Origin of the sequence: Silvimonas iriomotensis (assembly GCF_014645535.1) — a bacterium.
In the GTDB taxonomy this organism is placed as follows: domain Bacteria; phylum Pseudomonadota; class Gammaproteobacteria; order Burkholderiales; family Chitinibacteraceae; genus Silvimonas; species Silvimonas iriomotensis.
In genome coordinates this window covers 574489-628998 of sequence record NZ_BMLX01000003.1, presented here as the reverse complement: position 1 = coordinate 628998, position 54510 = coordinate 574489, and the positions used below count along the sequence as shown (strand labels likewise).

At 60.2% G+C, this 54510-nt stretch carries 60 protein-coding genes (1 of these 60 only partly in view); 38 read left to right on the top strand and 22 right to left on the bottom strand.

Features of this window, described 5'->3' with window-relative positions:
• Positions 1-100: 100 nt before the first annotated feature.
• The 4 genes from IEX57_RS14380 to IEX57_RS14365 all read left to right on the top strand — a co-directional run bounded on the left by IEX57_RS14380 (position 101) and on the right by IEX57_RS14365 (position 3563).
• Positions 101-1015: an aspartyl/asparaginyl beta-hydroxylase domain-containing protein gene (locus IEX57_RS14380; protein ID WP_188705032.1), complete on the top strand. Its 915-nt coding sequence runs from the start codon at positions 101-103 to the stop codon at positions 1013-1015.
• Positions 1016-1149: 134 nt separating this feature from the next.
• Complete coding sequence (locus tag IEX57_RS14375) at positions 1150-2031, top strand: DNA/RNA non-specific endonuclease (RefSeq protein WP_188705031.1); 882 nt, start codon at positions 1150-1152, stop codon at positions 2029-2031.
• A 20-nt stretch (positions 2032-2051) separates the two neighbouring features.
• A complete protein-coding gene (locus tag IEX57_RS14370; RefSeq protein ID WP_188705030.1) occupies positions 2052-2297 on the top strand; it encodes a hypothetical protein in 246 nt (81 codons plus the stop codon).
• Between the two features lie 69 nt (positions 2298-2366).
• A complete protein-coding gene (locus IEX57_RS14365) occupies positions 2367-3563 on the top strand; it encodes a DUF2252 family protein (RefSeq protein WP_188705029.1) in 1197 nt (398 codons plus the stop codon).
• Positions 3564-3670: 107 nt separating this feature from the next.
• Here the strand turns inward: IEX57_RS14365 and IEX57_RS14360 are convergent, their stop codons facing one another.
• A complete protein-coding gene (locus IEX57_RS14360; protein ID WP_188705028.1) occupies positions 3671-4486 on the bottom strand; it encodes a DUF4397 domain-containing protein in 816 nt (271 codons plus the stop codon).
• A 489-nt stretch (positions 4487-4975) separates the two neighbouring features.
• Here IEX57_RS14360 and IEX57_RS14355 point away from each other — a divergent pair, with 489 nt between their 5' ends.
• The 4 genes from IEX57_RS14355 to IEX57_RS14340 all read left to right on the top strand — a co-directional run bounded on the left by IEX57_RS14355 (position 4976) and on the right by IEX57_RS14340 (position 8446).
• Positions 4976-6049: a methionine ABC transporter ATP-binding protein gene (locus tag IEX57_RS14355; RefSeq protein WP_229709026.1), complete on the top strand. Its 1074-nt coding sequence runs from the start codon at positions 4976-4978 to the stop codon at positions 6047-6049.
• Positions 6046-6711: a methionine ABC transporter permease gene (locus IEX57_RS14350; protein ID WP_188705027.1), complete on the top strand. Its 666-nt coding sequence runs from the start codon at positions 6046-6048 to the stop codon at positions 6709-6711. The genes IEX57_RS14355 and IEX57_RS14350 overlap by 4 nt, the downstream gene beginning before the upstream one ends.
• A gap of 119 nt (positions 6712-6830) precedes the next feature.
• Positions 6831-7604, top strand: a complete 774-nt coding sequence (locus IEX57_RS14345; protein WP_188705026.1) for a MetQ/NlpA family ABC transporter substrate-binding protein — start codon at positions 6831-6833, stop codon at positions 7602-7604.
• 266 nt (positions 7605-7870) lie between these two features.
• Complete coding sequence (locus tag IEX57_RS14340) at positions 7871-8446, top strand: PEP-CTERM sorting domain-containing protein (RefSeq protein WP_188705025.1); 576 nt, start codon at positions 7871-7873, stop codon at positions 8444-8446.
• Positions 8447-8512: 66 nt separating this feature from the next.
• Here the strand turns inward: IEX57_RS14340 and IEX57_RS14335 are convergent, their stop codons facing one another.
• Positions 8513-9310: a DODA-type extradiol aromatic ring-opening family dioxygenase gene (locus IEX57_RS14335; RefSeq protein ID WP_188705024.1), complete on the bottom strand. Its 798-nt coding sequence runs from the start codon at positions 9308-9310 to the stop codon at positions 8513-8515.
• 221 nt (positions 9311-9531) lie between these two features.
• On the opposite strand from IEX57_RS14335, the gene IEX57_RS14330 reads away from it, so the two are divergent.
• The 8 genes from IEX57_RS14330 (at position 9532) to nagA (ending at position 15345) form a co-directional block, all read left to right on the top strand.
• Entirely contained in the window at positions 9532-9969 is a 438-nt protein-coding gene (locus tag IEX57_RS14330) for a PilZ domain-containing protein (RefSeq protein WP_188705023.1), read from the top strand.
• Between the two features lie 72 nt (positions 9970-10041).
• Complete coding sequence (gene tmk, locus IEX57_RS14325; RefSeq protein WP_188705022.1) at positions 10042-10695, top strand: dTMP kinase; 654 nt, start codon at positions 10042-10044, stop codon at positions 10693-10695.
• Entirely contained in the window at positions 10692-11708 is a 1017-nt protein-coding gene (gene holB, locus IEX57_RS14320; RefSeq protein WP_188705021.1) for a DNA polymerase III subunit delta', read from the top strand. Before tmk ends, holB begins: the two co-directional genes overlap by 4 nt.
• A 5-nt stretch (positions 11709-11713) precedes the next feature.
• Positions 11714-12079, top strand: a complete 366-nt coding sequence (locus tag IEX57_RS14315) for a PilZ domain-containing protein (protein ID WP_188695895.1) — start codon at positions 11714-11716, stop codon at positions 12077-12079.
• A 111-nt stretch (positions 12080-12190) separates the two neighbouring features.
• The gene (locus IEX57_RS14310) at positions 12191-12967 is read left to right on the top strand and encodes a TatD family hydrolase (protein ID WP_188705020.1); all 777 of its coding nucleotides are present in this window, start codon (positions 12191-12193) and stop codon (positions 12965-12967) included.
• A complete protein-coding gene (locus tag IEX57_RS14305; protein WP_188705019.1) occupies positions 12964-13743 on the top strand; it encodes an MBL fold metallo-hydrolase in 780 nt (259 codons plus the stop codon). Before IEX57_RS14310 ends, IEX57_RS14305 begins: the two co-directional genes overlap by 4 nt.
• A gap of 2 nt (positions 13744-13745) precedes the next feature.
• Positions 13746-14129 carry a DUF2237 family protein gene (locus tag IEX57_RS14300; protein ID WP_188705018.1) on the top strand — a complete coding sequence of 128 codons (384 nt, stop codon included), beginning with the start codon at positions 13746-13748 and terminating at the stop codon, positions 14127-14129.
• Between the two features lie 112 nt (positions 14130-14241).
• Positions 14242-15345, top strand: coding sequence for an N-acetylglucosamine-6-phosphate deacetylase (nagA, locus tag IEX57_RS14295; protein WP_188705017.1), 1104 nt, complete (start codon positions 14242-14244; stop codon positions 15343-15345).
• A 68-nt stretch (positions 15346-15413) separates the two neighbouring features.
• Here nagA and IEX57_RS14290 read toward each other — a convergent pair whose 3' ends face one another.
• Positions 15414-15950 (bottom strand): acyloxyacyl hydrolase, encoded by a 537-nt coding sequence (locus IEX57_RS14290; RefSeq protein WP_188705016.1) that lies wholly within the window; start codon positions 15948-15950, stop codon positions 15414-15416.
• Between the two features lie 284 nt (positions 15951-16234).
• On the opposite strand from IEX57_RS14290, the gene argA reads away from it, so the two are divergent.
• The gene (gene argA, locus IEX57_RS14285) at positions 16235-17548 is read left to right on the top strand and encodes an amino-acid N-acetyltransferase (protein ID WP_188705015.1); all 1314 of its coding nucleotides are present in this window, start codon (positions 16235-16237) and stop codon (positions 17546-17548) included.
• Positions 17549-17682: 134 nt separating this feature from the next.
• Complete coding sequence (locus tag IEX57_RS14280; protein WP_188705014.1) at positions 17683-18297, top strand: LysE family translocator; 615 nt, start codon at positions 17683-17685, stop codon at positions 18295-18297.
• A gap of 136 nt (positions 18298-18433) precedes the next feature.
• Here IEX57_RS14280 and panC read toward each other — a convergent pair whose 3' ends face one another.
• The 5 genes from panC to pcnB all read right to left on the bottom strand — a co-directional run bounded on the left by panC (position 18434) and on the right by pcnB (position 22673).
• Positions 18434-19273: a pantoate--beta-alanine ligase gene (gene panC, locus IEX57_RS14275; protein ID WP_188705013.1), complete on the bottom strand. Its 840-nt coding sequence runs from the start codon at positions 19271-19273 to the stop codon at positions 18434-18436.
• Between the two features lie 51 nt (positions 19274-19324).
• Positions 19325-19933, bottom strand: a complete 609-nt coding sequence (locus IEX57_RS14270) for an HD domain-containing protein (RefSeq protein WP_188705012.1) — start codon at positions 19931-19933, stop codon at positions 19325-19327.
• Complete coding sequence (gene panB, locus IEX57_RS14265) at positions 19933-20724, bottom strand: 3-methyl-2-oxobutanoate hydroxymethyltransferase (protein WP_188705011.1); 792 nt, start codon at positions 20722-20724, stop codon at positions 19933-19935. The genes IEX57_RS14270 and panB overlap by 1 nt, the downstream gene beginning before the upstream one ends.
• Before the next feature lie 95 nt (positions 20725-20819).
• Positions 20820-21308, bottom strand: a complete 489-nt coding sequence (gene folK / locus IEX57_RS14260) for a 2-amino-4-hydroxy-6-hydroxymethyldihydropteridine diphosphokinase (RefSeq protein ID WP_188705010.1) — start codon at positions 21306-21308, stop codon at positions 20820-20822.
• A 6-nt stretch (positions 21309-21314) separates the two neighbouring features.
• Positions 21315-22673, bottom strand: a complete 1359-nt coding sequence (gene pcnB / locus IEX57_RS14255; RefSeq protein ID WP_188705009.1) for a polynucleotide adenylyltransferase PcnB — start codon at positions 22671-22673, stop codon at positions 21315-21317.
• A 342-nt stretch (positions 22674-23015) separates the two neighbouring features.
• On the opposite strand from pcnB, the gene IEX57_RS14250 reads away from it, so the two are divergent.
• The 3 genes from IEX57_RS14250 to IEX57_RS14240 all read left to right on the top strand — a co-directional run bounded on the left by IEX57_RS14250 (position 23016) and on the right by IEX57_RS14240 (position 25759).
• Entirely contained in the window at positions 23016-23882 is an 867-nt protein-coding gene (locus tag IEX57_RS14250) for a PhzF family phenazine biosynthesis protein (RefSeq protein ID WP_188705008.1), read from the top strand.
• Between the two features lie 176 nt (positions 23883-24058).
• Positions 24059-25213 (top strand): D-alanyl-D-alanine carboxypeptidase family protein, encoded by a 1155-nt coding sequence (locus IEX57_RS14245; RefSeq protein ID WP_188705007.1) that lies wholly within the window; start codon positions 24059-24061, stop codon positions 25211-25213.
• Positions 25214-25297: 84 nt separating this feature from the next.
• Positions 25298-25759: a GNAT family N-acetyltransferase gene (locus IEX57_RS14240; RefSeq protein ID WP_188705006.1), complete on the top strand. Its 462-nt coding sequence runs from the start codon at positions 25298-25300 to the stop codon at positions 25757-25759.
• On the opposite strand, the gene IEX57_RS14235 is transcribed toward IEX57_RS14240, so the two are convergent.
• On the bottom strand, positions 25747-26961 hold the full coding sequence (locus IEX57_RS14235; RefSeq protein WP_188705005.1) for an MFS transporter: 1215 nt from the start codon (positions 26959-26961) through the stop codon (positions 25747-25749). The genes IEX57_RS14240 and IEX57_RS14235 overlap by 13 nt on opposite strands.
• A 247-nt stretch (positions 26962-27208) precedes the next feature.
• Here IEX57_RS14235 and IEX57_RS14230 point away from each other — a divergent pair, with 247 nt between their 5' ends.
• On the top strand, positions 27209-28384 hold the full coding sequence (locus tag IEX57_RS14230; protein ID WP_188705004.1) for a phosphoglycerate kinase: 1176 nt from the start codon (positions 27209-27211) through the stop codon (positions 28382-28384).
• A 174-nt stretch (positions 28385-28558) separates the two neighbouring features.
• Entirely contained in the window at positions 28559-28870 is a 312-nt protein-coding gene (locus tag IEX57_RS14225; protein WP_188705003.1) for a hypothetical protein, read from the top strand.
• A gap of 8 nt (positions 28871-28878) precedes the next feature.
• Here the strand turns inward: IEX57_RS14225 and IEX57_RS14220 are convergent, their stop codons facing one another.
• Positions 28879-29448 carry a nucleotidyltransferase family protein gene (locus IEX57_RS14220; protein ID WP_188705002.1) on the bottom strand — a complete coding sequence of 190 codons (570 nt, stop codon included), beginning with the start codon at positions 29446-29448 and terminating at the stop codon, positions 28879-28881.
• A gap of 103 nt (positions 29449-29551) precedes the next feature.
• On the opposite strand from IEX57_RS14220, the gene fba reads away from it, so the two are divergent.
• Positions 29552-30553: a class II fructose-bisphosphate aldolase gene (gene fba / locus IEX57_RS14215; protein ID WP_188705001.1), complete on the top strand. Its 1002-nt coding sequence runs from the start codon at positions 29552-29554 to the stop codon at positions 30551-30553.
• A gap of 94 nt (positions 30554-30647) precedes the next feature.
• Here the strand turns inward: fba and IEX57_RS14210 are convergent, their stop codons facing one another.
• Positions 30648-31217, bottom strand: coding sequence for a hypothetical protein (locus IEX57_RS14210; protein ID WP_188705000.1), 570 nt, complete (start codon positions 31215-31217; stop codon positions 30648-30650).
• A 63-nt stretch (positions 31218-31280) separates the two neighbouring features.
• Positions 31281-31892, bottom strand: a complete 612-nt coding sequence (locus IEX57_RS14205; protein WP_188704999.1) for an FMN-dependent NADH-azoreductase — start codon at positions 31890-31892, stop codon at positions 31281-31283.
• 149 nt (positions 31893-32041) lie between these two features.
• Here IEX57_RS14205 and IEX57_RS14200 point away from each other — a divergent pair, with 149 nt between their 5' ends.
• Positions 32042-33016, top strand: a complete 975-nt coding sequence (locus IEX57_RS14200; RefSeq protein WP_188704998.1) for a LysR family transcriptional regulator — start codon at positions 32042-32044, stop codon at positions 33014-33016.
• Positions 33017-33046: 30 nt separating this feature from the next.
• Here IEX57_RS14200 and IEX57_RS14195 read toward each other — a convergent pair whose 3' ends face one another.
• The 3 genes from IEX57_RS14195 to IEX57_RS14185 form a co-directional block, all read right to left on the bottom strand.
• Complete coding sequence (locus IEX57_RS14195; RefSeq protein ID WP_188704997.1) at positions 33047-35272, bottom strand: type IV pilus assembly protein FimV; 2226 nt, start codon at positions 35270-35272, stop codon at positions 33047-33049.
• A gap of 95 nt (positions 35273-35367) precedes the next feature.
• Positions 35368-36504: a PilT/PilU family type 4a pilus ATPase gene (locus IEX57_RS14190; RefSeq protein WP_188704996.1), complete on the bottom strand. Its 1137-nt coding sequence runs from the start codon at positions 36502-36504 to the stop codon at positions 35368-35370.
• Between the two features lie 189 nt (positions 36505-36693).
• Positions 36694-37737, bottom strand: coding sequence for a type IV pilus twitching motility protein PilT (locus IEX57_RS14185; RefSeq protein WP_188695811.1), 1044 nt, complete (start codon positions 37735-37737; stop codon positions 36694-36696).
• A 364-nt stretch (positions 37738-38101) separates the two neighbouring features.
• On the opposite strand from IEX57_RS14185, the gene IEX57_RS14180 reads away from it, so the two are divergent.
• The 4 genes from IEX57_RS14180 to IEX57_RS14165 all read left to right on the top strand — a co-directional run bounded on the left by IEX57_RS14180 (position 38102) and on the right by IEX57_RS14165 (position 40631).
• Positions 38102-38332: a hypothetical protein gene (locus IEX57_RS14180; protein WP_188704995.1), complete on the top strand. Its 231-nt coding sequence runs from the start codon at positions 38102-38104 to the stop codon at positions 38330-38332.
• Between the two features lie 89 nt (positions 38333-38421).
• Complete coding sequence (locus IEX57_RS14175; protein WP_188705076.1) at positions 38422-39126, top strand: YggS family pyridoxal phosphate-dependent enzyme; 705 nt, start codon at positions 38422-38424, stop codon at positions 39124-39126.
• Between the two features lie 84 nt (positions 39127-39210).
• Positions 39211-40029, top strand: coding sequence for a pyrroline-5-carboxylate reductase (gene proC / locus IEX57_RS14170; RefSeq protein WP_188704994.1), 819 nt, complete (start codon positions 39211-39213; stop codon positions 40027-40029).
• A gap of 14 nt (positions 40030-40043) precedes the next feature.
• Entirely contained in the window at positions 40044-40631 is a 588-nt protein-coding gene (locus IEX57_RS14165; RefSeq protein WP_188695799.1) for a YggT family protein, read from the top strand.
• A gap of 76 nt (positions 40632-40707) precedes the next feature.
• On the opposite strand, the gene IEX57_RS14160 is transcribed toward IEX57_RS14165, so the two are convergent.
• Positions 40708-41124, bottom strand: coding sequence for an FxsA family protein (locus tag IEX57_RS14160; RefSeq protein WP_188704993.1), 417 nt, complete (start codon positions 41122-41124; stop codon positions 40708-40710).
• Here IEX57_RS14160 and cutA point away from each other — a divergent pair.
• From cutA to IEX57_RS14145, 3 genes are read left to right on the top strand one after another with little or no spacing between them, the layout of a single operon-like run.
• Positions 41124-41474, top strand: coding sequence for a divalent-cation tolerance protein CutA (cutA, locus tag IEX57_RS14155; protein ID WP_229709025.1), 351 nt, complete (start codon positions 41124-41126; stop codon positions 41472-41474). The genes IEX57_RS14160 and cutA overlap by 1 nt on opposite strands.
• A 1-nt stretch (position 41475) precedes the next feature.
• Complete coding sequence (gene dsbD, locus IEX57_RS14150) at positions 41476-43083, top strand: protein-disulfide reductase DsbD (protein ID WP_188704992.1); 1608 nt, start codon at positions 41476-41478, stop codon at positions 43081-43083.
• Positions 43080-43583: a TlpA family protein disulfide reductase gene (locus IEX57_RS14145; protein WP_188704991.1), complete on the top strand. Its 504-nt coding sequence runs from the start codon at positions 43080-43082 to the stop codon at positions 43581-43583. Before dsbD ends, IEX57_RS14145 begins: the two co-directional genes overlap by 4 nt.
• Before the next feature lie 97 nt (positions 43584-43680).
• Here the strand turns inward: IEX57_RS14145 and IEX57_RS14140 are convergent, their stop codons facing one another.
• On the bottom strand, positions 43681-43992 hold the full coding sequence (locus tag IEX57_RS14140; protein WP_188695788.1) for an ArsR/SmtB family transcription factor: 312 nt from the start codon (positions 43990-43992) through the stop codon (positions 43681-43683).
• 481 nt (positions 43993-44473) lie between these two features.
• On the opposite strand from IEX57_RS14140, the gene IEX57_RS14135 reads away from it, so the two are divergent.
• The 5 genes from IEX57_RS14135 to IEX57_RS14115 all read left to right on the top strand — a co-directional run bounded on the left by IEX57_RS14135 (position 44474) and on the right by IEX57_RS14115 (position 50042).
• Complete coding sequence (locus tag IEX57_RS14135; protein ID WP_188704990.1) at positions 44474-45874, top strand: murein hydrolase activator EnvC family protein; 1401 nt, start codon at positions 44474-44476, stop codon at positions 45872-45874.
• Between the two features lie 118 nt (positions 45875-45992).
• Complete coding sequence (locus IEX57_RS14130) at positions 45993-47465, top strand: S41 family peptidase (protein WP_188704989.1); 1473 nt, start codon at positions 45993-45995, stop codon at positions 47463-47465.
• A gap of 153 nt (positions 47466-47618) precedes the next feature.
• A complete protein-coding gene (locus tag IEX57_RS14125) occupies positions 47619-48026 on the top strand; it encodes a hypothetical protein (protein WP_188704988.1) in 408 nt (135 codons plus the stop codon).
• Positions 48027-48089: 63 nt separating this feature from the next.
• Entirely contained in the window at positions 48090-48896 is an 807-nt protein-coding gene (locus IEX57_RS14120) for a HesA/MoeB/ThiF family protein (protein WP_188704987.1), read from the top strand.
• Between the two features lie 249 nt (positions 48897-49145).
• Positions 49146-50042: a tryptophan--tRNA ligase gene (locus IEX57_RS14115; RefSeq protein ID WP_188704986.1), complete on the top strand. Its 897-nt coding sequence runs from the start codon at positions 49146-49148 to the stop codon at positions 50040-50042.
• 15 nt (positions 50043-50057) lie between these two features.
• On the opposite strand, the gene IEX57_RS14110 is transcribed toward IEX57_RS14115, so the two are convergent.
• Positions 50058-50822 carry a TatD family hydrolase gene (locus IEX57_RS14110; RefSeq protein ID WP_188704985.1) on the bottom strand — a complete coding sequence of 255 codons (765 nt, stop codon included), beginning with the start codon at positions 50820-50822 and terminating at the stop codon, positions 50058-50060.
• Between the two features lie 104 nt (positions 50823-50926).
• Between IEX57_RS14110 and IEX57_RS14105 the strand changes: the two genes are divergently transcribed.
• Positions 50927-51862: a TerC family protein gene (locus tag IEX57_RS14105; RefSeq protein WP_188704984.1), complete on the top strand. Its 936-nt coding sequence runs from the start codon at positions 50927-50929 to the stop codon at positions 51860-51862.
• 13 nt (positions 51863-51875) lie between these two features.
• Here IEX57_RS14105 and IEX57_RS14100 read toward each other — a convergent pair whose 3' ends face one another.
• The 4 genes from IEX57_RS14100 to IEX57_RS14085 all read right to left on the bottom strand — a co-directional run.
• Positions 51876-52316: a PaaI family thioesterase gene (locus IEX57_RS14100; protein ID WP_188704983.1), complete on the bottom strand. Its 441-nt coding sequence runs from the start codon at positions 52314-52316 to the stop codon at positions 51876-51878.
• A gap of 68 nt (positions 52317-52384) precedes the next feature.
• Positions 52385-52651, bottom strand: a complete 267-nt coding sequence (locus IEX57_RS14095; RefSeq protein WP_188704982.1) for an acyl-CoA-binding protein — start codon at positions 52649-52651, stop codon at positions 52385-52387.
• A gap of 157 nt (positions 52652-52808) precedes the next feature.
• Positions 52809-54266 carry an undecaprenyl-phosphate galactose phosphotransferase WbaP gene (gene wbaP, locus IEX57_RS14090; RefSeq protein WP_188704981.1) on the bottom strand — a complete coding sequence of 486 codons (1458 nt, stop codon included), beginning with the start codon at positions 54264-54266 and terminating at the stop codon, positions 52809-52811.
• Positions 54256-54510, bottom strand: partial view of a glycosyltransferase gene (locus IEX57_RS14085; RefSeq protein ID WP_188704980.1) — the final stretch only. It continues 858 nt past the right edge of the window; the window shows 255 of its 1113 coding nt (coding positions 859-1113); its start codon lies beyond the right edge, outside the window; its stop codon occupies positions 54256-54258. The genes wbaP and IEX57_RS14085 overlap by 11 nt, the downstream gene beginning before the upstream one ends.

Below are 54510 nucleotides of genomic sequence, written 5' to 3'. Positions count from 1 at the left end.
GGCCAGACTGGAACAATCCGTGCCCGGTGCGGGCCATGAACGGCTGCCACCACAACCGCGGATCACGTGCGCGCCGTCGGCGCCGCGACAGGAGAACCCCATGGAGAGCCTGTTCATCAAGGTCGCGCTGGTCCTTTTGCTGGTAACGGCCATCTTGCGCGTGCATCTGCGCGGCCGGGTGCGGCATTCGTTGCGGCATCAGGTATTTGATCACTCGTCCGTCGCCGCGCCGCTCAATGTCTTGATGTACGCGGTCTCCAGCGTGCCGGAAACACCCTTTCTGCCCACAGGCGCCTTTCCTGAACTCAAACTGCTGCAAAGTCACTGGCAAGAGATCCGCGATGAAGGTGCGCGCCTGTTGAAAGCACAGGAAATCTGCGCTGCGCAGCATAACGATGACGCCGGTTTCAACTCGTTTTTCAAGTACGGCTGGAAGCGCTTTTACCTGAAGTGGTACGGAGAAAGTCACCCATCGGCCGCCAGCCTGTGCCCGCGCACCACGGCCTTGCTGCGCAACCTGCCCAGCGTGAAGGCGGCGATGTTTGCCTGGCTGCCTGACGGCGGCAAACTCAACCCGCATCGCGACCCCTACGCGGGTTCACTGCGTTACCACCTGGGGTTGATTACCCCCAACGATGACCGCTGTTATATCGAGGTGGATGGCGAACGCTACAGCTGGCGCGATGGCGAGGCCGTGGTGTTCGACGAGACCTACATCCACCGCGCCGAAAACCACAGCGGCCAGGGCCGGTTGATCCTGTTCTGCGATATTGAACGCCCCATGCGCTACCGCTGGGCCACGGCGCTCAATCGCTGGGTGGGGCTGCATATCGTGGCCGCCGCCTCATCACCCAATCACGACGGCGATCATCTGGGCCTGATCAGCCGCCTGTTCCGGTATGCCGACTGGGTGGGCGAGCAGCGCAAGCGCTTCAAGCGCTGGAACCCGCGCGTGTACCGCACCACCCGGGTGGTGTTGATCATCGCCGTGGTCAGCCTGTTCTTCGTGATTTAAGGGCGCGCGCGGCCAGTGGCTGTCAAACCGCTTGTGAGGCGTGCCACCCGGGCGCAAGGCGGCATCACGGCGTGCTCGACAGCGGGCGGGACTGTTTGTAGTCTGGCGACCGTTTGCCCGTCCAGATCATAAAAATGCTTCGCTCCACTTTCGCAGCCGTTTTGCTGGCTGCCACCACGCTGGCCCATGCCGCGGCCAGCCAGTGCCCCGCCCGTTTCCTGGGTGGCCATGCGCCCGATCTTTACAATGCCAGGCTGGAACACAACACCAAAGCCCTGTGTTTCGACGCCTTTGCCGTGCTGTATTCCGGGGTCTCGCTCACGCCCTTGTGGTCTGCCGAACACATTACCCGCCAGAGCGTGCAATCGGCGCGCGAGCTGGTGCGTACCGATACCTTCCATGAAGAACCGGCACTGGCCGGCATGCCGCACCCGACGCTGGAAGACTATGTTCACAGCGGGTTTGATCGTGGTCACATGAGCCCCAACGGCGACATGCCGGACAAAACTGCGCAGGGCCAGAGTTTCAGTCTGGCCAACATGATCCCGCAATCGCCCGAGAACAACCGTGGTCTGTGGGCCGGGATTGAATCTTCCGTGCGTGACATGGCCGTGCGTGACGGCGAGGTCTACGTGGTGACTGGCCCCATTTTTGAAGGCAACAGCATCAAGCGGCTGAACAACCGCGTGCTGGTGCCCACGCACCTTTACAAAGCCGTATACAACCCGCGCAAACAGCAGGCGGCGGCGTACATTACCGCCAATGCACCGGGCGAGGACTACCAGGTGGTCTCGATCGCCCAGTTGCAGCAACGCATCGGCATCAACCCGTTTCCGGGCCTGCCTGAGGCCGCCCGCGATCATGCCATGGCCTTGCCACCCCCTAAACCGGCCAGCAGCAACGGTCACAGCAGCCCGCGCAGCAACCGGGCGCCAGGCGGGCTGGAAGACGAACTGATACGCTGGATGGAACGTGAACTGATGCGCCTGCTGCATCAGCTTATCCGCGCCCTTTAACCCGCTCCATTGAGGTTTGCATGGCCACTTTCACCCCCTATGCCAACGAAGCCGATGTACTGGAAATCGGCGGGCTGACGCTGGAAAACCGGCTTGACCGCGTCAGCATCTACGGCAATCTGGACCTCACCCGCGATCAGCCCGGCCTGACGGCAGCGCTGGCCCTGCAAGCGGCACTTAACCAGATCGTGGCGGCGCTGCAGGCGAGCGAGCTGCCAGCACAGCTCGCCTCCCCGAGTATCAGCGAAACCGACAACCCGTTTTAGCGCGCCGCTGACAGCGTGGTCTGACAAGGGGGCCTAGCATGAAATATTGCAACCACCTGTCGTCACTCCATGAAAAAACTCCCCCGGCCTGATGAACGCCGCCCGGTTTTGCTGGCCCGGCGCAACCTGAAAATGGCCCGCTCGCCCCACGCTTACGTGCGCGGCAACACCGTCCAGTTTTACGAGTGGCTGCACAGCCAGCGCGGGCACGCCCTGCCCCATGGGCCAGCCATCTGGATCTGCGGCGATTGTCATGTCGGCAATCTGGGGCCGCTGGCGTATGCCGATGGCGAGGTCGAAATCCAGATCCGCGACCTGGACCAGACCGTCATCGGCAACCCTGCGCATGATCTGGTGCGGCTGGGGCTGTCTTTGGCAACAGCCGGCCGCGGCAGCCGCCTGCCTGGCGTGGTGATCGCCCGCATGCTGGAAGAAATGGTGCGCGGCTATGAACAGTCTTTCGGTGGCAAGCTGCATCACCCCAGACACAAGCCGGATGCCGTCAAACTGGTCATGCGTGAGGCGACCACCCGCACCTGGAAGCAACTGGCCAAAGAGCGCATTGAGGACACCGCCCCCAGCATCCCGCGCAGCAAACATTTCTGGCCGCTATCACGCGAAGAGCGCGCCGCCTTGCGGGCCTTGTTTGCCCAGCCCGAACTCAAGCAACTAGCCACGCAGCTCAGATCACGTGAGGACGATGCGCCGGTCACGCTGCTGGATGCCGCGTACTGGGTCAAAGGCTGCAGTTCACTGGGGCTGTTGCGATACGCCGTCTTGCTGGGCGTGGGCGATGGCAAGGATCGCGAATACTGCCTGATGGATATCAAACAGGCCGTGCAGGCCGCCGCGCCCCGCCACGCCCACGCGCACATGCCGCGCGACAACAGCCGGCGGGTCCTGCACGGGGCGCAACACCTCTCCCCAGCACTGGGCGAGCGCCTTGTCGCCACACGCTTGCTGGATCAGGCCGTGTTCGTGCGCGAATTGCTGCCACAAGATCTGAAGCTGGATATCGACATCATGGAAACCAGCGAAGCCATGCGCGTCGCCCATTACCTGGCCCGCATTGTCGGCAATGCCCACGCCCGGCAACTGGCAGAAGATGACCGGCGCCAATGGCTGGGCGAGCTTGGCCAGCGTCACGGCAAAAATCTGGATGCGCCATCCTGGCTATGGCAAAGCGTGGTGGAACTGGTTGGTAGTCACGAACAGGGATATCTGGAACATTGCCGCCGTTATGCATTAACTGCGGGCAAGCTTTGAATCACTCAGCCAGGTCAGCTTGCCATCATTGCCAGATCAGATGAATGATTAAAGCAATAAAAAAGACCGCCAGAATATGGCGGTCTTTTTTATTGCGCACCAGATCTTCAGGATGCGGCGGTCAATTCAAAACCCGGGTTATCGGTGTCGTTGGTTTTCACCACCAGCACCTTCACCGCATTGGGCGTGACAGCGGCAATCCCTTGTTGCGGCACCACGTTAATCAGCCAGTCGGCATTGTCATCCAGCGAGGTCTGGGTAGAGGTAAAGATTGGCGTCTTGGACCCGCTATTGGTCACCACAATGGTCACCGTGCCGCCATCCAGATCGATCGAATCATTACCGGAAGCCGGGTAAGCGGTCTTGAAGCCGACGTTACCCGCCACCGGGGTTGCCGAAGCCAGCGAATCAGTCGGCTTGAGGATGTAGACATCCACCGCGCCGGCGTTGAAAGCGGCATTCAGGATACGCACGCGCGCCTGGTTGGACAGCAGGCCCTTTTCATACGGGTCATCAATCAGCACCGCATCATTGCTCGCGCTGGTCCCGGCCACGAAGGCGAAGGTGTATTTGTGGCCGGTTGCCGCGGTAAAAGAGGCGTTGGCCACCGGCGTGGTCGTGCCGTTCAGTGTTGCGGTGACGGTGGTAGCGGTGTCATCAATGTCGTAGTACGCCTTGACGCCCAGATACGCCAGGCCAGAGGCCGAATTGGTGCCATTGGTGGCCACATCAATGGTCGGGCCGTCCGGGAACGCGTTGATCAGGCGCAGGGCCGGCTTGCTCAGGCCCAGACGATCATCCGGGCCGTCATCGCCACCGCATGCACTCAGCAGCAAGACAGAGCCCAGACCGGCAATCAAGGCAATGGCTTTAATCCAGCCGGACAAGGTTCGTTTTTTGTAACTGTCATTGGCACCCGACATGATAATTCTCCTTCGATCAATTGGACTGATCTGCATATGCAAATCAAGCGGTTGTGATGCGAAAGATAAGTCGCCAATTCATGTCGTCATACCGGCATGTATCCTTGTTTAAACCAGGAATAAACTGACACTGTCTGACATATCGTGTTTTAAACGGATCGGCGCCAATCCGGCCCATGCCGGATACCACTGACCGCCCGATCACCATGAATTGCGGCCAGATCAATCATTTACGTGCGGCCACTGGCATCGCCAAGCAGATTTGTTTGTCAGCCTGGGCCCGACAGGCCTTGTCGCCCGATCACCCAAACGCGGGCGTGGCCGGGTGTCAGACTGTCGGCAGGCGATTCATTGCTGCGGCGCGGTATAATCGCGCCCTTCGTGCTGTTACCCAGACCGGCCCGCCAGGCCGCGCCCGCTGTGCTTCATGCCAATCTGAAATATTCATAGCTTCACAAAGATTTTGCAGACATAAGCCGACGCATTAACATGGCGGGCTGGCTGAACACGCCCGATAATTTCCATAATTTCCGTAACCCACAAGGTTGCTACGTGATTGAATTCATTGATGTCCACAAATCCTTTGATGTGGATGGCCGGGCTGTTCCGGCGCTCAACGGCATTGATCTGAAGATCGAAGCCGGTGAAATTTTTGGCATCATCGGCCATTCCGGCGCGGGCAAGTCCACGCTGGTCCGGTTGATCAACCTGCTGGAGAAACCAACCTCCGGCCGCGTGCTGGTCAACGGCACCGAGATCAGCGCCAGCAATGCCGACCAGCTGCGTGAACAACGCCGCGGCATCGGCATGATTTTCCAGCACTTCAATCTGCTCTCCAGCAAGACCGTGTTTGACAATGTGGCGTTTCCCTTGCGTCTGGCAGGCACGTATACCGCCGCGCAGATCAAGGAGCGTGTCGCACAGCTGCTGGCACGGGTGGGCCTGGCCGATCACGCCGGCAAGTACCCGGCGCAGTTGTCGGGCGGCCAGAAACAACGCGTTGGCATTGCCCGCGCGCTGGCGACCAACCCCAAGGTCTTGCTGTGCGATGAAGCCACCAGCGCGCTGGACCCGCAAACTACGCAATCGGTGCTGCAACTGCTGGCCGAGATCAACCGCGAATTCAATCTGACCATCGTCGTCATCACCCATGAAATGGACGTGATCCGCCGCATTGGCGATCGCGTGGCCGTGCTGGATGCCGGCAAGATTGTCGAAGTCGGCAATGTGGCCGATGTGTTCCTGCATCCGCAGCACATCACCACGCAGCGTTTTGTGCAGGAAGCCGAAAACGTGGATGAGGCCGAAGAACACGACGCCTTTGCCCACGTGCCCGGCCGCATCGTGCGCCTGACCTTCCAGGGCGAACAAACCTATGAACCGGTGCTGGGCCAGGTGGCGCGCACCAGCGGGATCGACTTTTCCATCCTGTCCGGCCGCATTGATCGCATCAAGGACACGCCGTATGGCCAGCTGATTCTGTCGATCACCGGTGGCGAGCCTGATACCGCCTTGCAATCCTTTGCTGATGCCGGCCTGACCGTGGAGGTACTGCGCGGATGAACGAACTCTTTACCAATGTGGACTGGTCCGATATCTGGCAGGCCACGCAAGATACGCTGCTGATGCTGGGCGGCTCGCTCTTTTTTACGCTGGTACTGGGCTTGCCGCTGGGCGTGCTGCTGTTCCTGACCGGCCGCAAACAACTGCTGGCCCAGCCGGTGGTGTATGGCATGCTGTCGTTTGTGGTGAACGTGCTGCGCTCGGTGCCGTTTGTGATCTTGCTGATCGTGATGATCCCGTTCACGGTCCTGCTGACCGGCACTTCGCTGGGCGTGGCGGGCGCGATTCCGCCCCTGGTGATCGGTGCCACGCCATTCTTTGCCCGGCTGGTGGAAACTGCCCTGCGCGAAGTGGACCGCGGCATTATCGAAGCCACCCAGGCCATGGGCGCCACCACGCGCCAGATCATCACCGGCGCGCTGTTGCCGGAGGCCCGCCCGGGCATTCTGGCCGGTGCCACCGTGACGGCGATTACCCTTGTCAGCTACACCGCCATGGCCGGCGTCGTTGGTGGCGGCGGCCTGGGCGATCTGGCCATCCGCTATGGCTATCAGCGCTTTCAGACCGACGTCATGATCGTCACTGTGGTGATCCTGATTGTGCTGGTGCAGATCCTGCAAATGATCGGCGACAAACTGGTCGTGCATTTCTCCCGCAAATAAGCGAGGCGTCGCCATGCTCTTGCTGTTTGGCTGTTGACCCGATCCAGCCTGACTGACTGAAAAACCCAACCGCTGCCTTGACCGGCAGTGGGACAACACTGCGAAAGGAAACCGCAATAATGAAAAAACTGCTGACTCTGCTGGCCGCTGCGCTGGCTTTCAATGCACACGCTGCCGAGAAACTGACCGTGGCCGCCACCGCCGTGCCGCACGCTGAAATCCTGGAATTCGTGAAACCCATCCTGGCCAAGGAAGGCGTGGATCTGGATATCAAGGTGTTCACCGACTACGTGCAACCGAACACCCAGGTGGCCGAAAAGCGTCTGGATGCCAACTTCTTCCAGCACAAGCCGTACCTGACCGAGTTCAACAAGGGCAAGGGCACCAACCTGGTTCCGGTGGTAGGCGTGCATGTTGAACCGTTTGGCGCGTACTCCAGCAAGGTCAAGAAGCTGGCTGATCTGACCGATGGCGCCACCGTGGCCATCCCGAACGACGCCACCAACGGCGGCCGTGCGCTGCTGCTGCTGGACAAAGAAGGCGTGATCAAGCTCAAGGACAGCAACAACATCCTGGCCACGCCGAAGGATATCGCGCAGAACCCCAAGCACCTGAAGTTCCGCGAACTGGAAGCCGCCACCCTGCCGCGCGTACTGAACCAGGTTGACCTGGCCCTGATCAACACCAACTACGCGCTGCAAGCCAAGCTGAACCCGACCCGCGACGCGCTGGCGATCGAAGGTGCCCAGTCGCCGTACGTCAACTACCTGGTTGCCCGTCCGGACAACAAGGACAGCGACGCCATGAAGAAACTGGCCGCCGCCCTGACCAGCCCGGAAACAAAGAAATTCATCCAGGACAAGTACAAGGGCGCCGTCGTTCCAGCGTTCTGATCTACCGGCCAGATCCTAGTGCTGTAGCTGAAAAACCCGGCCTTATGCCGGGTTTTTCCATATCCACCGTACCCTGGGTGTGAGCAACTTCACCCAATGGCTACCGTTTGGCCAGATGACCTTTGCGACGGCTTGCTGCATTGCAAAAACAAAGCTATATCCAGAAGCGGCGAAGGCTATTACACGCCAATACAATATAAGGTCAGTCACGAGAAAGTAAGGTAGTGCCGTAGCGGGGGTATTTCCGACCACTTCAGGAGAAGAGCATGAAAATGCGAACCTGGTGCGGCGGGCTACTCGCCCTGCTGCTTAGTTCCATGGCTCACGCCACGTTGTTTGACGTGAGTTATTCAGTCACCCGGGGTGACCAGACCCTGCTGGCGTTTTCCGGTTATCTGACCGGCGAACTCTCCGGCAACCTGGTGACCAATGTCAGCGACATTCATCTGACCAGTTCACTCTGGCCAGTGCTGGACAGCTATGGCGGCATTGGTTGCTGCTCTTTGAAAAAGCCGGTGGTGTTCTCGCTGGATGGCACCGAGAACAGTTTTGTACTGCAAAATAGCGCCGGAACCTCCGATCTGGTCTGGTGGCCGCAAACCTTGATGTCAGGTCAGTCTGCAGCCCTGGTGTTCGGCTTCAACACGCTCACCAACCGGGTTGTGAGCGGCGGTTTCTTTCCGCCGCAGGGTAGCAGCGCCAATGCCGTCTGGAGCATGAACGCGGTCAGCGCCGTACCGGAACCCGAAAGCTGGTTGTTGCTGGCGGGCGGGCTTGGGGTGATTTCGCTGGTGGTGCGTAAACGGACACGTTCGCGTCCGATTGAACTCGTCGCCGCTTGAGGTGACTTTGTTCAAGCAAAAGGGCAGGGAAACCCCTGCCCTTTTTCATGCCAGCCATTACCCCTTTTATTGCGCCGGCATCTCGCCAAAGCGGTAAATATCCATCCCCAGCACGCCTTCGGTGATCGCCGTGTATTCACGCACTGCAACCTCACCGTGGGCGGCGCCCATGGCCACAAACAGCGGCAGGATGTGATCTTGCGAGGGGTGAGCACGCACGCCACCTGGTGCCTGGGTGCGATAGTTCAACACCCCTTCCACATCGCCCGCGGTGACGTGCTCGTGCATCCAGTCCATGAACTGGGGCACGTACGCCGGCACATCCGGGCCGCTGGTTACGCCGGGCACAATGTCGCGCAGATTGTGGGTAATGCTGCCCGAGCCAACAATCAGCACGCCTTCATCACGCAGTTTGTTCAAGGCGCGCCCGACGGCGTAGTGCCAGTCGGTATCCCGGCGCAAATCCAGTGCCAGCTGGATCACCGGCACATCCCCTTGCGGGTACATGGATTTAAGCGGCACCCATGCGCCGTGATCCAGCCCGCGTTCCGGGTCCATGATGACGGTCAGGCCCAGTTCGCCAAATTCATCGGCAATTTCGCGCGCCAGCGCCGGGTCGCCTTCAACCGGGTAGCTTTGCTCGTACAAGGGTGCCGGGAAACCGTAAAAATCGTGGATTGTGTCCAGATCATCACCCGCGGTGACGCCGCTGTTTTCGTGATGCCAGTGGGCCGACACCATCAGCACCGCGCGCGGTCGCGGCAAGCTGGCGGCCACCCGCGCCCAGGCATCACCCGTGGCGCCGGCACCCAGCGCCAGCATGGGCGAGCCGTGAGACACAAACAGCGTGGGTAAGCGGGACATGATGTTCTTCCTTCAGTATCGATTGGATTGACGCCAGTTTGCGCTTCCCGCTCGTGCGCATAAACAGGCTACCTCTCAATGATTTATTGCAAATAGCGGGACAATCATCACTCACCCCAAGCGTGGGTGTCGCTTCAAACAGGCCCACGCTAGTCTGCTGCTTAACGGTTTGGGCCAAATTCTTGTAATGTGTGCAGAAATTGATACTGCAAGCGACCCTCATGCCGGACCAATCTGTACCCAGCAATAATTTTTTCAGTGCCGGTTTCGGGGATGCCCCCGTTCAGGACTTGCGCAAGGAAAGCCGCTATCTGGTGAACTGGCGCGTGGCCATTGTGTATTCCGAGACCGAAGAACGCCTGTCGTTTCGCGGCCGTGCCTTTGATATCTCTGCCAGCGGCCTGAGCCTGCATTCAGACTTCAGCCTGCCGGTGTCTGATCGCGTTACCGTGTTGATCAGCATTCCGCCCGCCTCTGCCGGCCAGCGCCCCAAGATTCTGGAAGTGAAAAGCCGCGTGGTTTACACCGTACTCTCCAGCGAGTTCAACACGTTCCGCACCGGCATCCAGTTTGTCGATTTCAAAAGTGACGGCAAAGCCCAGCTCAAACAGATCCTCGCCGGCCGCGTGCCTGCGCCGGTGGCAGTCAAGCCGGAATGATCGCTGGCGCGTTTGTCCTGGGCATGACGTTCTGTGCGACAATCGGCCGGATATTTTCCGGCACATTTGATCATGCATAACCAGCTTGTCCCCCGTGGCCGCTTCATTTCTGTCGAAGGCGTCGATGGCGCGGGCAAAAGCACCCAGCTTGCTTTCATCGACCGCTGGCTGACCGAAGCGCGAATCGCCCATATCGTGACCCGTGAACCCGGTGGCACGCCGCTGGGCGAAAAGCTGCGCGCGCTGCTCCTGAATGAACCCATGCACCTGGAAACCGAGGCCTTGCTGATGTTTGCCTCGCGCCGGGAGCATCTGGCCGGCGTGATTGAACCGGCCCTGCAACGGGGCGAGTGGGTGCTGTGTGACCGCTTCAGTGATGCCACCTATGCCTATCAAGGCGGCGGCCGCGGCTTGCCGCGCGAGAAGTTCGAAGCGCTGGAGCGTTGGGTACAGGACCGGGGTAGCGAAATGATCCAGCCCGATCTGACCTTTTTGTTTGATGTGCCGCCAGAAGTCAGCCAGGCCCGCATGGCGGGCACGCGCGAGCTGGACCGGTTCGAGCGCGAGGCAGCCAGTTTTCACGAACGCGTGCGCAACGCCTACCTGGAACGCGCGCACGCCGCGCCTGCGCGGTTCCGGATCATCAACGCTGCCCGTTCCATTGACGCCATCCAGCAAGAGTTGCATGTGATTCTGAGCGGCTGGGCGCGCGAGACACTGGCATGACGCAGTACACGCTTTACCCCTGGCAAGAAGCCCAATGGCAGCAACTGATGCACGACCCGGCACGGCTGCCGCATGCGCTGCTGCTGACGGGCGAGCCTGGTATTGGCAAACGCCGCTTTGCCGAGCGCCTTGCCGCCTGGTATCTGTGCGAACACCCGGACAAAACCATTGCGCCGTGTGGCCAGTGCGAAGGCTGCCGCTGGCATGCGGCCGGCAATCATCCGGATTTTCGTATCCTGGCGCCCAGCGATCCGGTGGAAGAAGAAGCCGAAGATGCCAAGGCCAAACGCAAGCAGCCCATCATTGGCGTGGAAGATATCCGTGATCTGACCGATTTCGTGAACCTCTCTGCTCACCGCAAGGGTGCGCGGGTCACGCTGGTTTACCCGGCGGAGGCCATGAACACGGCCGCGGCCAATGCGTTTCTGAAAACACTGGAAGAACCGCCGACCGGCGCGCAGTTCATCCTTGTCACGCATCAGGCCCGCCGCCTGCTGCCCACCATCCGCAGCCGTTGCCGCGTGCTGGCCTTGTCCACGCCGGATACCGCCACCGCTACCGCCTGGCTGGAACAACAAGGCGTGACCGATGCCGCACTGCATCTGGCCCACGCCGGCGGCTCGCCGCTGGCCGCGCAAGAAGACGCCGATGCCGAGTGGTTGCCGCTGCGCACCAGCGTGCTGGACCAGATCAGCGCGCCACAAACGCTGAACGTACTGGCGCTTGCTGCGGAAATCGAAAAAAGCAAAGTCGACCCGGCCAAAGTGATCGAATGGCTGCAAAAATGGACCCATGATCTGATTACTTTGGGCATGTCCGGGCGGATTCGCTATTATCCAGATCGGACGACCGCGCTTGGCAAACTTGCGCCCAGAGCAAGCCGGATGCTGACTTATGTCGATCGCTTGCAACAGGCACAGCGCCTGGCGCACCATCCGCTCAATGCGCGGCTGGTTTTTGAATCGTTGCTGTTCGACTACCTGGCCGCATTGCGCGGCAAGCTGACAGGATAAACCACATGAATGAACCCGTACGCACCGGGACCACCCGCCCTGGTGTGCTGTCGCTGAACATCAAGGAAAAAGCGGCGCTGTATGCGTCGTACATGCCTTTTGTGAAAGGCGGCGGCATTTTCATCCCGACCAACAAGCCTTACCGGCTGGGTGACGAGGTATTCATGCTGCTGTCCTTGCTGGACGATCCGGCCAAGATTGCCGTCTCTGGTCACGTGATCTGGCTGACCCCGCAAGGCGCACACAACAACCACCAGCAAGGCATTGGCGTGCGTTTCTCGGGGAACGAAGCCGGCGCGCAAGCCCGCAAAAAGATTGAAGCGTTGCTGGGCGGTTACCTGCAATCGGCACGTACCACCCACACCATGTAGGACGCCTACCCGTTCCAGGGTAGCAACTCATTGATTTACAATAAACAGGCCGCAACTTTTGCGGCCTGTTTGTTTCTCACCCCAACACGCACCACGCGCACCGGATTCTCCATGTTCGTCGACTCACACTGCCATCTGAACTTTCCTGACCTCGTCACCAACCTGGACGCGCATCTGGCCGCCATGGTCGACAACAAGGTCAGCCACGCGCTGGTGGTGGCAGTCAACCTGCCCGATCTGCCGGGCGTGTTGTCGCTGGCCCAATCCCAGCCCAACCTGTTTGCGTCGGTCGGTGTCCATCCGGATTACGAAGACACCGAAGAGCCGACCGTGGCAGGCCTGCTGGAACTGGCAAAACAGCCCAAAGTGATCGCCATTGGCGAAACCGGCCTGGATTACTACCGGCTGGAGGGTGATCTGGAATGGCAGCGTGAACGCTTTCGCACGCACATCCGCGCGGCGAAACAAGCGGGCCTGCCGCTGATCATCCACACGCGTTCGGCCTCGGCTGACACCATCCGCATCATGCAAGAAGAAGGCGCGGACGAGTTCGGCGGCGTGATGCATTGCTTTACCGAGAGCTGGGAAGTCGCCCAGGCGGCAATTGATCTGAATTTCTACATTTCGTTCTCTGGCATCGTCACCTTCAAGAAGGCCGAAGAACTCAAGGAAGTGGCCCGCCGTGTGCCGCTGGAACGCATGTTGATCGAGACCGACTCGCCCTATCTGGCGCCGGTACCGTTCCGCGGCAAGATGAACCAGCCGGCATGGGTACGCCATGTGGCCGAACACATTGCCGAGTTGCGTGGTGAACCGCTGCAGCGCATTGCAGACGTAACCACCGAGAACTTTTTCCGCCTGTTTGCCAAAGCCCGGAGCATGCAATGAGCGCGCCGGTGCAGGTGACGTTGCTGGGGGTGGGCTCGTCGGGCGGATCGCCCGCGCTGGGCTGCAAATGCGCTACCTGCACATCGACCGATCCGAAAAACCGCCGCACGCGGGCCAGCGCCGTGATCAAGGCCGGTGGCCTGACGCTGCTGGTGGATACCGGCCCGGACCTGCGCCAGCAAGTGCTGCGCGAAGGCTTGCTGCATGTCGACGCCGTGCTGTACACCCATCCGCACGCCGATCACCTGCATGGCATTGATGACCTGCGCGCGTTTTGCTGGCTGAACCGGGCCGCGATTCCGGTGTTTGGCAATACGCTGATGGCCGAGCACATCAAAAGCCGCTTCAGCTATACGCTGCTGGCGCCGGGCGAGTACTGGGACAAACCAGTGCTCACGCTCAACGAAATCGACAGCAAGCCGTTTGAGTTCAAGGGCACCACCATCACGCCGATCCCGCTCATGCACGGCAAATGGCCGATTCTGGGTTACCGCGTGGGCAACGTGGCGTATCTGACCGATGTCTCGCATATTCCGGAAGAAAGCTTTGCGCTGCTGGAAAACCTGGATGTGCTGTTCCTGGATTGCCTGCGCCCGATCCCGCACCCGACTCACTTTGGTGTTGATCAGGCACTGGAAGCAGCGCAACGCATCAAGGCGCGCCGCACCGTGCTGATCCACATGACGCATGAGCTGGAATTTCACGCCCTGTCGGCCCGACTGCCTGATGGCATCGAGGTGGGCTACGATGGGCTGCAAGTCACTGCGGAGCGCTGAACATGACCCAGACCCCGGATCTGAACGTACTTGGCATGCCGCTGGTCCCGTGCAGCATGAACCCGCTGACGGGTTTCATGCGGGATGGCTGTTGCCGTGATCACCCGCTGGATCATGGCAAACATACCGTGTGCGTAGAGGTCACGGCCGAGTTCCTGGCGTATTCCAAATCCCGTGGCAATGATCTGTCCACCCCGCGGCCGGAATGGGGGTTTGATGGCTTGAAGCCGGGCGATCGCTGGTGTCTGTGCGCCTCGCGCTGGATAGAAGCGCTGACCGCAGGCAAGGCGCCCAAAGTGCTCATGGCTGCAACGCATGAATCCATCCTGGAACATGTATCGCTTGAAACACTGGTCAGTTTCTCGCTGGATTACTCCCGCCACTAAGCCATCCTGGCCGCAGCGCACGCTGCGCAACGCCGGCCAACCCGCCCTGTCCACGGCAGCCATGCTGCCCGCATAATGGAACGCACAAATCCATTACAGACAGGGGATGTTCATGCTTTACGGCAATATCCTGACCCTGGCGGGCTGGCGCCACGGCACCCTCCACGCCCAGGGTGGCCGCGTCAGCCAGATTGATGCCCGCCCGGCCACGCCAGACGATAACGACGACGTCTACATCCTGCCCGGCTTTGTCGATCTGCATGTGCATGGCGGCGACGGTGCCAACATCATGGATGGCGCCGACGCGGCCGTCACCATCTCGCGCATGCATGCGCGTCACGGCACGACCTCTTTGCTGGCCACCACGGTCAACGCGCCGCACGAACGGCTGTCGGTGCTGCTGCAAGCGCTGGCCCAGCCCATCAGCCACCGGCCGCACAACGGCGCGCGCTTTCTGGGGGTGCATCTGGAAGGCCCGTACGTGAACCCGGGCCGGCTGGGCGGCTTGCCCAATCATGCACGGCCAGCGGTGATTGCCGAGCTGGAACAGTACATGGCGACGGTGCCGGTGCGCATTGTCACGCTGTCACCCGAAATTGCCGGCCACGATGACATCATTGAATGGCTGGCCGCACGTGGCGTGCGGGCGCAAATCGGGCACTCGCTGGGCACGTACGAAGAAGGCGTCGCTGCGCTGGACCGCGGCGCAGCCGGCTTTACCCATCTGTACAACGCCATGTCACCACTGGGCCATCGCGCGCCGGGCATGGTCGGCGCAGCCTTGGCGCATGCCGAATACAGTGAACTCATCCCCGATCTGATCCACGTCCACCCTGGTGCCATGAAGGTCGCTTTGCGGGCGATCCCCAAACTGTATTGCGTGACCGATGCCTCGCTGGCGACCGGCTTGCCGGATGGCGAGTACGACAAGGACGAAGGCCGCGTCATTACCAAATGCATGGGTGGCGTGCGGCTGGCCGACGGCACGCTGGCTGGCAGCGCGCTGACCATGGATCAAGCGCTGCGCAATCTGGTGAGCATTGGTCTGACGCTGGACGACGCATCGCACCGGCTCTCGCGCAATCCGGCGGATTATCTGGGCGTGGCCGATCGCGGCCGCATTGGTACTGGCGCCTGGGCGGACTGGGTGGTGCTTGATCGGCAGTTGCAAGTGCAGCAAGTCTTTGTAGAGGGCGAACAGGTTTACGCCGCCTGATCCGGCGAATCGCTCCAAAACAAAAAGCCCGCACAATGCGGGCTTTTTGTTGCTGTGCGACGGTCTGCCTAGTTGAAATGGTAACCGTAGCGAACCAGCAGGAAATCCACGCCCGGGTTGGGTTTGTCCAGACCGGCGTTGGAGAAATGATGGAAGTTGATCCCCAGTTCCTGCTTGCCGCCATCAAAGCCGCAACCTGCGCCGATACGGTCGCTGAACTGCGGGTGGGACGTCAGATCGTGATCGTCCGCAATCTTGTGTTCGGTCAGATAGGCCACGCCGACGCCTGCCTCAACAAACGGCGTGCACCAGCCGCTGCTCTTGAACTGGTAGCGGAACATCGGAACGATATCCACATCGTATGCGGTGGTGTCCTGCACCCGCCAGGCGCCGCCGGCGAACTCCCAGTAACCGGTCAGGTAGCCCACGCTGGTCTCCCACCAGCGCACGCCCCAGTCCCAGCCCACAGACAGGCGCAGAGTGTTCGGAGTGTTCTCGCCATGCGGGCGGGTGGTTTCGCCAATCGCAGCGTTAAACGTATCAAAAGGAGCAGCATTGGCCAGCGTTGCAGCGGCCAGCAACAAGGTAAACAGTGTCTTTTTCATGGCGCGGGTATATTACTCTGTAATGGATTTGTTCAAGCGCAAAAACAGCATTCGGCAAGCTGGACAATCAGCGGGGCACAATAGCATCCCGGCATCATACCCGCCCCCAGGTGATCTACTGACGAACATGTCAGATGCATGACCATTTTGTGGCGAACCTGGTCATTTAAAGGTGCACCGCAATGATGACTTCATGATCCCCCGTTTGCCCTTACAATTATGCATGGTCGGCCCTGCGCCGACGCCAACCCGTCGCGCCCAGGCGCGGCCACTTTGGAGCGTGTATGCAGTCCAGTGATTTGGTGCAGTGGTTTCGTCAGGCCGCCCCGTATATCCACGCCTTTCGCGGGCGTACTTTTGTGATTGCGCTGGGTGGCGAAGTGGTTCGTGACGGCCGCTTTTTTACGCTCACCCATGACATCAACTTGCTGACCAGCTTGGGCGTTCGCCTGGTGGTGGTCCACGGTGCGCGCCCCCAGATCGAAACCCGCATGGCCGAACGCGGGCTGGATATGCATTACCACAAAGGCGTGCGGGTGACCGATGCCGAAACCCTGGAATGCGTGATTCAGGCCGTCGGCCAGGTGCGGGTGGATATTGAATCGCTGTTGTCGATGGGTCTGGCGAACTCGCCCATGGCCAACGCGCATATCCGGGTTTCCGCCGGCAACTTTGTCACCGCACAGCCCATGGGTGTGCGGGACGGGTTGGACCTCTTGTATACCGGTGAAGTGCGCAAGGTGGATACCACCGCCGTCAATTACCGGCTGGAAGACGGCGAAATCGTATTGTTGTCCACGCTGGGTTATTCGCCCACGGGGGAAGTCTTCAACCTGACACTGGAAGACGTCGCCACCAGCGCAGCCATTGCCCTGCGCGCGCACAAGCTGCTGTTCCTGTTCGGGCATGAAGGCGTTGTGGATGCCAGTGGCGAGTTGCAGACCGAAATGACCGCGCTGGAAGCGGAACAGTTTCTCACCGCCAATCCGGATGTGAACGAAGACGTGCGCCTGTATCTGCCTTGCGCCATCAAGGCGGTGCGGCGCGGTGTGGCACGGGCGCACCTCGTGAGCCACAACGAAGACGGCGCCATGCTGATGGAATTGTTCAGCCACGAAGGCGTCGGCACCATGATCTCGCGCGAGACGCTGGAAACCCTGCGCCAGGCGGTGATTGATGATGTGGGCGGCATGTTGCAGCTGATTGAACCGCTGGAAGACCAGGGTGTCCTCGTCAAGCGCGGGCGCGAATTGCTGGAGCGCGAAATCAACCGTTACTCCGTGCTGGAGCACGATGGCAAGATCATCGGCTGCGTGGCCGTGCACCCCTTCCCGGATAGCCAGATGGCCGAGATGGCGTGCCTGGTGGTGCATCCGGATTATCGCGATGAAGACCGCGGCGCGGTGCTGCTGCGCCATGTCGAACAACAGGCGCGCAGCCAGGGCATGCAGGCCCTGTTTGCGCTGACCACGCGGACATCGCACTGGTTTGTCGAGCGCGGCTTTACCCATGCCACGGTCGATGAACTGCCGATGGAGAAAAAATCGCTGTACAACTATCAGCGGCGTTCCAAGGTGTTTATCAAGTCGCTGCGCTAATCGCCGCCAAGGCACGGCCAAGGCCCGGCGCAACCGGCTGTACTGGTTGCCCCGGGCCTTTGTTGTATCTCACGCCTGACCGCATGACAGCGTTATAGTTGAGTGGTCGTCTTGCCGTATCTCAAGGAAACACCATGCGCTTCGATCTCTGGCTGGCCTTTGTGCTCACCACGCTGCTGATCTCTGCCACACCTGGCCCCAACATGTTGCTGATGCTCTCGCACGGCACACGCTACGGCTGGAAGGCCACCACGGCCACCATGGCGGGCGCATGTACCGGTCTGGCGATCCTGTTCACCGCATCGGCCTTCGGCCTTGCCGCCGTCCTGGCTGCCTCGGCCACCTTGTTCCTGGTGCTCAAGCTCGTGGGCGCGGCGTATCTGGTGTATCTGGGCATTCAGTGCTGGCGTGCCGGCGAAACCCTGGCCTTGCCCAAGGCCAACAGCAATAGTGGCACCAGCCGCTTCCGGCTGGGGCTGACGGTGGCGTTATCCAACCCCAAGGCGATCCTGTTTGCCGGCGCCTTCTTGCCGCAGTTCATTGACCCGCATCTGCCCCAGCAATCGCAATGGTGCGTGTTGCTGGTGTCGTTCTTCATCATTGAATCCAGCTGGCAGATTGCCTACGCCGCGGGCGGTTCGCGCCTGGCCGCGTGGCTGCAACAGCCCCGGCGCGTGCGCTGGTTCAACCGCGGCTGCGGCGGCGCGTTCTTTGCGGTAGGTGGCCTGCTGGCACTGGCGCGCCGGTAAAGCGCTACGCGCCCATAGGCCGCAAAACAAAAGGGCCGCGAATGCGGCCCTTTTGTTTTGCGGCGTGAGGCTGAACGATGGCGCTGTAAAGGCCACGGAGGACGAAGCCCCCTCCTCACGCCTCACGCCTCACAGATCACAGATCAATTTCCAGATTGTCGATCAAGCGGGTCTTGCCCAGACGCGCCGCAATCAACCAGACAATGTGGTGATCGGTATGCGTTGCCGGCTTGAGCGTGTGGGCGTTGCGCGCCTCTACGTAGTCAATCTGCGCCCAGCCACGGGCAGTCAGGTCGGCGATTGTTTCGTTGGCCAGTTTCTCGTAATCACGCTCACCTGCCAGGATGGCGTCGCGCATGCGGGTCAGGTGGAAATAGATGCGGGCGGCTTCCACGCGCTCTTCCGGACTCAGATAACCATTGCGGGACGACAGCGCCAGCCCGCTTTCAGCGCGACCGGTATCGACCGGGATGATCTGCAGCGGCATGTTCAGTTCTTCTACCATGCTCTGGATCACGAACAGCTGCTGATAGTCTTTCTTGCCAAAACAAGCCACCGTCGGCTGGACGATGTTGAAGAGCTTGGTCACCACCGTGGCCACGCCCTGGAAATGCCCCGGGCGGAACGCACCACACAACTCGTCCTGAATGGCCGGCGGGTCTACCTTGTAGTGCTGCACCACGTGCGGGTACAGCTCTTTTTCATCCGGCGCAAACACCACGGCGTTGGGCGCGACTTCTTCGATCAGCGCGGCGTCAGAGGCCAGCGTGCGCGGGTAACGGTCGAAATCTTCACCCTGGCCAAACTGCAGGCGGTTCACAAAGATGCTGACAACAATGTGCTCCGTTTCTTCCTGCGCGGCGCGGATCAGCGCCATGTGGCCCTGATGCAGATTACCCATGGTCGGCACAAAGGCCACTTTGCCCACGGTGGCGCGCCAGGCGCGCAGTTCAGCGATGGTATGGATGATTTTCATGGCGAACCTGAAACGATCTGAAACAGTGAATAAGGATGCCGGGCCCTGATCTTACTCAGCGCCGGCCGGGCCGAGATCACCGCGGGTCACCGCCGCTTGCAGTTGCTGTTCAAGCAGCGGCCACAAGGTGGGGAACATGCCCGAAATTTTGGGGTGATTCATGCGCGTGACCTGATCGATGCGGATGCCGTTCTCGCGCCAGCTTTGACCGGCGCTGTTGAGGTTCTGCAGCACCGGCATCATGCGGTCAATCGCGCGGGCATAGCGGGCCTCGGCACTCGTCCCGGTGGTGAATTCACGCCACAGGGCATACATCTGTGCGCCCGTGGCGGAGGGCAAGAGGCCGAATATCCGCGTGGCACCGGCTTCTTCTTTTGCTTCGGCCGCAGCGCGCCCCGTAGCGTCGTACACATTCACATCGCCGGCGTCGATTTCCGGGATGTCGTGTACCAGCAAGAGTTGCACAACGCGGCCCATGTCGACCGGCTCTGCCGCGTGCGGCAACACCGACATGGCCAGCAGACAAATCTGCCAGCTGTGTTCGGCGGTGTTTTCAAACCGGGTCTGACCCAGCGGCCGGTTCTTGCGCAACACGGCCTTGAGCTTTTCCAGTTCCAGCACAAAAGACGTGATCGCAGCAAAATCGGCGGCGGTGTTCATCAGAAGGAATGCTCTTCAGCCGGGAAAGTCCCCGCCTTGACGGCCTTCACATAGCCTTCAACCGCGCCCTGGATGCTGCTGGCGCCGGTCATGAAGTTCTTCACAAAACGGGCTTTCTTGCCCGGGTAAATGCCCAGCATGTCGTGCAGCACCAGCACCTGGCCGTCACAGTCCACCCCGGCACCAATGCCGATGGTGGGGATAGTCAGCAACTTGGTGACTTCAGTGGCGACGGCGGCGGGCACCATTTCCATCAGCACCAGGCTGGCGCCTGCGGCTTGCAGCGCCAGCGCATCGCGCTTGAGGGTTTCGGCTTCGGTTTCGGTTTTGCCTTGCACCTTGTAGCCGCCGTAGATATTGACCGACTGCGGCTGCAAACCAATGTGCATGCACACCGGAATACCGCGGTTCACCAGAAAATCCACGGTCTCGACCATGACCATGCCGCCTTCAAGCTTGACCATTTCGGCCCCGGCCTGCATCAGGCGCACGGCGCTATCAAACGCTTGTTGCGGGCTGGCCTGATAAGCACCAAACGGCAGATCAGCCAGCACCATGGCGTCTTTGGTGCCTTTGGCCACGCATGCCGTGTGGTAAATCATGTGATCCAGCGTCACCGGCAGTGTGGAGGTCTGGCCCTGAACCGTGTTGCCCAGCGAGTCCCCGATCAACAGGACATCCACGCCCGCTTCGTCAAGCAAGGTGGCAAAGCTGGCTTCATAACAGGTCAGCATGGCGATCTTCTGGCCATCCTGCTTCATTTTATTCAGGGTATTGACGGTGACTTTCATGGCTTTAACTTCCTGTCGAAAACATCCTGGCGGGTCACAACGGGTGCAGGAAACCGTGGCGCGGCGCCAGATTGGTGCAGCGCGCAAATCGCAGTTTAGCCCAACGGATGCAAGGTCTGGCTCGCGACTTTCCCCAGGAAGGCCGTTACAGGGCCAAGACCGGGGATCACGGTATCCGGGGCGATTTCTGCAAGCGGCACCAATACAAAGGCGCGCTCGTGCATTCGGGGGTGCGGGATGACCAGATGCGCATCATTACGGGTGATGCTGTCATACAACAGTACATCCAGATCCAGTGTGCGCGGGGCGTTGCGGAAAGTGCGTTCGCGGCCCTGGGCGGCCTCAATCTGCAACAGACCCTGCAAGAGTTCATCCGGTGTCAGGCCGGTGTCGACTGCGGCCACGGCATTCACAAAATCGGGCTGGTCGGCATAACCCACCGGGGCCGAAGCGTAAAAGCGGGAACAGGCCACCAGCGTGGTGTGCGGCAACTCGCCCAGGGCTTTGACCGCGGCGGCCAGTTGCGCCGCCGGATCATCCAGATTGGCGCCCAGTGCGACAAAGGCGCGGTGAAACTTGGTCATTGCGTCTTACTCGTTGCCGCCGCTGCTCTCGCCGCCGGCTTTGGCAGCGCCACCGGCCTTGCCTGCAGGACGCCGACGACGCCGTTTGCGATCCGGGCCTTTTTGCGGGCCGGTAACGCGCGCGATCATGGCAGAGCGGGTGTCGTCATCGCAGTACTGGAACTGCGTCCACCATTCCACCAGTTCTTTGTCCACCAGACCGCACTCGCCACGCAGGGCCAGAAAATCATAGGCGGCGCGGAAACGCTGTTGTTCAAACAACCGGAACGGACGGCTACCCACACGCTGTTCAAAACGCGGTTGCAGCAGCCAGATTTCCTTCATGGCAGCGCCATAACGGTTGGGGATGGCCAGGCGTTTTTCGACGCTGGTTTCCACTTCGTTCATGGCGGCCATCAGCGCCGGCACCGCATATTCGCCTGCGGCCTGTTTCTTTTGCCACGCGGCTTCAACTTCATGCCACAACAAGGCAGCAAACAGGAAACCGGCCGAGACCGGCTTGTCTTCGGCCAGGCGCTTGTCGGTATTGGCCAGCGCTTTTTGCAAGAAGGCCGTGGTTTGCGGCGACTTCAACAACTGGTCCAGCACCGGGAACAGATACTTGTGCAGGCCGTCGGCCTTGAGCGCCATCAGGCAATCCCAGGCGCGGCCGGACAACAGCAGCTTCATCATCTCGTCAAACAGGCGCGCAGACGGGATGTTCTGCAGCAGGCCAGCGCATTCGGCAATCGGCTTGCGCGTCGGCGGGGCGATGTCCAGACCCAGCTTGGCCGAGAGCCGGATGGCACGCAGCATGCGCACCGGGTCTTCGCGGTAGCGGATGCCCGGATCACCGATCATGACCAGACGGCGGGCTTCCAGATCATCCACGCCGTGGTGGAAATCCAGGATTTCTTCACGCGACGGATCGTAATACAGCGCGTTGACGGTGAAGTCACGGCGCAGCGCATCGTCTTCCAGCGAGCCATACACGTTGTCGCGCAGGATGCGGCCAGACTCGTCCGTCGGCGCTTCACCGGCACCACGGAAGGTGGTGACTTCAATGATTTCTTCGCCGCCGCGCTCGTAGAACGGCACGTGCACAATGCGAAAACGCCGGCCAATAATGCGCGAGCGGTTGAACACATGGCGCACTTGTTCCGGCGTGGCGCTGGTGGCCACATCAAAGTCTTTGGGAGATTTGCCCAGCATCAGGTCGCGCACGGCGCCCCCGACAACATAGGCCTCATAACCTGCTTCTTGCAGGCGATCACACACTTTAAGCGCGCCGGAATGAATATCCTCGCGGCGTACGCCGTAGTGTTTGGCATGCAGAACCCGTTTACCCGGGCGCCGCAGCACCTTGCCGATCAATTTGCGAATCATCGTTTGACCAAAGAAAACCGGCAGACGGGGGGCAGTTTCTGGCCAACATCCGTCTTGCCGCAGGCGGCCCGCTTCGGGCCAGTCAAGCCGCTAACCAAACCACCCGGGCAAACACGGCATGCTCACATGGCCAGGGCAGTTTCGTTAGCGGCCCTGAAAACAAAGGCGCTCATTATACAGTCAGCATGACGCAACTGCGGCAATCGTCATGCACAAAAAAGCATGGTGCATGGATGCGCTCAATTCAACTGTCATCACACATTGACCGCCACACTGCCGCTGCCCGCCGTGCCCGCTCACGGTGCATAGTTGATCCAGACATTTCAACACCGGAGAAACCGCATGGCCCGCTATTCATATCGCATCGTCAATGTGTTTGCAGAAACCGCCTGGGCGGGCAACCCGCTGGCCGTGTTTGAAGACGCACGCGGGCTGGATGACAACGCAATGCAAACGCTGGCGCAGCAGCTGAATCTGTCTGAAACCACGTTTGTGTTCCCCTCCGGCAAGGCCGACGCGCACGTGCGCATTTTTACGCCGACCTATGAACTGCCTTTTGCCGGCCACCCGACGCTGGGCACGGCCTGGGTGCTGTCGCGGGCGCTTGGCCGCCAGCAACTGACGCTGGAGTTCAAATCCGGCGTGATCCCGGTGGTGGCGCATGAGCACAACCGCATGATGCTCCGCGCCAATGCGCCGGCGTATCGGTTTGCGCCGGCGGCGGAAGTCATGGCACACGCGCTGGGTATTGCGCCAGAGCAGGTCGCCGGCACGCCGCGCTTTGTCAATACCGGCACCGAGCAACTGATTGTGCCGCTGGCCAGTGTCGAGGCCGTACACGCCTGCGCACCCGATCTGGCGCTGATGGACCAGCATGCGAAGAACGAACGCGGCATCATGCAGGCGCTGGTGTGGGCCTGGGGCGATGATGAAATCGTGGCGCGCTTTTTCTGGGTGCAGAACGGCCAGTTGGCAGAAGACCACGGCACCGGCTCGGCCTGCGCCAATCTGGGCGGCTGGTTGCTGGCAGAACAGAGCACCGTCTTGCCGCTGTCGGCCAGCATGGTGCAAGGGCACGGCATTCAGCGGTTGGCGCATCTTTCATTGCAGATCAGTGCCGACAAAGAGATCGAGGTCGGCGGCCGGGTGGCCGAGGTCGGCCATGGTGAATTTGCCTGGCCAGACCAGGCGCCAGGCCTGCTTGCCTGACAGGGTCCATGCCTGAAAATACAAGCGCCCGCTGACGGGGCGCTTTTTCTTTTTGTCGGACAAGCGAACCAGTTTGCACCCCAAACGGTCGAAACGCGGACATAATACCGAGCCGGCGCCTACCCGCCGATGCTACCCTTCGCCACCTGTTGTTTTCGTTATCAGAATTGCCCGCCATGATTTCCAGAAACCTGACCCGTACGCTGATTGCTTGTTCCCTCCTGTTCGCCGCCTCGGCTCAGGCTTTTACTCCTCCCGTTCCAGAGATCAACGCCAAAGCGTATTACCTGACGGACTTTCAAAGCGGTAGCGAGCTGGCCTCCCGCGACGCCAACATGCGCGTCGAACCTGCCAGCCTGACCAAGCTGATGACCGCTTATGTGGTCTTCAAGTCGGTCAAGGAAGGCCGTATCCGCCTTGACCAGCAACTGACGGTTTCCACCAAAGGCTGGAAAACCGAAGGTTCGCGCATGTTCCTGGACCCGAAAACCCCGGCCACCGTCGATGACCTGATCAAGGGCATGATTGTGCAATCGGGCAACGATGCCTGCGTGACACTGGCCGAAGCCATTGCCGGCAGCGAAGAAGTCTTTGCCCAGATGATGAACCAGCAAGCGCAGCGCCTTGGCATGACGGGTTCGCACTTCATGAACTCGACCGGCCTGCCTGACCCCAACCACTACATGACCGTGGCTGACCTGGGGAAGATTGCCGCGGCCATCATCCGCGACTATCCGGAGTTCTACCCGATCTACTCCATGAAGGAGTTCACGTACAACAAGATCCGCCAGCCCAACCGCAACCTCTTGCTGTACCGCGACCCGAACGTGGATGGCATGAAGACGGGCCACACCAACTCGGCCGGCTTTAACCTGGTCGCCAGTACGCACAAGGATGGTCGCCGTTTGATCTCCGTGGTGGTCGGTACGACGGGTGATGAAGTGCGCGCCAATGAATCGGCCAAGCTGCTGAACTGGGGCACCCAGTTCTTTGATACCCCCAAGGTCTTCACCGCCAAACAGGCGCTGGCCAGCCAGAAGGTTTACAAAGGCGCCCAGGACAGCGTGAATATCGGCTTTGCCAATGACCAGTTTGTCACCGTGCCCAAGGGCGACGCCAGCAAGCTGACCACGCAAGTGAAGCTGGATGAACCGCTGATTGCGCCGATCAAGGCCGGCCAGAAACTGGGCACCATCGATGTGCTGGACCAGGGCAAGGTGATTGGCCAGTACCCGGCGCAAGCGCTGGATAACGTGGAAGAAGCCGGCTTCTTTGGCCGCCTGATCGACAGTATCAAGCTGATGTTCCACAAGTGGTTCGGCGGCAAATAAGCGCCTGACCGGCGCCCTGCCCTACCATGCCCGCGCGGTTGTCCGTTGCGGGCATTCTCTTTTGTGCTTTGCCAGTGAGGGTTTATGCCTGCAGCCGCCGGGATTGCCATCGCCCTGCTTGAACACACCCGCCCGACGGCGGCGGCGCAGATTGCGCAAGTCATGCAGCAGGCCGCGCCAGATGCGCCCTGGTTGCCAGAGGCGGCCGCCATTACCGTGGACCCCGCGCGTTATCTGGGCGCATGGCGGGGCGAGGCACTGGTCGGCGTGGTGGCGTTGTCAATCTTGCAGGAGAGCTGGCAGCTCGTGTCGTCACTGGCGGTCGTGCCCGCAGCGCAGCGCCAGGGCATCGGCCGCACGCTGCTGGATGCAGCACTGGGCCTTGCCGGCCACCAGACCGTGCTGCTGGTCGCACAGGCTGCTAACGTGCAGGCGCTTGCGCTTTACCAGCAAGCCGGCTTCAGCGAACACGGCCGCTTTGTCGATGAACACCGCGGCGAAGCGATGATCCGGCTCTGGCGGCCAGCGCCGGATCAGTCGATCTGACGGATCGCCGGCATCGTCCAGATCAGTACCAGCATGGCCGCGCTCATGGTCAGACAGAACGCCGGCATGATCACGCCGATGCCGATATGCAAGGACAACAGCCCGGTGACCATGGCGTAACTAAGCGGCGACAAGCCCATGGAGGCCATGGTGTTCAGGCTCATGACGCGGCCGATCTTGCTGCGATCGGCATATTGCTGGATCAGCGACATCATCGGCACATTGTTGCTGACCACGCCCAGCCCGGTCAGGAACTGCACGCACACCGCCAGCGTCAGCCAGGTCACGTGCGACAGGCTGCCCAGCAAGACGCCCTCGGCCACGATCACCAGCGCAATCATCAGCAAGCGTTTTTTGCGGGGCGGGAATATCGTCAACAGGAAACCGCCCGTGACCATGCCCGCCGCAAACGCACTTTGCAGATAAGACAGCACGGCCGCGTTGCCGTGCAGGTTATCCGCCGCGACAATCGGCACGCCCAGCGCCAGCGGCCCCATGAACAACAGGTTGGCGATGGCGTAAATGATCATCAGCGAGCGCAATACCGGCGAAGACAGCGCGTACTGCACGCCTTCTTTGAGTTCAGCCAGCACTTGTTTGCGCGCGGCGTGCCAATCCATGGGCGGTTCTTTGACCTGCGCCACACAGAACGTACCGGCGGCCAGCATCACGGCAGTGAAGACAAACACCCATTCGTAGCTCAGCAAGGCCAGCAAGGCGCCCCCCAGCACCGGCCCGAACACAAGGCCAATCTGGTTGGTGGTCAGCATGATGGAGTTGGCGCGCGGCAAATCCAGATCAGGCACCACGCTGGGCAACAACGCATCACGCGCGGGCCAGAAGAAGGCATCCAGCGCGCCATACAGAAAGGCAAATCCCGTCAGCGTGACAATGTTGAGCGCGTTCACATACAACAGCCCGACCAGCGCCAGCATCAGGAATACCCGCGTGGTGAGCGAGAACCGGATGATGCGCGTACGTTTCATGCGATCTGCCAGCACCCCGCCAAACGCCATCAGCACAATGCGCGGCACGGAGCCCGCGATCATCACAAAGCCCAGTTGCTCTTTGACGCCAAGGGTTTTGACCACGTACCAGGTCTCGGAGAGCGTGGCGATGGCCAGTGCCAGGTTGCCAAAAATGCTGGATAACCAGAGCAGTAAAAAATTGCGATTACGAAAGAGCGAAGAGACCTGGGTCATTAGCCGGATAAAACGATGTGTTAGACTGACGGACTATGCAAACAAGCGGCTCAAGGGCAGGAAACCCGCCGCATGGCCCGCCCGCGGAACAGGTTGCCGGGCGCGCGCACAAGAAATGCATTATGCAAAAACCTGATTCTACCCAGGCGTTGTAGTCTGCCGTCGTGCCTCGGCAAGCCGGGCAAAGCCAGGTTTTTACAAATTATCCAATTTGAACCAACAACCTGAACCCTCAAGGAACTGCATCATGGCGTACCGCAAAATGACCGAGCTGGACTTGTCCGGCAAGAAAGTGCTGATCCGTGCTGACCTCAACGTGCCCGTCAAGGATGGCGTCATTGGTGACGACACCCGTATCCGCGCATCGCTGCCCACCATTGAAGCCGCCCTCAAGGCCGGCGCCGGTGTGATCGTGATGAGCCATCTGGGCCGCCCGACTGAAGGCCAGGTCAACCCGGAAGACAGCCTGTCTGGCGTTGCTGCACGCATGGGCGAGTTGCTGGGCCGCAAGATTGACGTGCTGGACAACTGGGAAGGCTACCAGGTCAAGCCGGGCGACGTCGTGCTGCTGCAGAACGTACGTTGTAATGTAGGCGAGAAAAAGAACAGTGACGAGCTGGGCAAGAAATACGCCGCGCTGTGCGATGTCTTCGTCAACGACGCATTCGGTACTGCACACCGCGCCGAAGCTTCGACCCACGCGGTTGCCAAGTTTGCCCCGGCCGCTTGCGCCGGCATCCTGATGGCAGGTGAACTGGATGCGCTGGGCAAGGCACTGGCCCACCCGGCCCGCCCGCTGGTCGCCATCGTGGCCGGTTCCAAGGTATCTACCAAGCTGACCATCCTTGAATCGCTGGCCGACAAGGTTGATCAACTGGTGGTGGGCGGCGGCATTGCCAACACCTTCTTGCTGGCCGAAGGCAAGCAAGTGGGCAAGTCGCTGGCCGAGGCTGACCTCGTCGGCAACGCCCGCGCCGTGATCAGCAAGCTGCGCGCACGCGGTGGCGATGTGCCGCTGCCGACCGACGTGGTCATCGGCAAGAAGTTCGACGCCAACGAACCGGCCGTAGTCAAGCCGCTGGCTGCTGTTGAAGCCGACGACATGATTTTTGATATCGGCCCGGATTCGGCCAAGGCCCTGGCTGACGTGCTGAAAAATGCCGGTACCATTGTCTGGAACGGCCCGGTTGGCGTGTTCGAGTTCGACCAGTTCGGCAACGGCACCAAAGTGGTGGCTGAAGCCATTGCCGAGTCTTCTGCGTTCTCGATCGCTGGCGGTGGCGATACCCTGGCTGCTGTGGCCAAGTACGGCATCACCGACAAGGTCAGCTATATCTCCACCGGTGGCGGCGCGTTCCTGGAATTCCTGGAAGGCAAGGTACTGCCGGCCGTAGAGATTCTGGAAACCCGTTACAACGGTTGAGATCACGCCCGCCCGGTAGATACAAAATACCGGCGCTAGCGTAATCACGAGGTAACAAAAAGCCGGGCCGACGCCCGGCTTTTGTCATTTCACAACCCTTACAAGGCAATCTGGCGCTATAAAGAAACGTCGCCGATCTCGGGCGATCTCTTCTTCATGTCATGGAGCGTCTCAATGCAGTTTGTCCGTGTTCTTGCTTGCGCCATGGTCTGCGTCGGAGCCATTTCCGCCTGGGCAGCCGACAGTGCCAAACCACTGAACCTGACCTTGCCGCCATCCGCGATTGGCTCTGCGCCCGCCACCGCTGCGGCATCCGGCCCCAACAGCGCCCGCTGCAATGATTTGCGCGCCCAGCGTGACAAACTGCAAAAAGAACCGATCGACCGTGAGACCGGCACCATCAGTACCGCCCGCAAGAGCCAGATCAAGAGCCTGAACGCAGAACTGCAAAAATCCGGCTGCTGGGGCCCGAAAAGCGCCCAGTAGCAAGCAGGTCAATCTTGCAAAGTGAGCAGCGGCCAGTGCCGCTGCCATTGTTTTTGCGTCAGGCGTTGCCGGAACACATCCTCATTGGCAAACGCCGGGTTGCGGCGCAACTGCAAGCCAAACAGATCATCCAGCCCCAGTGGTGCCAGCACCTGCACCTGCCCTGTTTCATCCAGCCACACCCCGACTGCCGTTGCCGTCTCTGGCCGGCTGGCCAGGCCTTGCGCCAGTGAACCCACCGCTGCCAGCCCGTTGAACAGATGAGCCCAGGCCTGATTTACCACGTCCCAGTGCACCTCTGGCTGCGCTGCCGCCAGCGCGGCTTGCACTTGCCGGGCGTGATCCGGCGGCAGGTCAGCATCGAAATAACACACATCCACATCATTGGGCTGACACAAGCTGGTCTGCCCGTGCAGCTGCTGCCAGACGCGGTTGCGCACCGCGCCCGCTGCAATGCACCAGTCTTTGAGCCCAATGGCACGTACGCAAGCCAGCAGTGCCAGCAGCTGTGCATCTGCCTGCACCATACTGCGCAACCGCGCTTCAAGGCTTTCATTGGGCTGTAACTGGCTGACCATTGGTTTCAGGGCTTTCCCGAATGGCGAATGTCCCGATTGGGTATGCCGCGTTTGAGGGTCTAGATTGTGATGCAACGCACCAAAAAACGGATGGAGAACCGCTATGCCGCTCGTATCACTTCGCACAGTGCTGGATCACGCCGCAGAACACCATTATGGCGTACCCGCTTTCAACGTAAACAATCTGGAACAGATTCACGCCATCTTGCAGGCGGCCGACGCCACGCAAAGCCCGGTGATTCTGCAGGCCAGTTCCGGCGCCCGCAAATACGCAGGCGAGATGTTCGTCAAACATCTGATTGAGGCCGCCGTGGCCAGTTATCCCAAACTGCCGGTGGTGATGCACCAGGATCACGGCACCAGCCTGGCGGTCTGCATGAGTGCGGTGAATCTGGGTTTCTCCAGCGTGATGATGGATGGCTCGCTCAAGGAAGACGGCAAGACGCCGGCCGATTACCACTACAACGTGACGGTCACGCGGGAAGTGGTGCAACTGGCCCACCAGAAAGGCGTGTCGGTAGAGGGTGAACTGGGTTGCCTTGGCAGCCTGGAAACCGGCATGGGCGAGGAAGAAGACGGCGTCGGCGCCAACCGCAAGCTCTCGCATGAGGAAATGCTGACTGACCCCGAACAGGCGCGCCAGTTTGTGGAAGCAACCGGCGTGGATGCCCTGGCCATTGCCATTGGCACCAGCCACGGCGCCTACAAGTTCACCCGCCCACCCACGGGTGAGGTGCTGGCGATTGAACGCATCAAGGCCATCCACGAGGCGATCCCGCACACGCATCTGGTGATGCACGGTTCATCCAGCGTGCCGCAGGAATTGTTATCGGAAGTGCGCGAGTTCGGTGGCGATATCAAGCCGACCTGGGGCGTGCCGGTGGCAGAGATCCAGCGCGCCATCAAATATGGCGTACGCAAGATCAACATTGATACGGATTTGCGCCTTGCCATGACCGGCGCCATCCGCAAGCATTTCATCACCAACCCGGCCGATTTTGACCCGCGTGCTTATCTCAAGCCGGCCATTGCCGCCATGCGCGCGGTATGCGAAGCGCGTTACCAGGAATTTGGTGCCGCCGGCATGGCCGCGCGTTTTCGCTAAGCCGGGTTGCCGCAAGTTTGTGCAGTCCAGTGTCCCGTGCAACGATTGAGCCCGCCTGCCGGCGGGCTTTTTTTTGGTGGTGCGGCTCAGCCGATCAGGCCTGCACCAGCACGTGGCTGCGCATGCTGGCCAGCAACGGGGTGTCGAGGCGCACCACGCCCGCTTCGCCCTCACCCAGCCGCAGGCCGCCGCTGCTGACTTCGCCGCGCAGCACCTTGACCGTCGCTTCTTGCTGATCGCAAAACGGCGCTGTGCTGGCTGGCGTCCAGGCGCCGGCGGTTTCCAGGTAGGCATCCAGCAAGGTCGGCACGTCTGGCGCGCTCAGTTTGCGCGCCCGCCAGCCCGGGCCGATATCCACCGGGATTTCGCATTTGCAACGCTGGGCGCGCGGTGCAGCGTCTGGCACAAAACGGATCAACGCGTGTTGCGCCAGGCCGCGCTCACTGGCCAGCTGGATCATGGCCCCCGGTTGCACCGGAGCCACCAGAAACTCGCCCGGTTGCAGACGCACTTCCCCACCCGCAAGGCCGCGCAAGCTCAGCATGGCCGTCGCGTTTTCAAACACGTAAACCAGCAAGGTGCGCATGGCTGCAGGTACGGTCACGCTGGCGGGCACTTGCCCATGCAGATAGACATTCGAACCGGTGCAGGATGGGGCTTTCATTAGAGGCTCCAGAAATAAAAACGCCTGGCACGGGCCAGGCGTCGGACACGATCACCAGAACAATCAGGCGGTCAGTGCGGCGATTTCCTTTTCCGCATTGGCAAAGGCTTCAGCCTTCTTCGCGTCGCCTTGCGACACGCCTTCAGCACGCACAAAGCGCACGTCAGTGATACCGACAAAACCGAACACGGTACGCAGATACGCTTCCTGATGGTCCAGGGCACGCAGCGCTTCGTTGCTGGAATACACACCACCGCGCGAGGAAGCCACAACCACCGTCTTGCCGGTCGCCAGGCCAACCGGGCCATTTTCAGTGTACTTGAAAGTACGGCCGGCAACGGCGATACGGTCGATCCAGGCCTTGAGCTGGCTGGGGATCGAGAAGTTGTACATCGGGGCACCCACCACGATCACGTCGGCAGCCAGGAACTGGCTCAGCAGGGCTTCGCCGTATGCGGCTTCACGCTTTTGCACTTCGGTGTGCGATTCGGCCGGTACAAAACGATGACCCAGTGCTTCGCCGGACAGATGGCTCGGCTCAGACACGGCCAGATCCAGATATTCCACCTGGGCGGTCGGGTTGGCGGCTTGATAAGCCTTGGTGATATTGGCGGTCAGCTTGCGCGATACAGAGTTGTCACCCAGAACGCTCGAATCGATATGCAGCAGTTTCATGATTATCTCCTTTGATCTGTGAGGTGCCGGTGAGTCCGGCTGGCCTTGCAACATGGGTGCTACTCTACCGATGCGTCTGATAGGTGATAAGTCGGCAAAAATGCGATAGATTGTCCTGGAAATGGAACAATGAAGATGGACCTGCCGCCATGCATGATCTGAATGACATGTATTTTTTTGCCGAAGTGGTCGAGGCCGGGGGCTTTTCCAGCGCCAGCCGTACGCTGGGTATTCCCAAATCGCGCTTGTCCCGCCGCGTGGCGGAACTGGAAGCGCGGCTGGGCGTGCGCCTGTTACAGCGCACCACCCGCAAACTGGCGCTGACTGAAGTCGGTGAACTGTATTACCGCCACTGCCTGGCGATCCGCGACGAAGCCCGTGCGGCCAGCGAGGCCGTCGAGCACGTGCAGTCCACCCCGCGCGGCACCATCCGCGTCAGTTGCCCGGTGACGCTGGCGCAAACGGTAGTCGGCAAGATCATCCCGTTCTTCATGCAGCAATACCCGCAAGTGAAGATCAACATGCTGGTCACCAACCGGCCGATTGATTTGCTGGAAGAAGGCATTGATGTCGCCTTGCGCGTGCGCCCCACCCTGCAGGATTCAGCCTCGCTGGTGGTCAAACAACTGGGGGTGGCGCATTCGGTGCTGGTTGCCAGCCCGGCGCAACTGGCCCGGCAAGGCGAGCCTACCCATCCGGATGAACTGGGCTGGCTGGATACCCTGGCCATGACGGCGGTAGACGGCCGCGCCACCTGGTCACTGGTGGGGCCACGAGGCGAAGAGCGCATGGTCACGCACTATCCGCGCTACGTGGCAGACGATATGCCGACACTGATGTTTGCCGCCGAGGCCGGCATTGGTGCGGTGATTCTGCCGGAGTACCTGGTGCGCGAGGAGCTGGCCAGCGGCAAGCTGGTGCAGGTCTTGCCTGACTGGCGTTCCGCGCTGGGCTATGCGCACGCGGTGTTCCCGTCCCGCCGTGGGCTGGTGCCCGCAGTGCGGCATTTCCTGGATTTTCTGGGGGAATCGTTACTGACGCCGCAGTGTACGGAGCAACTGGCCGGGGCGATTGTGCCCGGGCCGGGGCCCGCGCCTGCCCCGGCGATGGTCAACACAGACTGAAAAGTAGAGCAGCCCGTCCGCGCGGCCTGATTACTTGTCGAACGCGCGCGGCTGCAGTTTGCCCAGCCACTTCAGCGCCAGCTGACGCTGCGTGCCCGAACCCGAGTACAACATTTCTTCCAGCGCACGCAGCGCCTCGTCGTCCTGCCCGTGTTCCAGCATGGAGGCGATCTTCTGCATATGCGGGTCATCGGTGTGAAAGTCTGCCGGTGCTGGCGGCTCTGCGGCCACAGGAGCCGAAACCGGTGCCGGCGCGGCGACTGGCTCAGCCACATGCGCTGGAGCCGATGGCCGCAGTACCGGCGCCTCCAGCGGCGGCAATGCATCCAGATCAAACTCAAGCTCGTTACCGAACGGCGCGTCATGCGCGACTTCATCGTCCGCGTGGGCCGGCAGCGGCTCTGGCAAACGGGTATCAAACGGCACGTGTCCGGCCAGCGGATTACGCGGCAACGCCTCGTGCTCTTCAGACAGCGTCCACTCGGAATCCGCGCGCTCCAGCCCGGCCTGCTCGCGCATCAGCGAGGCAAACTCGGCATCGGCCTGCGGCGACGGCGTGGACGGATGCTCGTCCGGCAGCGTGCCGCCAATATTGTGTTTGAGTGCAGATTCTTTGCGGTAATCAGGCAAGCTGGCCGCGTCTTCTTCGCTCAGGTGATAGAGCGGATTATCCGGGTCCACATCGGCGCCCATGACCTGCACCTGGCGCCACAATGATTCGTCGCTGAAATGCTCGCGGAACTGGGTCGCGCAAGTCAGGAAGTCCGCCTTCATGTGGTGCTGGCTGTAAATGGACAGCAGCTTGAGCCACAAGGCACTCAGCGTCGGGTGTTGTTCGATCTCCTGCGTCAGCAGGTTGATGGCCTGTTGCAGCAAGCCGTGATCCAGCAACAACTGGGCTTCTTCAGAGACATTGCCCGGCTGCACCACGTCCATGGTGGAGTTCTGCCACTCGTTGGCGATCTGATTGATGTTGGTCGCCAGTTCGCGATGCGGCTCCGGACGCCCGGCGGGGGCCGGAGCGGGATTGCCACGCGCCGCCACACCGGCGATCGGCGCCACGATGTCATCCTCTTCGTCATCCGGATCCACGCCGTTGACGAACTGCAGCGCGTATTCATCTTCAGCTGCCTGCACCGCACGCTGACGCATTTTCCAGCGCCAGTACGACCACGCCAGGGCCAGTGCGACCACCAGCACGATCAGCGGGAACAACAGCCAGTCCATCAAGCTGCCGCTCTTTTCCGGCGCAGGCGCCGGGGCGACCTGAACCGGCGCATGCGGGTGCGGCACGGCCGCGGCCGGCGCCGGCGTTGCAGGCGCACCGGAGGCGGCCACTGCGGCGCCCGGTGCGGCCAGTTGTTGTTGGGCTTGCAGTTTCAGTTGCGCCAGTTCTTGCTGCAATTGGGCAATCTGGGTCTTGAGCAAGGCCAATTGTTGATCTTCAGACGCGGCCTGATTGGCAATGGCCGCCAGCGCAGGCGACGACGCGGTGGAAGGAGACGGCGTTTCCGGCGGCGAATCATCCAGCCGCAGGACGGAACGCCCTTCGCTCAGCGCCGGCTTGCGCTGGGCCTTGGGCGGACGCGGCGCAGCGTCGCCAGCCGGTGCGGCCACCACAGCGGCCTTGGGCAAAGACAACTGGGTATCAACCGGCAAGGGCACGCGATAACCCTGCGGCAAATCCGGATTCTGGGTGTACAGATCGGCAATGAACTGCTTGCGGGCAGCGTCGTTGCGCGGGTAATAGCTGCTGGCGATCGACTCTACGCTGTCACCACCGCGGACCGTCCAGGTACTGCCCAACGCCGGCAGCTTGCGTTTGGCCGGGCGCGTGGTGTTGCCTGGCAAGGCACTGGTCGTGGTGGTGGAGGGCAAATCAGGGCTGGCGACAGCGCCGCGATAATCGCGCGGATCAAGCAGCAGCGTGTAATCGCGCTGGAAATCGCGGGTATCGTCGTTGCTGCATTTCACCTGCAAGGGCAACCGCACCACGGGCTCGGTCACAGGCTCGGTCGTGCGCAGATGCAAGCGCCCGGCACCGCCGCCTTGCGGCTCCCAGACCATTTGTACACCGCGCAGGACCACGCCTTCGTCGTCCTGCTGCGGCGTGCCCAGCTTGAAGCAACTGCTGGTCAGCTCTTCATTGGTCGCGGTATTGACCTGGATCACCGCATCAAGACGCTCGCCCAGGGCAGAACGCACCTGGATCGGCCCCAACGCGGCAGAGAACGCAGGCGCTGCGCTGAAGGTCATCCCAACAGCAAGCAGCGAAAGAAGATGCAAAGAGTGAGCTGGGCGTTTCTTCATCCGTAGATCAGCGGTCGATTTCAGTCAACAAGTGGCATATGTTATACGATATCCAGGTGATCGATTCCGGAAAGCACATCTTTATGTTTGGCTTCTGCGCCTTGCAACTTGATATGCAACCGCAAATCGTTCACTGAATCGGCATTGCGCAGCGCGTCTTCATAACTGATCAGACCCGCTTCATACAAATCAAACAAAGACTGGTCAAAAGTCTGCATCCCCAATTCACGCGACTTTTTCATGATTTCTTTGATCTCATGGACTTCGCCCTTGAAAATCAGTTCCGAAATCAGCGGTGAATTAAGCATGACTTCAACCGCAGCAACCCGGCCCTGACCGGAGCGATGCGGAACAAGCCGTTGCGAAACAAAGGCTTTCAGGTTCAACGACAAATCCATCAGCAATTGCGAACGGCGTTCTTCCGGGAAGAAGTTGATAATCCGGTCCAGCGCCTGATTGGATGAGTTGGCGTGCAGCGTTGCCATGCAAAGGTGACCGGTTTCAGCAAAGGCAATGGCGTAATCCATGGTGTCGCGATCGCGGATCTCACCAATCAGGATCACGTCTGGCGCCTGCCGCAGCGTGTTCTTCAGCGCCGCGCCCCAGGAGTCCGTATCCACGCCGACTTCACGTTGCGTCACGATACTGTTTCTGTGCTCGTGCACGTATTCAATCGGGTCTTCAATGGTAATGATGTGGTCGTACGCTTTTTCATTGCGTTCGCCAATCATGGCCGCCAGCGAGGTGGATTTACCCGAACCCGTACCGCCGACAAAAATCACAAGGCCGCGTTTGGTCATTGCAATATCGTGCAATACCGGTGGCAAACCCAGATCTTCCAGCTTGGGGATTTGCGAATTGATCGTCCGCAATACCATCCCGACGCGCCCTTGCTGCATGAATGCATTAACGCGATAACGCCCCAGCGTACCCGGGCTGATGGCGAAATTACATTCGTGCGTTGCTTCAAATTCTTCAGCCTGCCGATCATTCATGATCGCGCGGGCCAGTTCTTTGGTGTGTTGCGAAGTCAGTGCCTGGGCAGAGACTGGCGTAACGCGGCCATCCACCTTCATTGCAGGTGGAAAATCTGCGGTAATGAACAAGTCCGATGCCCCTTTGGCGCGCATATGGCGCAAAAGGTCTTGCATGAACTTGGCTGCCTGTTCTTTTTCCATGATTCCTGAATTCTTTCGCTGTTGAGATGAAACGGTCTGTCGCCACTTCATCCTTCAATCAAATATCTATAGCCTGATTATTCAATAGCTGCCCGCAACCGGGTTGCGCCATGACTATTTGCTGTTCAGGCCGCCTTGACGAACGATACTGACAAACTTGCCAGGCTGTTGCTGGCCAGTTTGCGCGGATTAACCCTTGAAGTTATCCGGGATGGCCGCCTTGCCGCGTGCTTCGGCCACCGAAACAATATTGCGCTGAACCAGGTTCTGCAGGTTCTGGTCCAGTGTCTGCATGCCGAATTGCGAACCGGTCTGGATTGACGAATACATCTGCGCCACCTTGTTTTCCCGGATCAGGTTACGAATGGCCGGAATACCGATCATGATTTCGTGCGCCGCCACCCGGCCTGCGCCATCCTTGGTTTTGAGCAGGGTTTGCGAAATCACCGCGCGCAGCGATTCAGACAACATCGCCCGCACCATTTCTTTTTCAGCGGCCGGGAACACGTCGACCACCCGGTCAATTGTTTTGGCAGCAGAACTGGTGTGCAGCGTACCGAACACAAGGTGGCCGGTTTCCGCGGCAGTCAGCGCCAGGCGAATGGTTTCCAGGTCACGCAATTCGCCCACCAGCACCACGTCCGGATCTTCCCGCAGGGCCGAGCGCAGCGCGTTGGAGAACGACAGCGTGTGCGGGCCGACTTCCCGCTGGTTGATCAGACACTTCTTGGACGAGTGCACGAATTCGATCGGGTCTTCCACGGTCAGGATGTGGCCGTACTCGTTTTCGTTGATGTAGTTCACCATCGCCGCCAGCGTGGTCGACTTGCCCGAGCCGGTCGGGCCGGTGACCAGTACGAGACCACGCGGGTTTTCAGCGATTTCACGGAACACGCGCGGCGCGTTCAGTTCTTCCAGCGTCAACACCTTGGACGGAATGGTCCGGAACACCGCACCTGCACCCCGGTTCTGCACAAAGGCGTTGACCCGGAAACGCGCCAGATTGGGGATTTCAAACGAGAAATCGCACTCAAGCGTGTCTTCGTACACCTTGCGCTGCCCGTCGTTCATGATGTCATACACCATGTCGTGCACGTCTTTGTGTTCCAGTGGCGGCAGGTTGATACGGCGCACGTCACCGTGCACACGGATCATGGGCGGCAGGCCGCTGGAGAGGTGCAAGTCGGACGCCTTGTTTTTGACGGCAAACGCGAGCAGTTCAGAGATTTCCATGAGGGCGCAAGACTCCGGTGTTTTCCCCCGCGGGCCTGGCGCACCACGAGCGGAACATGACAAGGGCAAATGACAGCAGTATGCATGACAACTATTGCATATCGCGGTCGATTCTAACTGCGGTGAAATACAACGTAACCAGCGCGCGCCAGCGACGTATCCAAAAGACAACTATCTACTTGCACTCATCGACAGTTCAAAGTGTTGTCCGACAAGGCGTGAAGCTGCGCTTACAAACGGAAAAAGTGCCACGCGCCTTGTTCCGACTTGCGGTCCACAAGACCGGACAGCCGCCGTGTTGCAGTCAGCCAGTATCCCTGGCAAGGCTTGCCAGCGGTCGGTGAATCTATAAGGACTTACCATCGTGAACGATCTGATTTCGGGTTTACTGGATGTTGTCATCGCCGTTGCCGGCTTTCTGGGGCTACATTCCTGGGTAGAAGGGCAAATGCTGACGGCCGCGGCCATCGCCATCGGTTTTTGCTTGCTGGTTGTCGCCGCCGTGGCACGGGCTGACCGGATGGAAGAACTGGTGCCTATTCCCGTTCGTCTGCGCCCGGATAACGGTGCGCGCCGGTCTGCCAGCCACAAATGAATTTATAATGCGCATCGGGCAGCGCTGTTGCCGCCCACATGACCCGGCCTGACGCCGTGGTCATGCCATGGCTTTTTCCGTGCGAGCCCATGACCGATCACGCCCCCCAGGCCCTTGCGGCCATCCATCAGCGGATTGATGCTGCCGCCCGGCAATGCGCCCGGGCGCCCGGCAGCGTGACGCTGCTCGCTGTCAGCAAAACGTTTCCGGCCGAAGATATCCGTTTGTTTCATGCGGCCGGCCAGCGTGCGTTTGGCGAGAACTATGTCCAGGAATTTGCCGGCAAGGTTGACGCACTGGCAGACCTTGCCGATCTTGAATGGCATTTCATCGGCCCCTTGCAGCGCAACAAGACCCGCGTGGTGGCCGAACATGCACATTGGGTTCATGCGATCGACCGCCTGTTGATTGCAGAAAGGCTCTCACTGCAACGACCGAACGAAATGCCGGCGCTCAACGTCTGTATCCAGATCAATGTCTCTGGTGAGGACAGCAAATCGGGCATCACGGCGGCTCAGGCACCGGCGCTGGCCCAGGCCATTGCGGCGCTGCCCGGCATCAAGCTGCGCGGGTTGATGTGTATTCCGGAACCCACGCAAGACCAGGCCGAACTGGGCCGGCAATTTACGCAAATGCAGGATTTGCTCAACACCTTGAACGCGCAGGGCCTGGCGCTCGATACCTTGTCAATGGGTATGTCGGCCGATCTGGAACAGGCCGTTGCCCATGGCGCCACGCTGGTACGCATCGGAACCGCATTATTTGGCGCCCGCCCGGCCAAAAGCACGGCATAATCGCTTGCGACTGCGTGACCGGCGCGCAATGAGGCCGCTTGCGATGAACATCAGACCAATACAGTCAACGGGATACTTAAACACATGAAGATTACCTTTATCGGCGGCGGCAACATGGCAGGCGCCATGATTGGCGGCCTGATCAGCCAGGGCTTTGCGGCCAGCGACCTGTACGTGGTCGAACCGGATGCGACCCGTCGCGCCCAGCTGAACAGCGAATACGGCCTTGCCAGTGGCACGCCGGATGACGCCCTGCCCGCCAGCGATGTGGTGATCTTTGCGGTCAAGCCGCAGCAACTGCGCCAGGTGGCACAGGCCGTCGCGCCGCAACTGAACGGCGCAATGGCCTTGTCGATCGCCGCAGGCGTGCGTGTGGAGACGCTCTCGCGCTGGCTGGGTGGTTATGGCCGCGTGGTCCGCGTCATGCCCAATACCCCGGCGCTGGTGCAAGCCGGCATTTCCGGCGTGTATGCGGCAGAAGGTGTATCGGCGGAAGACCGCGCGGCGGTAGACCGCATCCTGGCTTCGATCGGCAAGGTGGTCTGGCTGAAAGAAGAAAGCGAGATGGATGGCATCACCGCCATTTCCGGCAGCGGCCCGGCCTATGTGTTCTACTTTATCGAGTCGTTGCAGGCTGCTGCCCGGGCGCAAGGTTTTGCACCGGACATCGCCCGTGCCCTGGCTTATGAAACGGTGGCCGGCGCCATGAAACTGGCGTCGCAAAGCGATGATGACGCCGCCACGCTGCGCATCAAGGTGACCTCCAAAGGCGGCACCACTGAACGCGCCATCAACGCCATGGACAACAGCCAGGTCCGTGCCACCATCATTGCCGCCACCCAGGCCGCCGCCGCCCGCTCCCGTGAGCTGGGTGACGAGCTGGGCCGGGATACTGAAGTCTGAGCGGGGGCGAGGATATGTTTGCGAACGCGCTCGACTTCCTCATCCGCAATATCGCCGAATTTTTTATCCTGGTGTTGCTGACCCGCTTTTACCTGCAGGCCAGCCGCGTCTCGTTCAAGCACCCGGTCGGCCAGTTTGTACTGGCCCTGACCAACTGGATTGTGCTGCCGGTGCGCCGCGTGGTGCCGCCGGTGCGCAATCTGGATACCGCCAGCCTGCTGCTGGCGTGGGCTTGTGCGTTTCTGATGCACCTCATTTTGCTGGCAATCACGCCATGGCCGTTTATTTTTGGCTCGCCGCTGTCCATCATCGCGCTCATGCTGGCCGCGGTGCTGGAGCTCTTCAAGATGTCGCTGTACCTCTTGTTTGCAGCCACGATCGGCCAGGCGCTGATGTCCTGGATTTCGCCCTACAACCCGATGATGCCAGTGCTCGAAGGCATTACCGGCCCGTTCCTGCGGCCGCTGCGCCGCATGATCCCCACAGTGGGGGGGATCGACATCACCCCGTGGATACTCATCCTGATCATCCAGTTGTTGCTGAGCGTGGTGGTGGCGTCGCTGGAACCGTATATCCTGCAAAACGTGCGCATCGCCACGTAACCGGGCTGACCGGTTTCATGAAAAAAGGCCGCATAAAGCGGCCTTTTTTGTTGCTGGCGCCTTGGATAACCGACGCTTACTGGTGATCAATCCGGCGATTGGGGTCCGGGCGTGGATCAATCCGGCGAAAATCGCCTTCGATCACCCCGTCGTCAACCGGGCCGGCCCCCATGGGCGTTTTATTGCCCCAGGGCAGCAGCATGACAAGAGCAACCACGTCGCCGATCAAGCCAGGTAGCACCAGCAAAACGGCAGAAATATAATATCTGGCCACCCAGAACAGGGACGCGGTGGTGACCCGGCCCTGGCGTACGTCGTTGAACAAGGACATCGCTACGGCCAGTTTGTGATGGCGCAGCATCAGACCGCCAACCACGGCGGCGATCAACAACCAGGCAATGAGCAAGCCAGCGCCAAAGGCTTTGGCAAACATGATCATTGCAATGATTTCGAGCACTGGCCAGGCCAGTGCCGCGAGCAGGATAAAAGGCATTGGTTAATCCGGAAACAAACCGTTATGAAAATGAAGCGGTCATCGTGCTGTGCAATTGCCCGGACGCGGCCGTCGCCATGACTTTGGCACACGGGTTGATTGAGGCACGACTGGCAGCATGTGTGAACCTGTTGCCGCAAATCCAGTCAGTCTACCGCTGGGAAGGAAGAATCGAAACAGCGGCAGAAGTTCCGCTTTTGATAAAAACAACCGGCGAACGTTATGCGGCCCTGCAAACCTGGCTTGCCGGGCACCATCCGTACGACGTACCGGAAATCATCGCCTTGCCGGCGCAATCCGTTTTCCAGCCTTATCTGGACTGGCTGGTCAGCGAAACCCTGGAGAAGTAACGTGCGGCACCTGTTTGCCCGATCTTTCGTGACGGCCTGCCTGGCCTTGTGGTGTCTTGTCGCGGCGCAAAGCGCGCTGGCGGTCGATGAAAAAGATCTGTTGCCCCCGTCTGAAGCCTTCAAGGCCTCGGTAGAAACCATTGATGCCAATACGCTTAACGTCCATTTCACGGTGGCCGAGGGTTATTACCTGTATCGCGAGCGGATCAGCTTCAGCACCCAGCCAGCGCAACCGCTGACGCCGGCGTTTCCGCAGGGCAAGCAAAAAAACGACCCCAATTTCGGCAAGGTCGAAATTTATCCGCACAGCATTGATGTGCGCGTGACCAGCAGCCAGCCCTGGCCCGCCGCGCCGCACCTGACCGTGCGCATGCAAGGCTGTGCGGAGGCCGGCGTGTGCTATCCGCCGCAAACTGTACAACTGACGCCGCCGGCAGACGGCGCCTCGCACATGGATAAACCCGGGCAGGATGGCGTCAAGCAACTGTTTGGCGCGACCACCGCCGGCACTGCCGTCGCCGCCAACGACGTGGGCAGCGATGGAGGAACCAGCGGTTTTTTTCGCAGTAGCCTGGCCGCCACGGTCGGGCTGTTCTTCCTGGCAGGCATTGGCCTTTCGCTGACCGCCTGCATGTATCCGCTGCTGCCGATTGTCTCCGGCATTGTCATTGGCCAGAACAAAAGCCGCTGGCAGGCATTCGGGCTGACGTTCGTTTACGTTCAGGGCATTGCGCTGACCTACACCATGGTCGGGATCGCCGCCGCCAGCACCGGCACCTTGCTGACGGTGCAACTGCAATCGTCGCTGACCATTGTCATCATCACGCTGTTTTTTGTGGCCATGGCGGCCTCGATGTTCGGTCTGTTTGAGTTGCAGATGCCGGGTGGCTTTCAAAGCAGGGTGAATGATCTGGCCAACCGTTTGCCCGGCGGCAAGCTGGCACCCGTGTTTGTCATGGGCATTTTGTCGGCCTTGCTGGTCGGCGCCTGCATGGCGCCCCCCTTGTTTGGCGCGCTGGCTTATATGGCCAGAACCGGCGATCTGGCCCTGGGCGGCGGTGCGCTCTACGCGCTGGGTCTGGGTACGGGCGTGCCGCTGTTGCTGATTGGTGCGTTCGGCGCCACGGTGCTGCCGCGCCTGTCGGGCAAGGCCATGACCAACGTCAAGCGCGTGTTCGGGGTGATTTTGCTTGGTACGGCAGTGTGGGTCAGCCACCCGCTGTGGTACAAACCCGATACCGCCGGTTTCCAGAAAGTGGCAACTGAAGCCGAACTGGATGCCGCCGTGGCCGCAGCACATGGCAAACCGGTGTTGCTGGATTTCTACGCCGACTGGTGCGTGTCCTGCCTTGAATTCAATCGCAACGTTTTGCCTGATCCGGCGGTCAAAGCACAACTGGCCAACTATGTGCTGTTGCAGGCAGACGTGACCCGCAATACGGCGGATGATGCCGCCCTGCTCAAGCGTTTTGGTTTGTATGGCCCACCCGCCATGCTGTTCTATAACCGTGATGGCCAGTTGCAAAAAAGGCGTGTGGTGGGTGATCCGACTGCCGCAGAATTCGCCGGCATCCTGCAACAACTTGTTCAAGGAAACACCCTGCAATGATCCGGACCGGCCGTTTTTTGCGCCACACAGCGCTGGCGTTGACGCTTCTGGCGGGCTGCCAGCTTGCCCTGGCGGATACCCCGCTCGATACCGCACTCAAAGACCTGCAAGGCAAGCCGCAAAAGCTCTCGCAATACAGCGGCAAACAACCGCTGGTGATCAATTTCTGGGCGTCCTGGTGCGGCCCATGCCGCCAGGAAACGCCGGACCTGGTCAAACTGCAGCAGGCCTATAACGGCAAGGTGCAGTTTGTCGGCGTGGCGATTGACGAACCCGGCCCTGTGGCGCAGTTCACCAAACAATACAAAGTGACCTATCCCGTTTTGCTGGGCAGTGGCGATGCGCTGGAATTGATGACCAAACTGGGCAATAACGCTGGCGCCCTTCCGTTTACCGTGGTCATTGATACCAAGGGCAACATCACCACCAAAGACCTTGGTCAGGTCAAACCGGCCGAGATGAAAAAAACCCTGGATGGTTTGCTGGGTAAAAAGAACTGATTGCGCGGGTGTATCGATCATGAAAAACGGCCGGCATGCATCAAGCATCCCGGCCGTTTTTTAATCTTGAATGGCTTGTTTGAACGGGGCGTCTGGATCAGCCAGAGAACCCACAGAATACGTCACGCAGCATGGCGATCACTTCCAGGGTGCGGATATCGCCCACCCGGTAATACACGCGGTTGGCGTCCTTGCGGGTGCGCAGCACGCCCTTTTCCCGCATCAGCGCCAGATGCTGGGAGATATTCGACTGGGTCGTACCGACCTGATCCACGATCTCCTGAACACTGACTTCCCCGTCTCCCAGAACACACAGAATCTTCAGGCGCAACGGATGCGACATCGCCTTCATGGCGCGCGATGCCTGATCAATATGCTCGTCCGTCATCAGGTAATTAGCTTTATCCATCGTCCTCGATTCTTCTGGCAGCACCGCCACCGGTGTAAATGTTGTCAATTCAAGCGTTTCTGGCCAGGTACCGGCCGGCATTACCTGATCCTGCAATCAAGTCAGGATAGAATATCTAACCACCTTTGGAACCCTACCGCAACGCTCATTGAGCGTGCCGCTTATTTGCGCCGGATTTTATATTGGGCACGGGTCAGGCAAACAGGAAGATAAACACACCCTGATACAATACTGGCTGTTTTTGTCTGCGGCGGCAAATAAGGCAAGCCGGTTAATTGCAGCCGGCATACCCCTGCACTAACATCATCATTTACGCGCCCTGTGCGCCATGTCAGACAAACCACTACGCAATAATGCGTACGCTTGCGGGCAAGAAGTGCGTATCCAGCCAGCAAAGAGCGTGTTACCTTTGCTGTGGCTTCGTTGCCGTGCCTGCCAACTCGCCCTTAGACGGCCCATAACACTGAAACTGATCCGACTCGTGCCGAGCCGTAGCCTGATTATCGCCACGCTGCTTTTGTCTGCTGTAGCCCACCTGGCCACGGCTGCGCCTGCTGCGCCCGTCAGCAATGCAGACAAAAAAGAAAAGCAGGATGAGCTGAAGGATTTGCGTGGCCAGATTGACCAGCTGAAAAAAGACCTGGCCAATAATGAATCGCACCGCAAAGACGCCGCTGATGCATTACAGCAATCGGAAAAAGCCATTTCCGATGCCAATCGCGTACTCAATGATCTTTCCAGCCAGCGCGCATTGACCACGGCCCAACTGGCACGGCTGCAAGCCGATATCGCCAGCACCCGCAGCAATATCCGTGATAGCCAGAAACGGCTGGCTGATCTGTTGAACAGCCGTTACCGCACGCGTGAGCTGGAAGCCTGGCGCCTGGTACTCAATGAACAAGACCCCAACCAGACCAGCCGCGAGCTGACCTGGTACCGTTATCTGACCGCCGCGCAGCAGCAACTGGCGCAACAACTGCAGCAGCAACTGGATCAACTCAACGATGTGTCTGACCGCATCCGCGAGAAAAACGACGAATTGCAGGAACTTGCGCGGCAGAAAGCCGCCCAAAAAGCGCAACTGGTGAATGATCAGCAAGAAAAGCAGGAAGTGCTCAATACGCTGTCGCAGCAGATCAGCACCCAGCGCAACCAGATCGGCAAATTGCAGGCAGATGAAAAACGCATCACCACGCTGATTGCGCGGCTGGATGCCATTATCAAACAGCAGGAAATCAAGCGCGCCCGGGAAGAAGCGGCGCGCAAGAAAGCCGAGGCCCAGCGCCTGGCGCGTGAAGAGGCCGCCCGCAAGAAGGCCGCCGCCAGCAACAAGAGCAAGAATACGGCCCAGCAGCAGGCCGGCAATAACGTCAACCAGGGTTCATCCACAACCGCACAAACCAGCCCGACGCCAGTGCCGGATACCGCACCGGCGCAGGACAAGGTGACACGCCAGAACACCGAAGAGCCGGATGCCAGCCAGTCCGGGCAGCAGTTTGCTGCGCTCAAGGGGCGCATGCGCTTGCCGCTCAAGGGCGAGGTCATCGGCCGCTTTGGTGCCCAGCGTGCAGAAGGCGCCACCTGGAAAGGCGTGTTCATTCGCGCTGCCAGCGGCTTGCCGGTCAAATCCGTCGCCACCGGCCGTGTTGTCTTTGCCGACTGGCTGCGTGGTTTTGGCAATCTGATGATTATTGATCACGGTGGCGGCTATATGAGCCTTTACGCTGCCAATGAAAGTCTTTTGAAGAAAGTCGGTGATACGGTCCAGGCTGGCGATACCATCGCCACCAGTGGCAACAGCGGTGGCATGGGGGATTCGGGCGTATACTTCGAAATCCGCCAGCACGGTAAACCGCTGGATCCGCTTTCCTGGGCCGGATAGCCAGACAGAAGCTTGTGCACAGGTTTCTGGATACAACGTTAAACACGACACAAACACCCGTTTTTGGAGCTATTGAATGCCCAGCCTGAAGAAACCGGCACATAAGCCGGCCAGCAAAATGCAGAAGATTGCACTCGTTCTTGTTGGCGCGGGCCTTGGTGTCGCGCTGAGTCTTTCGTTTAACGCCGTGGCGGACAAGGAAGCCAGCAGCAACCCGCTGCCGGTGGATGAACTGCGTGCGTTTTCCACCGTGTTTGGCCTGATCAAGCAAAGCTATGTTGAGCCCGTCAGCGACAAAAAGCTGATCGACAACGCCATCAAGGGCATGGTCTCCGGCCTTGATCCGCACTCTGACTATCTGGACGCCGACGCCTTCAAGGACCTGCAAGTCAGCACGCAGGGCGAGTTCGGCGGCCTGGGTCTGGAAGTCAACATGGAAGACGGCCTTGTGCGCGTCGTTTCCCCGATTGAAGACACCCCGGCCTTCAAGGCCGGCGTGAAGCCGGGCGATTACATCGTCAAGATCGACGACACCCAGGTACAGGGCATGTCGCTCAACGATGCGGTCTCCAAGATGCGCGGCAAGGCCGGCACCGCCGTGACGCTGACTGTTTTGCGCAAGGGCGAATCCAAGCCCATGGTGCTGCAACTCAAGCGCGCCATCATCAAGGTGCAAAGCGTGAAGTCGCAACTGGCCGAGCCGGGTTACGGTTATATCCGCATCACCCAGTTCCAGGAACGTACCACCGAGAACCTGGCCTCCGCGCTGACCGATCTGTACAAGCAGAACAAGGGCCCGCTCAAGGGTCTGGTGCTGGATCTGCGTAACAACCCGGGTGGGCTGTTGACCTCTGCGGTCGGTGTGTCTGCTGCCTTCCTGCCCAAGGGCGATCTGGTGGTGTACACCGAAGGCCGCACGGCGGATTCCAAGGTGCGCCTGACGGCGGATCGCGCCAATTACATGCGTGAAGATGCCAAGGCGGATTACTTCCAGAACGTACCGAAGGAAGTGAAGAACGTCCCGATCGTGATCCTGATCAACGGTGGTACCGCGTCGGCTTCCGAGATCGTCTCTGGCGCCCTGCAGGATCACAAGCGCGCCCTCGTGGTTGGCACGCAATCGTTCGGCAAGGGTTCGGTGCAAACCGTGCTGCCGATCGACGCGACCTCTGCGCTGAAGATCACTACCGCGCGTTACTTCACGCCGAATGGCCGTTCCATCCAGGCCAAGGGCATCACCCCGGATATCGAGGTGGCAGAAGCCACTGTGGCCGGCCGTGGCGACTTTTCCGCGCTGGAAGTGCACGAGTCTGATCTGGAACACCATCTGGATAACCCGACCGACAAGGACGCGGGCAAGGCCAAGCCGAAAGACCCGGCGACCACCCCGGCCATCAAGCTCAATGACGCACCGCAGATCAAGCCGCAAAAGATCAACGCCAGCGATGCCGATGCCGACAACAACCCGCGTCAACTGGTCAGCAAGTACGACTACCAGCTGCAGCAGGGTCTTAACGTGCTCAAGGTGCAACAGCTGCTGCAAAACAAGGCTGCGGCGCCTGCCGCTTCGGCGCCCGTTGCAGCAAAGTGACACCGGCAGTACCGCAAGCTCCGCAAAACCCCGCTTCTGGCGGGGTTTTTCTTTGAAAGCGGTCTAAGCATATGCCGTTTGCACCGATGCGGATGCAAAGCGCCGGCGAGGCGCCTATGCTTGATGCATGAGGATTGCCATGGAACGCCTGCAATGCCGTCCGCTCACATCCCGTCAGAACGTCACAAGACGCACGAGATCGTCTTTAACGCCCTGCCCGTCGATCAGGCTGTGCAGGCTGCACGCATGCTGGGCCGGTTGCCCGGCGTGGTCGTGCAGCCCCACGCAGCTGAACGCCGCGTCACCGTACATTACGATGTGATGGAACACACGCTGCTTGAACTGGAAACCTGGCTGCAAACCGGCGGGTTTCATCTGGATGGCAGCATTCTGCAGAAGATCAAGCGTGCACTGATCCATTACACCGAAGACGTTCAGCGCGATAATATGGAAATCCCGGAACACCCGATCAAATCGCGTGAGGTGTACGTCAAAGCCTGGGAACATCACCTGCATGGCGATCATGACGACACCCCCGAAGAATTGCGACGGTACCTCTAGCGCCCCGCGCGCCTGACCGATTTCACTATCAACGGGGCATCTGCCCCGTTTTTTGATTGCCTCATGACCACCTCCAGCCCCGCCACCGCCCCAGCCGACCTCAATGATGACCAGTTGCTGCGCTATAGCCGGCACATCCTGCTTGATGACATTGGCGTTGAAGGCCAGACGCGCATTGCCTCAGCCCGCGTGCTGATTGTGGGCGCGGGCGGTCTGGGCGCGCCGGCAGCCTTGTATCTGGCAGCGGCAGGCGTCGGCACCCTGACCATTGCCGACGCGGATACGGTTGATCTGACCAATCTGCAACGGCAGATCGTGCATGACCAGAGCCGCATCGGCATCAACAAGGCGCAGTCTGCCGCGCAAACCCTGGCGGCCATCAACCCGGAAATCCGCATTGAACCACTGCAAGAGCGTCTTTCCGGAGCGCGCCTGCAGGCGCTGGTAGAGGCATCGGATGTGGTGCTGGATTGTTCTGACAACTTTGCCACCCGGCACGCCATCAACCGCGCCTGCGTGGCGGCGCGCGTGCCGCTGGTTTCCGGTGCGGCGGTCAGCTTTGATGGTCAGCTGACCACGTTTGACGCGCGCCAGGACAGCGCGCCGTGCTATCACTGCCTGTTTGGCGAAGAAGGCGATGCCAGCGATAGTCCTTGCGCCACGTTTGGCGTATTCGCCCCCTTGACCGGCATGATCGGCACGGCGCAGGCCGCCGAAGCCCTCAAGCTGCTTGCCGGCATCGGCACACCGCTCGTCGGGCGTTTGCTGTTACTGGATGCCCGCCAGTTGAGCTGGCGCGAGATGCGCTACCGCAAGGATCCGGCCTGCCCCGTCTGTGCCCGGCCGCATGCGGTCGGGGCTGCGCTGTAAAAAATACCGCTTGGCAAACGTTTTTGATCCAGGGCATAGTGATCGCATGAATACGCAATCCACGCACCTTTCTGTTGCACGATTTTATTGGTGGTATCGCACTTAACCGGCGGCCACCCGTATTCACTCGACTATACGAAGCCGCCGATTCAGGCGGCTTTGGTCATTCTGAGGGTTCCCCTCACCGTTTCCTGAATCGGCGCTTCAACACAACGCGGCTAACAACAAGACACCGCAGGAGCGACAATCATGACGGTTATTCCACCCAACCAGATTCTGCTGACAGGCGACAAGGCAACCGGCCCGCTGGGTCTGGGTCATTACGTGCGCAACCTGCGTCAGCGCCTGGCCTGGCAAGACAAGCATCGCCAGTTTGTGATGCTGGCCGATGCCCGCACCGGTGACGCCCATGTGCTGGATGTCGCCCTGGATTACCTTGCCATTGGCATTGATCCGCAGCGCAGCACCATCTTCGTGCAATCGCAAGTGCCAGAACTGCAAGAACTGGCCGATTGCTACGCCCGCTTCTGCGCCAGAACCCTGCAACTGGATGAGCCGGCTGCCGCGCATGGCGTGGCCGATATCACCGCGCTGAAAACCCGTCTTGTCCCCACGGCTGATCCGCACCAGGCCGCGCTGGTCGAACACGGCAACGCGCTGGTGCGTTCGATCAACCAGCGCGCTGGCGCAGAGATCCTGGTCGAGGCCCTGCCGGTGCTGGCTGCGCAAGCCCGCAACCGCGTCGCGATGGACTCGATGGCCCATGCGCTGCCGCTGTCGGCCAACCCGGATGACATCCACGCCGCCGTCCACGCCCTGATCACTGACCCGACCCGCGCCAATGCCCGCGCCCCGGGCGATGTGGACCACAACGAAGTGTTCTTTTTCCTGGATGCTTTCGAGACCGACATCCATTTTCTGGATGATCTGAAATCCAAATACCGTCGTGGCGGTTTGTCGGATGTGGTGATCCGCCACCACCTGGAAGCGTGCCTGCAGCAAGCACTGGAGCCGATCCGCGAACGCCGCAACGCGCTGGCCAGCAAGCCCGATGAAGTGCGCGACCTGTTGCGCCAGGGCAGCGAGCGCGTCCGTGCCGTGGTGGCAGGTACGCTCGATGACGTCCGCCGCACGCTGGGCGTGTAAACGGGTCTGAGCCGCTCAGGCAGTCAGCCTGGGTAGCGCCGCCAGTGTGTTGGCTAGTGTTGCCCGGGCAATGTTCTCTGCCGTATCGGCGCGCAACTCGGCCAGCACTTGCAGGTACGTGGCCATTTGCACCGGCTCATTGCGGCCGCCATCCAGCCAGGCGGGCGGGATATCCGGCGCATCCGTTTCCAGCACGATGGCGTCCAGTGGCAATTCTGCCGCCAGTTTGCGAATGCGTAATGAGCCCGAATACGTCATCGCCCCGCCAAATCCCAGCTTGAACCCCAGCTTGAGAAACTCGTCGGCCTGCTGCCGGCTGCCATTGAAGGCGTGGGCAATGCCGCCGCGCACTTTCCATTTGCGCAGGTATTTGAGCACCTGATCCTGTGAGCGGCGGATATGCACAATCACCGGCAGGTCAAAATCGCGCGCCAGTTTCAGCTGGGCTTCAAACATCGCCACCTGTCGGGCGGCATCCAGACCTTCTACAAAGAAATCGAGACCAATTTCGCCGACGGCAACGGGTTGTTCGCGCGCCAGCCATGTGGCCAGCTCTGCAATGTGTTCGTCACGATGCTGGTCGATATAGATAGGGTGCAGGCCGTACGCCACGCTCACGCCGTCATGGCGCAACATGTCGCGCGTTTTGGCGAAGGTCGCGACGGTGATGGCTGGCACCACCCAGCGCGTGATCCCGGCAGCGCGTGACCGGGCCACAACCTCGTCACGGTCGGCATCAAACTCTGGTGCATCCAGATGGATATGACTATCAATCAGCATGGAACTATTGTGGGTAGCAAGTATCTGTCGATGGCGACAGCGTGGCTGTCGTCCAGACTCAAAACAATACAGTACCAACAGCCCAACCGCAGGGGGAGTTCTTTGTGAGCGATTTATTCAATTGGGGCATCTTTGCCATCGTCGTGATTGCGCTGCTGGTGTTTGACCTTGGTGTGCTGCACAAGCACGACAAGGAAATCACCATACGCGACAGCCTGAAGCTATCCGCGTTCTATATTTGTGCCGGCCTCTTGTTCGGCGGCTGGGTGTGGTACTCACGCGGGCCCAAAGACGGCATGGATTTCTTCACCGGCTTTCTGGTCGAAAAATCCCTCTCCATGGATAACGTCTTTGTCATTTCCATGATTTTCACCAGCCTGGCCATCCCGCGGCTGTATCAGCACCGCGTGCTGTTCTGGGGGATTCTGGGTGCGCTGGTCATGCGGGCGATCATGATCGGCCTTGGCGCGGCCCTGGTGCATGAGTTTGCCTGGCTGCTGCTGTTTTTCGGCCTGTTCCTGGTCTTTACCGGGTTCAAGATGCTGTTTGCCAAAGAAAAAGAAGAAACGCTGGAAGACAGCAAGCTGTTCCGTTACCTCAAGACCCACCTGCGCTTGACGCCGCGTTTGTACGAGAACCACTTTGTGATCGAGGGCAGCAAGCATGGTCTAACCGCCGGCCGCTGGGCCACGCCCTTGCTGCTGGCCCTGCTAATGGTGGAAGGCGCCGATCTGATCTTTGCCGTGGATAGCATCCCGGCCATTTTCGCGATCACGCAAGACCCGTTCGTGGTCTACACGTCCAACATCTTTGCCATTCTGGGGCTGCGCGCGCTGTACTTTGCGCTGGCCGGCATGGTGCACCGCTTTGTGTACCTGAAATACGCCCTGGCACTGGTGCTGATCTTTATCGGCGTGAAAATCGGGCTGGTGTATGCCGGGGTGAAAGTGCCGTCGGTGCTGTCGCTGTCAGTCACCTTTGGCTTGCTGGTGGCCGGCGTGCTGTTCTCGATGTTCAAGACCAGCCGCCAGGCCTCCTGACGGCTCCGCCCGCTTAGCGACGGATGATCACGCAGGTCGCCGTCGCGTGCGCCAGCAATACGCCTTCGGCATTGCGGATGCTGCCTTCCGAAACCGCGATCGTGCGCGAGACATGCAGCACGCGGCCTTCTGCCACCAGGGTCTCGTTGCGCGGCACCGGTTTGACCATCTTCACGTTCAGATCAACCGTGCTATAGCCCACGCCCGCTTCCAGCGTGGTGTGCACGGCGCAAGCGGTGACAGAGTCGAGTACGGTGGCTGCAAAGCCGCCATGCACGCCCCCCAGCGGGTTCAGATGGCGCTCATCAGCGCGCGCCGTGAACTTCACATAGCCTTCTGCCGCTTCTTCCATCGACATCGGCATGGTCTGGGTAATGGAGGGCGCAGGCAATTTGCCCGCAGCCATGGCTTGCAGGATTTGCAGGCCGGTCATTTCGGCAATGGATGTGCTCATGGGGGTTTTCCGGAAAACAGAGAGACAAAAGGCCGGGGAAACCGGCCTTTTCACGAATGAAGCACGACTTAGCTGTCGTTCTTTTTCAGTTCTTCCACCAGCGCCACATACTGTGTCATGGCTTCGTCGCTGGTCAGGCCCTTGAGTTTGGCCCAGGCATCGTATTTGGCTTGCGCCACAAAGTTGATGGCGGACGGACGATCGCCGCTGACATCGCCATCAGACGATTGCTTGAACAGCGCGTACAGCTTCAGTTTGGTCTGGACATCCGGTGCATCGTTAAGCTGAACGACCTCTTCCTGCGCGGTTTTGAACTGCTCGGCCAAAGTAGACATGCTGACTCCCTGCAAATCCAGGTATTGAATGGTTTTAAACGATTGTTTGAATCTCCAGCGCCGAGTATAGCCCCGCCATCCTGGCCGGGCTATCCATCAAACAGTGGCACCGGGGAAAACCACTACAAACGCGACAGTCTGTCTCCTGGCACCGGGTTCAATAGGCGCCGTGGCCACCCGTCACACTGCGGATGGTCTTGCAGATAATGGCGATGTCGTACCACAGGTTCCAGTTCTTCACGTACCAGGCGTCCAGCGCCACACGCTCATCATAGGTGGTGTCATTGCGACCGGATACCTGCCACAGGCCGGTCAGGCCCGGGCGCGCTTCCAGGTAGAAATCCACCTTGTCGCCATAGCGTTCCAGCTCTTCATCAATGATGGGGCGCGGGCCGACAAGGCTCATCTCCCCCTTGATGACGTTCCACAACTGGGGGATTTCATCAAGGCTGGTACGGCGCAGGAAATGGCCGATCGGCGTAATGCGCGGATCGTTCCTGAGCTTGAAATCCTTGTCCCATTCGGCGCGCGCTTGCGGGTCGGTGGCCAGCAGGTGTTCCAGCACTTCCTGGCTGTTGTGCACCATGGTGCGAAATTTCCAGCACTTGAACGGCTTGCCGTTCATACCCACCCGCATATGCCCGAAGAACACGCTGCCCGGGCCACCCTGGCGCTTGACCTGCCACATCAGGTACAGCAACACCGGCGAGAGCAACACCAGGCCAACCAGCGCGCCGGTAAGGTCAAATACCCGCTTCATCCACATCAGCGTGCGCACCGTCAGGTTATTGCGCACCCGCAACAGCAGCACTTCATGGCTGAAGAAGTGGTAAGGCACCACCCCGAACAGCGGCAAACCGGCCACCGGCGGAATAATGTGGATGTCCTTGTAGCGCAAGGTCAGCTGCTCGATCTGGTTGGAAAGCGCCTTGAGTTCTTCCTCATCAACCGCCACCACCACATGCGGCCGCTCGTTGGCATTGAGCCAGTTCATCAGGCCTTCACGCTCGATGGTGATCACCGGCAGTGTTTCGCCATTGAGCTCAATCGTCTCTGCGCCGTGCTCGCTGACCGACAAAAAGGCCTCGATACGAAACCCCAGTTGCCGCTCGCTCTTCATGGCGCAATAGGCCGCTGTGGCGTTCTCGCCCGTGCCGACAATCACCGTGGGCAGTTGCCAGATATTGAGCTTGAGCAACAGGCCCTTGGCCACGCCACGAAACCAGGGCAGCAGCAACATCGCCACACCCCAGGAAACCGGCCACAAGAAACGCGACACGGTGAACTTGCCCAGCAAGACCAGCATGCCGTTCAACAGCCCGGCCAGCAGCAGCGCGCGCAGGATATCCAGCAACTGATCCCAGAACGGCAAACGCAAGCTGTAATGGCCGCGCCACCAGAAGTTGGTGACCGTCAGCAGCGCCAGCAACAAAAAGGCCCAGCCCTGTTGCCGGCCTTCCCACGCCCACCACAAATCAAAACTGGCACTGATGCGCTGATAGCGGAAGATCCACAACAGCAGCATGGCCACACCAAATGCAATCGCCAAAGCCATGAAGTCAGCCAGCGCCAGCCAGATCTTGGCGCGCTCGGGCCTTTCGTGTTTAAGCGCCATAAGTCGAGGGATTCTCCGTCTCTGCCGCCGGGGCGATGCCGTACGCTGCGTACAGCGCAGTCATCATGACCTCCAGCGAGTAGTTTTCTTGTACAAATTGCCGCGCGCGCCCCCCCAGCGCCACGCGAGCATGCTTGTCTTGCGCCAGCAAGGCCAGCCTTGCTGTGAAGTCGGTGGCGCTGTTGGCCAGATAGCCGTTGTCGCCGTCCTGCACCAGATCACGGTTGCCGATCACGTTGGTGGC

What these genes read in the sequence shown, in the direction of transcription:
- IEX57_RS14365 (WP_188705029.1), top strand. Translation starts at nt 2,367, where the DNA reads ATGAAAAAACTCCCCCGGCCTGATGAACGCCGCCCGGTTTTGCTGGCC.
- IEX57_RS14145 (WP_188704991.1), top strand. Translation starts at nt 43,080, where the DNA reads ATGATCCGGACCGGCCGTTTTTTGCGCCACACAGCGCTGGCGTTGACG.
- IEX57_RS14160 (WP_188704993.1), bottom strand. Translation starts at nt 41,124, where the DNA reads ATGCCTTTTATCCTGCTCGCGGCACTGGCCTGGCCAGTGCTCGAAATC.
- IEX57_RS14355 (WP_229709026.1), top strand. Translation starts at nt 4,976, where the DNA reads ATGGCGGGCTGGCTGAACACGCCCGATAATTTCCATAATTTCCGTAAC.
- IEX57_RS14195 (WP_188704997.1), bottom strand. Translation starts at nt 35,272, where the DNA reads ATGACCTTCAGCGCAGCGCCTGCGTTCTCTGCCGCGTTGGGGCCGATC.
- IEX57_RS14270 (WP_188705012.1), bottom strand. Translation starts at nt 19,933, where the DNA reads ATGAACACCGCCGCCGATTTTGCTGCGATCACGTCTTTTGTGCTGGAA.
- fba (WP_188705001.1), top strand. Translation starts at nt 29,552, where the DNA reads ATGCCGCTCGTATCACTTCGCACAGTGCTGGATCACGCCGCAGAACAC.
- IEX57_RS14370 (WP_188705030.1), top strand. Translation starts at nt 2,052, where the DNA reads ATGGCCACTTTCACCCCCTATGCCAACGAAGCCGATGTACTGGAAATC.
- IEX57_RS14225 (WP_188705003.1), top strand. Translation starts at nt 28,559, where the DNA reads ATGCAGTTTGTCCGTGTTCTTGCTTGCGCCATGGTCTGCGTCGGAGCC.
- IEX57_RS14125 (WP_188704988.1), top strand. Translation starts at nt 47,619, where the DNA reads ATGCCGTCCGCTCACATCCCGTCAGAACGTCACAAGACGCACGAGATC.
- IEX57_RS14140 (WP_188695788.1), bottom strand. Translation starts at nt 43,992, where the DNA reads ATGGATAAAGCTAATTACCTGATGACGGACGAGCATATTGATCAGGCA.
- IEX57_RS14200 (WP_188704998.1), top strand. Translation starts at nt 32,042, where the DNA reads ATGCATGATCTGAATGACATGTATTTTTTTGCCGAAGTGGTCGAGGCC.
- IEX57_RS14205 (WP_188704999.1), bottom strand. Translation starts at nt 31,892, where the DNA reads ATGAAACTGCTGCATATCGATTCGAGCGTTCTGGGTGACAACTCTGTA.
- argA (WP_188705015.1), top strand. Translation starts at nt 16,235, where the DNA reads ATGCAGTCCAGTGATTTGGTGCAGTGGTTTCGTCAGGCCGCCCCGTAT.
- IEX57_RS14315 (WP_188695895.1), top strand. Translation starts at nt 11,714, where the DNA reads ATGAATGAACCCGTACGCACCGGGACCACCCGCCCTGGTGTGCTGTCG.
- IEX57_RS14360 (WP_188705028.1), bottom strand. Translation starts at nt 4,486, where the DNA reads ATGTCGGGTGCCAATGACAGTTACAAAAAACGAACCTTGTCCGGCTGG.
- folK (WP_188705010.1), bottom strand. Translation starts at nt 21,308, where the DNA reads ATGACCAAGTTTCACCGCGCCTTTGTCGCACTGGGCGCCAATCTGGAT.
- IEX57_RS14175 (WP_188705076.1), top strand. Translation starts at nt 38,422, where the DNA reads ATGACCGATCACGCCCCCCAGGCCCTTGCGGCCATCCATCAGCGGATT.
- IEX57_RS14115 (WP_188704986.1), top strand. Translation starts at nt 49,146, where the DNA reads ATGACGGTTATTCCACCCAACCAGATTCTGCTGACAGGCGACAAGGCA.
- IEX57_RS14095 (WP_188704982.1), bottom strand. Translation starts at nt 52,651, where the DNA reads ATGTCTACTTTGGCCGAGCAGTTCAAAACCGCGCAGGAAGAGGTCGTT.
- IEX57_RS14230 (WP_188705004.1), top strand. Translation starts at nt 27,209, where the DNA reads ATGGCGTACCGCAAAATGACCGAGCTGGACTTGTCCGGCAAGAAAGTG.
- IEX57_RS14335 (WP_188705024.1), bottom strand. Translation starts at nt 9,310, where the DNA reads ATGTCCCGCTTACCCACGCTGTTTGTGTCTCACGGCTCGCCCATGCTG.
- IEX57_RS14305 (WP_188705019.1), top strand. Translation starts at nt 12,964, where the DNA reads ATGAGCGCGCCGGTGCAGGTGACGTTGCTGGGGGTGGGCTCGTCGGGC.
- holB (WP_188705021.1), top strand. Translation starts at nt 10,692, where the DNA reads ATGACGCAGTACACGCTTTACCCCTGGCAAGAAGCCCAATGGCAGCAA.
- panC (WP_188705013.1), bottom strand. Translation starts at nt 19,273, where the DNA reads ATGAAAATCATCCATACCATCGCTGAACTGCGCGCCTGGCGCGCCACC.
- IEX57_RS14165 (WP_188695799.1), top strand. Translation starts at nt 40,044, where the DNA reads ATGTTTGCGAACGCGCTCGACTTCCTCATCCGCAATATCGCCGAATTT.
- IEX57_RS14220 (WP_188705002.1), bottom strand. Translation starts at nt 29,448, where the DNA reads ATGGTCAGCCAGTTACAGCCCAATGAAAGCCTTGAAGCGCGGTTGCGC.
- IEX57_RS14300 (WP_188705018.1), top strand. Translation starts at nt 13,746, where the DNA reads ATGACCCAGACCCCGGATCTGAACGTACTTGGCATGCCGCTGGTCCCG.
- IEX57_RS14380 (WP_188705032.1), top strand. Translation starts at nt 101, where the DNA reads ATGGAGAGCCTGTTCATCAAGGTCGCGCTGGTCCTTTTGCTGGTAACG.
- tmk (WP_188705022.1), top strand. Translation starts at nt 10,042, where the DNA reads ATGCATAACCAGCTTGTCCCCCGTGGCCGCTTCATTTCTGTCGAAGGC.
- pcnB (WP_188705009.1), bottom strand. Translation starts at nt 22,673, where the DNA reads ATGATTCGCAAATTGATCGGCAAGGTGCTGCGGCGCCCGGGTAAACGG.
- IEX57_RS14250 (WP_188705008.1), top strand. Translation starts at nt 23,016, where the DNA reads ATGGCCCGCTATTCATATCGCATCGTCAATGTGTTTGCAGAAACCGCC.
- IEX57_RS14235 (WP_188705005.1), bottom strand. Translation starts at nt 26,961, where the DNA reads ATGACCCAGGTCTCTTCGCTCTTTCGTAATCGCAATTTTTTACTGCTC.
- nagA (WP_188705017.1), top strand. Translation starts at nt 14,242, where the DNA reads ATGCTTTACGGCAATATCCTGACCCTGGCGGGCTGGCGCCACGGCACC.
- IEX57_RS14280 (WP_188705014.1), top strand. Translation starts at nt 17,683, where the DNA reads ATGCGCTTCGATCTCTGGCTGGCCTTTGTGCTCACCACGCTGCTGATC.
- IEX57_RS14130 (WP_188704989.1), top strand. Translation starts at nt 45,993, where the DNA reads ATGCAGAAGATTGCACTCGTTCTTGTTGGCGCGGGCCTTGGTGTCGCG.
- wbaP (WP_188704981.1), bottom strand. Translation starts at nt 54,266, where the DNA reads ATGGCGCTTAAACACGAAAGGCCCGAGCGCGCCAAGATCTGGCTGGCG.
- IEX57_RS14100 (WP_188704983.1), bottom strand. Translation starts at nt 52,316, where the DNA reads ATGAGCACATCCATTGCCGAAATGACCGGCCTGCAAATCCTGCAAGCC.
- IEX57_RS14350 (WP_188705027.1), top strand. Translation starts at nt 6,046, where the DNA reads ATGAACGAACTCTTTACCAATGTGGACTGGTCCGATATCTGGCAGGCC.
- IEX57_RS14290 (WP_188705016.1), bottom strand. Translation starts at nt 15,950, where the DNA reads ATGAAAAAGACACTGTTTACCTTGTTGCTGGCCGCTGCAACGCTGGCC.
- IEX57_RS14245 (WP_188705007.1), top strand. Translation starts at nt 24,059, where the DNA reads ATGATTTCCAGAAACCTGACCCGTACGCTGATTGCTTGTTCCCTCCTG.
- IEX57_RS14210 (WP_188705000.1), bottom strand. Translation starts at nt 31,217, where the DNA reads ATGAAAGCCCCATCCTGCACCGGTTCGAATGTCTATCTGCATGGGCAA.
- IEX57_RS14340 (WP_188705025.1), top strand. Translation starts at nt 7,871, where the DNA reads ATGAAAATGCGAACCTGGTGCGGCGGGCTACTCGCCCTGCTGCTTAGT.
- proC (WP_188704994.1), top strand. Translation starts at nt 39,211, where the DNA reads ATGAAGATTACCTTTATCGGCGGCGGCAACATGGCAGGCGCCATGATT.
- panB (WP_188705011.1), bottom strand. Translation starts at nt 20,724, where the DNA reads ATGAAAGTCACCGTCAATACCCTGAATAAAATGAAGCAGGATGGCCAG.
- IEX57_RS14310 (WP_188705020.1), top strand. Translation starts at nt 12,191, where the DNA reads ATGTTCGTCGACTCACACTGCCATCTGAACTTTCCTGACCTCGTCACC.
- IEX57_RS14185 (WP_188695811.1), bottom strand. Translation starts at nt 37,737, where the DNA reads ATGGAAATCTCTGAACTGCTCGCGTTTGCCGTCAAAAACAAGGCGTCC.
- IEX57_RS14110 (WP_188704985.1), bottom strand. Translation starts at nt 50,822, where the DNA reads ATGCTGATTGATAGTCATATCCATCTGGATGCACCAGAGTTTGATGCC.
- IEX57_RS14240 (WP_188705006.1), top strand. Translation starts at nt 25,298, where the DNA reads ATGCCTGCAGCCGCCGGGATTGCCATCGCCCTGCTTGAACACACCCGC.
- IEX57_RS14190 (WP_188704996.1), bottom strand. Translation starts at nt 36,504, where the DNA reads ATGGAAAAAGAACAGGCAGCCAAGTTCATGCAAGACCTTTTGCGCCAT.
- IEX57_RS14345 (WP_188705026.1), top strand. Translation starts at nt 6,831, where the DNA reads ATGAAAAAACTGCTGACTCTGCTGGCCGCTGCGCTGGCTTTCAATGCA.
- IEX57_RS14375 (WP_188705031.1), top strand. Translation starts at nt 1,150, where the DNA reads ATGCTTCGCTCCACTTTCGCAGCCGTTTTGCTGGCTGCCACCACGCTG.
- IEX57_RS14120 (WP_188704987.1), top strand. Translation starts at nt 48,090, where the DNA reads ATGACCACCTCCAGCCCCGCCACCGCCCCAGCCGACCTCAATGATGAC.
- IEX57_RS14330 (WP_188705023.1), top strand. Translation starts at nt 9,532, where the DNA reads ATGCCGGACCAATCTGTACCCAGCAATAATTTTTTCAGTGCCGGTTTC.